The sequence below is a fragment of the Ectopseudomonas composti genome (genome assembly GCF_001567565.1).
GTDB classification, from domain to species: domain Bacteria; phylum Pseudomonadota; class Gammaproteobacteria; order Pseudomonadales; family Pseudomonadaceae; genus Aquipseudomonas; species Aquipseudomonas composti_A.
The window spans coordinates 110,086-165,902 of the sequence record NZ_LSSW01000033.1; the positions used below are offsets into that span (position 1 = coordinate 110,086).

Annotated in this window: 55 protein-coding genes (2 of these 55 only partly in view); 29 read left to right on the forward strand and 26 right to left on the reverse strand. The window is 63.7% G+C overall.

Going from position 1 to position 55,817, the window contains the following annotated elements:
* Positions 1-830, reverse strand: partial view of an MFS transporter gene (locus tag PCLY_RS23890; RefSeq protein ID WP_061243085.1) — the 5' portion only. The gene continues 370 nt to the left of window position 1, outside the view; the window shows 830 of its 1,200 coding nt (coding positions 1-830); it begins with the start codon at positions 828-830; the stop codon falls past the left edge of the window.
* A 114-nt stretch (positions 831-944) separates the two neighbouring features.
* Positions 945-1,616, reverse strand: coding sequence for a COG3650 family protein (locus PCLY_RS23895; protein WP_061243087.1), 672 nt, complete (start codon positions 1,614-1,616; stop codon positions 945-947).
* A 126-nt stretch (positions 1,617-1,742) separates the two neighbouring features.
* Here PCLY_RS23895 and PCLY_RS23900 point away from each other — a divergent pair, with 126 nt between their 5' ends.
* Positions 1,743-2,624: an RluA family pseudouridine synthase gene (locus PCLY_RS23900; protein ID WP_061243089.1), complete on the forward strand. Its 882-nt coding sequence runs from the start codon at positions 1,743-1,745 to the stop codon at positions 2,622-2,624.
* A gap of 69 nt (positions 2,625-2,693) precedes the next feature.
* Here the strand turns inward: PCLY_RS23900 and PCLY_RS23905 are convergent, their stop codons facing one another.
* The 9 genes from PCLY_RS23905 to PCLY_RS23945 form a co-directional block, all read right to left on the reverse strand.
* Positions 2,694-3,668 carry a Bug family tripartite tricarboxylate transporter substrate binding protein gene (locus PCLY_RS23905; RefSeq protein WP_061243091.1) on the reverse strand — a complete coding sequence of 325 codons (975 nt, stop codon included), beginning with the start codon at positions 3,666-3,668 and terminating at the stop codon, positions 2,694-2,696.
* 105 nt (positions 3,669-3,773) lie between these two features.
* Positions 3,774-4,940: a tricarballylate utilization 4Fe-4S protein TcuB gene (gene tcuB / locus PCLY_RS23910; RefSeq protein ID WP_061243300.1), complete on the reverse strand. Its 1,167-nt coding sequence runs from the start codon at positions 4,938-4,940 to the stop codon at positions 3,774-3,776.
* Between the two features lie 4 nt (positions 4,941-4,944).
* A complete protein-coding gene (gene tcuA, locus PCLY_RS23915; protein ID WP_061243094.1) occupies positions 4,945-6,399 on the reverse strand; it encodes an FAD-dependent tricarballylate dehydrogenase TcuA in 1,455 nt (484 codons plus the stop codon).
* A gap of 132 nt (positions 6,400-6,531) precedes the next feature.
* A complete protein-coding gene (locus PCLY_RS23920; protein WP_061243099.1) occupies positions 6,532-7,467 on the reverse strand; it encodes a LysR family transcriptional regulator in 936 nt (311 codons plus the stop codon).
* A gap of 105 nt (positions 7,468-7,572) precedes the next feature.
* Positions 7,573-8,595: an AbrB family transcriptional regulator gene (locus PCLY_RS23925; protein ID WP_061243101.1), complete on the reverse strand. Its 1,023-nt coding sequence runs from the start codon at positions 8,593-8,595 to the stop codon at positions 7,573-7,575.
* A complete protein-coding gene (locus tag PCLY_RS23930) occupies positions 8,579-10,099 on the reverse strand; it encodes a tripartite tricarboxylate transporter permease (protein ID WP_061243104.1) in 1,521 nt (506 codons plus the stop codon). The genes PCLY_RS23925 and PCLY_RS23930 overlap by 17 nt, the downstream gene beginning before the upstream one ends.
* 1 nt (position 10,100) lies before the next feature.
* On the reverse strand, positions 10,101-10,544 hold the full coding sequence (locus tag PCLY_RS23935) for a tripartite tricarboxylate transporter TctB family protein (protein ID WP_061243107.1): 444 nt from the start codon (positions 10,542-10,544) through the stop codon (positions 10,101-10,103).
* Positions 10,545-10,634: 90 nt separating this feature from the next.
* The gene (locus PCLY_RS23940) at positions 10,635-11,615 is read right to left on the reverse strand and encodes a Bug family tripartite tricarboxylate transporter substrate binding protein (RefSeq protein ID WP_061243110.1); all 981 of its coding nucleotides are present in this window, start codon (positions 11,613-11,615) and stop codon (positions 10,635-10,637) included.
* Between the two features lie 32 nt (positions 11,616-11,647).
* The gene (locus PCLY_RS23945) at positions 11,648-12,913 is read right to left on the reverse strand and encodes an OprD family porin (protein WP_061243303.1); all 1,266 of its coding nucleotides are present in this window, start codon (positions 12,911-12,913) and stop codon (positions 11,648-11,650) included.
* Between the two features lie 267 nt (positions 12,914-13,180).
* Here PCLY_RS23945 and PCLY_RS23950 point away from each other — a divergent pair, with 267 nt between their 5' ends.
* Positions 13,181-13,852 (forward strand): response regulator, encoded by a 672-nt coding sequence (locus PCLY_RS23950; protein ID WP_061243305.1) that lies wholly within the window; start codon positions 13,181-13,183, stop codon positions 13,850-13,852.
* On the forward strand, positions 13,849-15,246 hold the full coding sequence (locus PCLY_RS23955; RefSeq protein ID WP_061243113.1) for a sensor histidine kinase: 1,398 nt from the start codon (positions 13,849-13,851) through the stop codon (positions 15,244-15,246). The genes PCLY_RS23950 and PCLY_RS23955 overlap by 4 nt, the downstream gene beginning before the upstream one ends.
* Here PCLY_RS23955 and PCLY_RS23960 read toward each other — a convergent pair.
* From PCLY_RS23960 to ygfZ, 3 genes are all read right to left on the reverse strand, one after another.
* Positions 15,229-15,984 (reverse strand): substrate-binding periplasmic protein, encoded by a 756-nt coding sequence (locus PCLY_RS23960; RefSeq protein WP_061243115.1) that lies wholly within the window; start codon positions 15,982-15,984, stop codon positions 15,229-15,231. The genes PCLY_RS23955 and PCLY_RS23960 overlap by 18 nt on opposite strands.
* A 139-nt stretch (positions 15,985-16,123) precedes the next feature.
* The gene (locus PCLY_RS23965) at positions 16,124-16,960 is read right to left on the reverse strand and encodes an HDOD domain-containing protein (RefSeq protein ID WP_061243117.1); all 837 of its coding nucleotides are present in this window, start codon (positions 16,958-16,960) and stop codon (positions 16,124-16,126) included.
* A 46-nt stretch (positions 16,961-17,006) separates the two neighbouring features.
* Positions 17,007-17,948 (reverse strand): CAF17-like 4Fe-4S cluster assembly/insertion protein YgfZ, encoded by a 942-nt coding sequence (gene ygfZ, locus PCLY_RS23970; protein ID WP_061243119.1) that lies wholly within the window; start codon positions 17,946-17,948, stop codon positions 17,007-17,009.
* 145 nt (positions 17,949-18,093) lie between these two features.
* Here ygfZ and PCLY_RS23975 point away from each other — a divergent pair, with 145 nt between their 5' ends.
* Positions 18,094-18,348 (forward strand): FAD assembly factor SdhE, encoded by a 255-nt coding sequence (locus PCLY_RS23975; RefSeq protein WP_013714656.1) that lies wholly within the window; start codon positions 18,094-18,096, stop codon positions 18,346-18,348.
* Positions 18,332-18,799: a protein YgfX gene (locus PCLY_RS23980; RefSeq protein WP_061243122.1), complete on the forward strand. Its 468-nt coding sequence runs from the start codon at positions 18,332-18,334 to the stop codon at positions 18,797-18,799. The genes PCLY_RS23975 and PCLY_RS23980 overlap by 17 nt, the downstream gene beginning before the upstream one ends.
* Here the strand turns inward: PCLY_RS23980 and nadB are convergent.
* Complete coding sequence (gene nadB / locus PCLY_RS23985; RefSeq protein WP_061243125.1) at positions 18,753-20,384, reverse strand: L-aspartate oxidase; 1,632 nt, start codon at positions 20,382-20,384, stop codon at positions 18,753-18,755. The two genes, PCLY_RS23980 and nadB, sit on opposite strands and share 47 nt — an antisense overlap.
* A gap of 367 nt (positions 20,385-20,751) precedes the next feature.
* Here nadB and rpoE point away from each other — a divergent pair, with 367 nt between their 5' ends.
* The 12 genes from rpoE to pdxJ all read left to right on the forward strand — a co-directional run bounded on the left by rpoE (position 20,752) and on the right by pdxJ (position 31,148).
* Positions 20,752-21,333 (forward strand): RNA polymerase sigma factor RpoE, encoded by a 582-nt coding sequence (gene rpoE / locus PCLY_RS23990; protein ID WP_037001376.1) that lies wholly within the window; start codon positions 20,752-20,754, stop codon positions 21,331-21,333.
* Between the two features lie 30 nt (positions 21,334-21,363).
* Entirely contained in the window at positions 21,364-21,936 is a 573-nt protein-coding gene (locus tag PCLY_RS23995; RefSeq protein ID WP_061243129.1) for a sigma-E factor negative regulatory protein, read from the forward strand.
* Between the two features lie 15 nt (positions 21,937-21,951).
* Positions 21,952-22,899, forward strand: a complete 948-nt coding sequence (locus PCLY_RS24000; RefSeq protein ID WP_061243132.1) for a MucB/RseB C-terminal domain-containing protein — start codon at positions 21,952-21,954, stop codon at positions 22,897-22,899.
* Positions 22,896-23,351: a SoxR reducing system RseC family protein gene (locus PCLY_RS24005; protein WP_061243135.1), complete on the forward strand. Its 456-nt coding sequence runs from the start codon at positions 22,896-22,898 to the stop codon at positions 23,349-23,351. The genes PCLY_RS24000 and PCLY_RS24005 overlap by 4 nt, the downstream gene beginning before the upstream one ends.
* A gap of 35 nt (positions 23,352-23,386) precedes the next feature.
* Positions 23,387-24,811, forward strand: coding sequence for a DegQ family serine endoprotease (locus PCLY_RS24010; protein ID WP_061243138.1), 1,425 nt, complete (start codon positions 23,387-23,389; stop codon positions 24,809-24,811).
* 150 nt (positions 24,812-24,961) lie between these two features.
* A complete protein-coding gene (lepA, locus tag PCLY_RS24015) occupies positions 24,962-26,761 on the forward strand; it encodes a translation elongation factor 4 (RefSeq protein WP_061243141.1) in 1,800 nt (599 codons plus the stop codon).
* Between the two features lie 6 nt (positions 26,762-26,767).
* Complete coding sequence (gene lepB / locus PCLY_RS24020; RefSeq protein WP_061243143.1) at positions 26,768-27,622, forward strand: signal peptidase I; 855 nt, start codon at positions 26,768-26,770, stop codon at positions 27,620-27,622.
* An 87-nt stretch (positions 27,623-27,709) separates the two neighbouring features.
* Positions 27,710-28,087 (forward strand): DUF4845 domain-containing protein, encoded by a 378-nt coding sequence (locus PCLY_RS24025; RefSeq protein WP_061243146.1) that lies wholly within the window; start codon positions 27,710-27,712, stop codon positions 28,085-28,087.
* The gene (rnc, locus tag PCLY_RS24030) at positions 28,084-28,773 is read left to right on the forward strand and encodes a ribonuclease III (RefSeq protein ID WP_061243149.1); all 690 of its coding nucleotides are present in this window, start codon (positions 28,084-28,086) and stop codon (positions 28,771-28,773) included. The genes PCLY_RS24025 and rnc overlap by 4 nt, the downstream gene beginning before the upstream one ends.
* The gene (gene era / locus PCLY_RS24035; protein WP_061243152.1) at positions 28,766-29,668 is read left to right on the forward strand and encodes a GTPase Era; all 903 of its coding nucleotides are present in this window, start codon (positions 28,766-28,768) and stop codon (positions 29,666-29,668) included. The genes rnc and era overlap by 8 nt, the downstream gene beginning before the upstream one ends.
* A gap of 51 nt (positions 29,669-29,719) precedes the next feature.
* Entirely contained in the window at positions 29,720-30,409 is a 690-nt protein-coding gene (gene recO, locus PCLY_RS24040) for a DNA repair protein RecO (RefSeq protein WP_061243155.1), read from the forward strand.
* Positions 30,402-31,148 (forward strand): pyridoxine 5'-phosphate synthase, encoded by a 747-nt coding sequence (gene pdxJ / locus PCLY_RS24045; protein WP_061243158.1) that lies wholly within the window; start codon positions 30,402-30,404, stop codon positions 31,146-31,148. The genes recO and pdxJ overlap by 8 nt, the downstream gene beginning before the upstream one ends.
* 133 nt (positions 31,149-31,281) lie before the next feature.
* On the opposite strand, the gene PCLY_RS24050 is transcribed toward pdxJ, so the two are convergent.
* Positions 31,282-32,166: a LysR substrate-binding domain-containing protein gene (locus PCLY_RS24050; RefSeq protein ID WP_061243160.1), complete on the reverse strand. Its 885-nt coding sequence runs from the start codon at positions 32,164-32,166 to the stop codon at positions 31,282-31,284.
* Between the two features lie 117 nt (positions 32,167-32,283).
* Here PCLY_RS24050 and PCLY_RS24055 point away from each other — a divergent pair, with 117 nt between their 5' ends.
* Entirely contained in the window at positions 32,284-32,568 is a 285-nt protein-coding gene (locus PCLY_RS24055) for a hypothetical protein (RefSeq protein WP_061243163.1), read from the forward strand.
* Between the two features lie 3 nt (positions 32,569-32,571).
* On the opposite strand, the gene cmoB is transcribed toward PCLY_RS24055, so the two are convergent.
* From cmoB to PCLY_RS24070, 3 genes are read right to left on the reverse strand one after another with little or no spacing between them, the layout of a single operon-like run.
* The gene (gene cmoB / locus PCLY_RS24060; RefSeq protein ID WP_061243166.1) at positions 32,572-33,540 is read right to left on the reverse strand and encodes a tRNA 5-methoxyuridine(34)/uridine 5-oxyacetic acid(34) synthase CmoB; all 969 of its coding nucleotides are present in this window, start codon (positions 33,538-33,540) and stop codon (positions 32,572-32,574) included.
* Complete coding sequence (cmoA, locus tag PCLY_RS24065; protein ID WP_061243169.1) at positions 33,537-34,280, reverse strand: carboxy-S-adenosyl-L-methionine synthase CmoA; 744 nt, start codon at positions 34,278-34,280, stop codon at positions 33,537-33,539. The genes cmoB and cmoA overlap by 4 nt, the downstream gene beginning before the upstream one ends.
* Positions 34,281-34,337: 57 nt before the next feature.
* The gene (locus tag PCLY_RS24070; RefSeq protein ID WP_061243171.1) at positions 34,338-34,979 is read right to left on the reverse strand and encodes a lysoplasmalogenase; all 642 of its coding nucleotides are present in this window, start codon (positions 34,977-34,979) and stop codon (positions 34,338-34,340) included.
* A 153-nt stretch (positions 34,980-35,132) separates the two neighbouring features.
* On the opposite strand from PCLY_RS24070, the gene PCLY_RS24075 reads away from it, so the two are divergent.
* Complete coding sequence (locus PCLY_RS24075) at positions 35,133-36,368, forward strand: RNA polymerase sigma factor (protein WP_061243174.1); 1,236 nt, start codon at positions 35,133-35,135, stop codon at positions 36,366-36,368.
* Positions 36,369-36,432: 64 nt separating this feature from the next.
* On the opposite strand, the gene rapA is transcribed toward PCLY_RS24075, so the two are convergent.
* Positions 36,433-39,276: an RNA polymerase-associated protein RapA gene (gene rapA, locus PCLY_RS24080; RefSeq protein ID WP_061243177.1), complete on the reverse strand. Its 2,844-nt coding sequence runs from the start codon at positions 39,274-39,276 to the stop codon at positions 36,433-36,435.
* Positions 39,277-39,437: 161 nt separating this feature from the next.
* On the opposite strand from rapA, the gene PCLY_RS24085 reads away from it, so the two are divergent.
* The 7 genes from PCLY_RS24085 (at position 39,438) to PCLY_RS24105 (ending at position 44,108) form a co-directional block, all read left to right on the forward strand.
* Positions 39,438-39,731, forward strand: coding sequence for a hypothetical protein (locus PCLY_RS24085; RefSeq protein ID WP_061243180.1), 294 nt, complete (start codon positions 39,438-39,440; stop codon positions 39,729-39,731).
* Positions 39,732-39,765: 34 nt separating this feature from the next.
* Entirely contained in the window at positions 39,766-40,365 is a 600-nt protein-coding gene (locus PCLY_RS24090; protein ID WP_061243182.1) for an alpha-ketoglutarate-dependent dioxygenase AlkB family protein, read from the forward strand.
* Positions 40,362-40,523, forward strand: a complete 162-nt coding sequence (locus PCLY_RS25090) for a hypothetical protein (RefSeq protein ID WP_177323694.1) — start codon at positions 40,362-40,364, stop codon at positions 40,521-40,523. Before PCLY_RS24090 ends, PCLY_RS25090 begins: the two co-directional genes overlap by 4 nt.
* Positions 40,524-40,722: 199 nt before the next feature.
* Entirely contained in the window at positions 40,723-40,839 is a 117-nt protein-coding gene (ccoM, locus tag PCLY_RS25375; protein ID WP_017361612.1) for a cytochrome c oxidase subunit CcoM, read from the forward strand.
* A gap of 227 nt (positions 40,840-41,066) precedes the next feature.
* Positions 41,067-43,055, forward strand: coding sequence for an FUSC family protein (locus tag PCLY_RS24095; RefSeq protein WP_061243187.1), 1,989 nt, complete (start codon positions 41,067-41,069; stop codon positions 43,053-43,055).
* A complete protein-coding gene (locus PCLY_RS24100) occupies positions 43,042-43,245 on the forward strand; it encodes a DUF1656 domain-containing protein (protein WP_041977832.1) in 204 nt (67 codons plus the stop codon). The genes PCLY_RS24095 and PCLY_RS24100 overlap by 14 nt, the downstream gene beginning before the upstream one ends.
* 11 nt (positions 43,246-43,256) lie before the next feature.
* A complete protein-coding gene (locus tag PCLY_RS24105) occupies positions 43,257-44,108 on the forward strand; it encodes an efflux RND transporter periplasmic adaptor subunit (RefSeq protein WP_061243189.1) in 852 nt (283 codons plus the stop codon).
* A 266-nt stretch (positions 44,109-44,374) separates the two neighbouring features.
* On the opposite strand, the gene codA is transcribed toward PCLY_RS24105, so the two are convergent.
* From codA to PCLY_RS24130, 5 genes are all read right to left on the reverse strand, one after another.
* Positions 44,375-45,610 carry a cytosine deaminase gene (gene codA / locus PCLY_RS24110; RefSeq protein WP_061243192.1) on the reverse strand — a complete coding sequence of 412 codons (1,236 nt, stop codon included), beginning with the start codon at positions 45,608-45,610 and terminating at the stop codon, positions 44,375-44,377.
* An 11-nt stretch (positions 45,611-45,621) separates the two neighbouring features.
* Entirely contained in the window at positions 45,622-46,845 is a 1,224-nt protein-coding gene (locus PCLY_RS24115; RefSeq protein WP_061243195.1) for a PucR family transcriptional regulator, read from the reverse strand.
* Complete coding sequence (gene codB / locus PCLY_RS24120; RefSeq protein ID WP_061243197.1) at positions 46,842-48,113, reverse strand: cytosine permease; 1,272 nt, start codon at positions 48,111-48,113, stop codon at positions 46,842-46,844. Before codB ends, PCLY_RS24115 begins: the two co-directional genes overlap by 4 nt.
* A 209-nt stretch (positions 48,114-48,322) precedes the next feature.
* On the reverse strand, positions 48,323-48,793 hold the full coding sequence (locus PCLY_RS24125) for a MaoC family dehydratase (protein ID WP_061243199.1): 471 nt from the start codon (positions 48,791-48,793) through the stop codon (positions 48,323-48,325).
* Positions 48,790-49,740, reverse strand: a complete 951-nt coding sequence (locus PCLY_RS24130) for an alpha/beta hydrolase (protein WP_061243202.1) — start codon at positions 49,738-49,740, stop codon at positions 48,790-48,792. The genes PCLY_RS24125 and PCLY_RS24130 overlap by 4 nt, the downstream gene beginning before the upstream one ends.
* Positions 49,741-49,956: 216 nt before the next feature.
* On the opposite strand from PCLY_RS24130, the gene fadD2 reads away from it, so the two are divergent.
* The 3 genes from fadD2 (at position 49,957) to PCLY_RS24145 (ending at position 55,676) form a co-directional block, all read left to right on the forward strand.
* Positions 49,957-51,645 carry a long-chain-fatty-acid--CoA ligase FadD2 gene (gene fadD2 / locus PCLY_RS24135; protein WP_061243205.1) on the forward strand — a complete coding sequence of 563 codons (1,689 nt, stop codon included), beginning with the start codon at positions 49,957-49,959 and terminating at the stop codon, positions 51,643-51,645.
* Between the two features lie 391 nt (positions 51,646-52,036).
* Complete coding sequence (fadD1, locus tag PCLY_RS24140; protein ID WP_061243208.1) at positions 52,037-53,725, forward strand: long-chain-fatty-acid--CoA ligase FadD1; 1,689 nt, start codon at positions 52,037-52,039, stop codon at positions 53,723-53,725.
* A gap of 265 nt (positions 53,726-53,990) precedes the next feature.
* Positions 53,991-55,676 (forward strand): methyl-accepting chemotaxis protein, encoded by a 1,686-nt coding sequence (locus tag PCLY_RS24145; RefSeq protein ID WP_061243211.1) that lies wholly within the window; start codon positions 53,991-53,993, stop codon positions 55,674-55,676.
* 12 nt (positions 55,677-55,688) lie between these two features.
* On the opposite strand, the gene PCLY_RS24150 is transcribed toward PCLY_RS24145, so the two are convergent.
* A protein-coding gene (locus PCLY_RS24150; protein ID WP_061243213.1) for a cyanate transporter crosses the window boundary here: on the reverse strand, positions 55,689-55,817 show its end. It continues 1,044 nt past the right edge of the window; 129 of the gene's 1,173 nt are visible here — the last part of the coding sequence; its start codon lies off the right edge, out of view; its stop codon occupies positions 55,689-55,691.

The following is a 55,817-nucleotide window of genomic DNA, read 5'->3' on the forward strand; positions in this document are numbered from 1 at the left end:
GCCGCGACAGCGCCCCCAGCCAGGTTGCCGAAAAAGCCACTGACACCGAAGGCCAGCAGGGCAAGGGAAACGGTCGGGACATCCATACGCGGCACTTCTTCGAGGAAGGGGCGAATGAACGTCAGTGCGGCGAAGTGCCCGGAGATGATCAGAAGGCCGGCTGTCAGGCCAATGGCCACTGCCCGACGGGTCAGGGCCGCCTTGAAGGACGCCAGGTTCGGCGCCACGTTGGCCGGCAGTTTGGGTAGCGTCAGCATCTGGATGGCCAGTGCCACGATGGCAATCCCGGAGGCGGCCAGAAAGGTGGGTCGCCATCCCCATAGTTCACCGAGAAAGGCGCCCAGCGGCGCGGCGAAGACCGTGGCCAGGGAAATGCCCATGAGAATGATCGAGATGGCTTTCGGCACCTTGTCGGACGGCACCAGGCGCAGCGCCAGCGGGGTCATCATTGCCCAGAAGCTGCCAAGGGAGAAACCCAGCAGGCCACGTGCGATCAGCAGCACCGAGATGTTCGGTGCCCAGGCCGAGAGCACGCAGGAGAGCAGCAGAACGATCATCAGGCCGCAGATGATCATTCGTCGATCCAGTCGGCCCGAACACAGCACCACCAGCGGCCCGGCGAATGCCGCGACCACGGCCGTCGCCGTGATGGCCTGACCCACCGCGCCATTGGAGGCGTTCAACTCGCTCGCCATCGGCGTCAGCAGGCTGATCGGCAGAAACTCGGCGGTCACCAGGCCGAAGGCGCCGAGGGCCAGAGAGATGACGGCCCACCACGCAGCAGGACTGGAGCCGGGGTCGTCAGTAACCGCTGAAGCGGTATGGGACATTGTGCAATCCTTGGTTTTCGTCTGGCAGCAGCGTGCGGCGAACTGCGCAGGTTCGCCGTGAGGATGGTGCGCGGTGTTGGCAATTGCCGGTGCGATGCACCGGCAAGGCGAGGCTCAGTTACGCATGGAACCGAAATAGGCGCAGCCACGCAGCACCTGGCCATCGAGGCGCAGTTCGGCCGTGAGGTGATTGACCGTGCCACTCATGTCATCGATGCAGCGCTGCGGTGCGACCCATAGGTCAAGACGCTGGCCGTTGGCTTCGCTGCTGAAGCTGAGGCGGCCGTCCGGCAGCTGTTCTTCCAGGTAGGGCAGGGCCAGCGGGGGCTTTTCGGGGCGATTGAGTACCAGGCCCTTGCTGCCGACTTCCAGGTGCCAGGACGGCTCGTTGCCGCCGGCGCGCAGGGTCAGGCGCTTGAAGTTGAGGTCTTCGCAGCCATGCCCTTCGCCTTGCAGGCGATAGATCTGGCTGATCTCGAAGCGGCCATCGCTGCCTTTGGCCTGACTGCCGCCCAGGCGCCCGGCCAGGTCGGCGAACAGGCTGGCGTGGCCGTCGCTGCCGAGGCGCATGATTTCTCGTTCGACTGAGCTGTTGCCGCCGTCTACCAGTACGAAGCGGCGCTGCTCCTGGCACGGGGTGAAAACCAGCTGACCATTTTCGGCCTGGACTTGCCCTTGCAGGCGTGTCGCTGGCGGCGGGCCTTCCGGCTTGCCGGTGTAGACCTGGCAGGCAGCCAGAAGTGGGAGCAGGGCGACGCTGGTCAGCAGGGAGCGGGTGATGGACATCGGTATCTCCAAATACGAGCGGCCACCATAGCTACAGCGCGACCTTGGCTCAAGCCGTTTGCTTTGACTGGGGCCTGCGAGTGCGGCCTAATTCGCCCGTCCCAATCCGATCGAGCAGCGCCTGCAATGCCCAGCCCCATCATGCGCCCCAGCACGCTTCATTTGCCCCAAGGCGACTGGGCGACGGTACTCGATTGCCTGTGCGATCACTTCCCTGCCATCGGCCGCTCCATCTGGCTGCAGCGTATGGCGCGCGGTCGGGTGCTGGATGCGGCCGGCGCGCCCATCGATGCCACGCATCCCTATCGGGTCGGCCTCAAGGTGCGCTATTTCCGCGAGGTGCCAAACGAGACGCCGATTCCCTTCGCCGAGCAGGTGCTGTGGCAGGACGAGCACCTGCTGGTTGCGGACAAGCCGCATTTTCTGCCGGTGATGCCGGCCGGTGAGTACGTCGAGCAGACGCTGCTGGCGCGCCTGATCAAGCGCACCGGTAATCCCGACCTGGTGCCGATTCACCGCATCGACCGGCTCACCGCCGGCCTGGTGCTGTTCTCGGTCGAGCCGCGCAGTCGTGGCCAGTACCAGGCGCTGTTTCGCCAGCGTGCGGTGGAAAAGTGCTACGAGGCCATCGCTCCGGCGTTGCCGCAGCTGCAGTTTCCCTACCTGCATCGCTCGCGCATGGTCGAGGGCGAGCCGTTCTTTCGCATGCAGGAAGTCGCGGGCGAGGCCAACAGCGAAACGCGTATCGAGGTGCTGGAACGACGCGGCGAACTGTGGCGTTACGGCTTGTCGCCAGTGACCGGGCGTAAACATCAGCTGCGCGTGCATCTGGCCGGGCTCGGCGCGCCAATCGTCGGCGACGACTTCTATCCGCAGTTGCTGGAGTCGCGCAACCTGCCGGACGACTACAGCAAGCCGCTCAAGCTGCTGGCGCGCGGCCTGCGCTTCGTCGATCCGCTCAGTGGGCAAGCGCGCGAGTTCGCCAGTCAGCTGCACTTGCAGTGGTAGCTATGGCGCAGGCGGGGAGTGGGCCGTAAAAAGGCCCGCGCGAGGCGGGCCAGGCTCGAGCAGCGCAGGCTACTGAATCAGCCCGAACTCATCGGCCAGTTTTCGGTACTCGGCTACCTGCTCATGGACGAACTGCTCCAGCTCTGTGCCGGTCTTCGACAGCGGCAGCAAATCGAACTGTTCGCGCTTGGCATTGAAGCCGTCATCGGCCAGTAGCGTTTCGAAACGCTGCTGCCACCACTTGAAGTCCTCGTCACTGACTTGCGGGCCCATGTAGAAGCCTCTGACTATCGGCCAGACAACGTCGTAGCCTTGTTCCTTGGCCGTGGGAATATTGGCCATCTTTCCTGGCAGTCGCTCTTCGGCCAGCACGGCGAGAATACGAACATTGCCGGCATCGAGCTGTGCAGTCGCCTCGCCGAAGCCGCTGACGATCGCCTGAACGTGGCCGCCGAACAGGGCCGTCATGGGTTCGCCGCCTCCTTCGAAGGCCACGTACCTGAGCTTGTCAGGTGCGATGCCGGCACTGCGTGCGATCAGCGCAGCCTGCATCCAGTCCTGGCTACCGACGGTGCCACCAGCGCCGATCACCAGGTCTGACGGTGCTTCTTTGAGTCGTGCAATCAGGTCATCGAAGGTCTGCAGCGGTGAGTCACGATGAACGATAACGGCACCGTAATCCGTGCCGATGGCGGCCAGCCAGCGAACGTCATTTTCGCTGTAGCGCCCGAACTTGCCTTGCGCCAGATTCAACAGCGAACCACTCGACCAGGCGGTGATGACGCCTGCCGCTTTGGGGCGTAAGGCAACCACGGCGTTGTAAGCCACTGCGCCTATGCCGCCGGGCATGTAGGTGACGCGCATTGGAGCCTTGAGCAGGCCGGCGTCCTTCAGCCCGCTCTGCGCGAGCTTGCAGGTGATATCGAAGCCACCGCCGGGCTTTGCCGGGGCGATGCATTCCGGACGCTTGGGCTCGGCGAGCGCCATGCTGGCTGCAAGCAGACCCGAGGTCAGCAGCGCTGCGTAGGTGAGGCGATTGTTCATGCGTTCTCCTGTGGAGTTTTATTGTGGTTCAGGCTGAGACACCGCTGGCGGCGTCGGGACAACGAGCGGGCTGCACTGTGCATCCCGCCTGTATGGGGCAACCGCTCAGTCACTGCCGAGCTTGAGGTGGTCCGGCTGGCGCTTCTCGATCGCATGCTTGAGCAGCGCCGCGCTGCGGAAGATGCCGTGGGCGAACTTGCCGTAGGGCATGGTGAGGAAGAACGCCATCACCGTGCCGAGGTGGATGGCCAGCAGCACCGCCATCGCGCCGCTATCGCGCCAGGCCAGCAAGGCCAGGCCGGTCAGGCTGATCAGCAGCAGTAGCAGGATGAAGCCGCGGTCCATCGGCGCCTGGGCGCGGTCGCCATGCTCCGGGTCACGCCGATAGTTGAGCCAGAGCAGCCCGGCAGGCCCGATCACAAGGCCGATGCCGCCCAGCGTGCCGAGCAGGACCGGCAGGCTCAGCAGCGGATAGGGCGCGTGCAGGCCGAGCAGGTAGTGATAGAGCGTGGCGACACTGGTGGAGGCCAGGCACAGCATGAAGCCGTAGAAGGTGAAGTGGTGAAAGCGCCTGCGCCACAGGGTGAAGCGATCGCTGTCGTTGTTGCAGCCTTCGCCATGGCCGCCGTCGAGGTACTTGAGCTTGAGCACCGCGCCGGAGGCTTCGGCGATGGCCGCACCACTGGCCAGCGCTTGTGCGTCGGCTGGGCTGATCGCCCGCCAGAAGCGGGTGACGCCGATGGCCAGGGCGAGGATGGCGAAACCGAAGGCACCGCCGAACATCAGGGCCAGGGTGTTGTGCGGGAAGATTGCGTAGAAGTTACCGGCCAGTGGCCCGGGAAACAGTGTGCCCTTGACCAGCAACGTCAGCAGCAGGAACAGCGCCAGCGAAGCGGCCAGGGCCGCCGACAGGGTCAGGCCGTTGCGCTGGTAGAGCGTGCCCAGCTTGCCGGGCCAGGCGTATTCGACGTAAGTGTTGAGGCGCACCTTGGCCATCGCCTGCGGTACGTTCACGGCGAACTCGTGCGGCGAGGCGTACTGGCAGGCATGCAGGCAGGCGCCGCAGTTGTGGCAGAGGTTGGCCAGGTAGTGGATGTCGGCCTTGGCGAAATCCAGGCGGCGGGTCATGGCAGGAAATACCGCGCAGAACCCTTCGCAGTAACGGCAGGCGTTGCAGATATGCATCTGCCGGTCGACTTCAGCTTCGTGGACGTTGAGCAGGGGAATCAGGTCTTGCTGCGCCGCGCTCTGGCTGGCAGCGGCGACTTGTATGACTTCAGGCGATTGCACGGGACTCTCCAGCGCTTGTTGTAGTGGGGCCATGACCGGCTGCCGCAGCGGCCTGGGTGCCGGCGATGCGGCCGAAGGCGGTGCCGATGGACATGCCGACGCCCGCCGTGTAGCCCTTGCCGAGCACGTTGCCGGCCATCATTTCGCCGGCCACGAACAGGTTCGCGCTGGGCTTGCCGGCAAAGTGCACGGCGGCGCTGTCGTCGGTCTTCAGGCCGAGGTAGGTGAAGGTCACCCCCGGCTTGAGCGGGTAGCCATAGAAGGGCGGGGTGTCGATGGGGCGCGCCCAGTGGGTCTTGGCCGGCGTCACGCCTTCGGTGTGGCAGCCGTCGAGACGGGTGTGATCGAAGTCATTGCCCACGCAGGCCTGGTTGTAGGCCTCTAGAGTTTTGACGAAGGCCTCGACCGGCAGGCCGAGTTTGCTGGCGAGTTCCTCCAGGCTGTTGGCGGTAGTACCGGGAAAGACTGGCGGCATGAAGCGGCCGATGGCCTTCTGGTCGATGATCGAGAAGCCGACCTGACGCGGCTGTTGGGCCACCAGCCGGCCCCAGATGGCGTAGCGCTTGGGCCAGAAATCCTCGCCTTCGTCGTAGAAGCGCTCGCCCTCGCAGTTGACCACCACGCCCAGCGATACGCAGTCGATACGGGTGCAGATACCACCGTCGTAGAGCGGGGCGCGAGCGTCGATGGCGACCATGTGCGCCTGGGTCGGATCGCCGATGGTCTCGGCGCCGGCATCGATCAGGCGACGCAACAGCACGCCGTTGTTGAAACGGGTGCCACGGATCAGGAAGTTGTCCGCCGGGTATTCGCCGCGTTCGTTGACGCCCCAGGCTTCGCGCAGCCACTGCCGGTTGGACTCGAAACCGCCCGCGGCCAGCACGCAGGTGCGCGCTTCGATGCGCTCGGCCGGGCAGTGCTTGCCCTCGACTTCTCGTGCTGGAATGTGCGCCGCGACGAAGCGGTCGCCGTCGAGCTCGATGTCATCGACCGGCGCGTCGTAACGAATCTGTACGCCGAGGCGTTCGGCGCTGCGGTAGTAGGCGTTGACCAGCGCCTTGCCGCCTCCCATGAAGAAGGCGTTGGTGCGCGCCACGTGCAGGGCTCCGGACAGCGGCGGCTGGAAGTGCACGCCATGGCTGCGCATCCAGTCGCGGCAGTTGGACGAAGCGCGGATGACCAGACGCGCCAGGTGCTCGTCGGTCTGCCCGCCGGTCACCTTGAGCAGGTCTTGCCAGAATTCTTCTTCGGGGTAGGCCTCGACCAGCACGTCCTGCGGGGTGTCGTGCATGCAGCGCAGGTTGCGGGTGTGCTGCGAGTTGCCGCCGCGCCACTGGCGCGGAGCGCCTTCGAGCAGCATGACGCTGGCCCCCGCTTCACGCGCCATCAGCGCCGCGCACAAGGCGGCGTTGCCACCACCTATCACCAGAACATCGATCATCTCGTCTCCTCGTTTGCAGAGGAGCACTACGTGAAAGCCCCTCTGTGGCTGGGGACTTTAAGAGGCGGCTATGGGGCCCGAAAGGCCAGGAACGCCGGGGGGTGTTCAGTATTTCTAAACACCGCGGCGAGCTCAGGCGTCGTGTTCGTCCAGCAGATGAGCGCCTGGCCAGCGGCCGTTGGCGACCAGCTCGCGAGTGGTCTCCAGAATCGCCACGCGTGCGGCCAGCGCTGCCGGGGACAGTTCATCGTCGGGCAGGGACACCAGCAGATTGCGCCGGCCGGCATGGGCATCGGCGATCTGCACCACGTGCAGGCCCTGTTCGCCGGCTCTGGCGGCCACGGCGCCTGGCTGGATGGTAGCGGCGTAACCGGCCTTGACCGTCTCCATCAGCAGCGCCAGACCGTCGACATTCATCACCACGCTGGGTTCGCAGCGCGAGTGGGTGAAGGCGTTGTTGATGGTGCTGCGCAAGCCGTGCTGGTCGCTCGGCAGCACCAGTGGCACCTGCGTCAGCTCGGCGAGCGTGACGCTGTCGCCGCTGGGCACACCCGGCAGGCCGCTGGGCGAGATCAGGAACAGCTTCTCGTCGAGCAGCGGCCTGACACGGTAGCGCCTGCCCGGGTCGCTGTGAAAGAGGATGGCCAGATCCAGCTGGCGTGCCTGCAACTGGCTGCTCAGGTAGCCAGAGAGCATTTCCACCATGTGCAGCTGGATGTTCGGGTAGCGCTGGCGCATCACCGCGATCAGCGGCAAGGCCAGAACCGAAGAGGTGCTGGGCGCGAAGCCCAGACTCACGTAACCACTCATGCGCTCTCGCTGCGCGGCCTGGGCGGCGTTTTCCGCCTGGCGCAGGGTGAGCTGGGCATGATGCTGGAAGGCGATGCCGGCGGGGGTGGGTGAAACACCGATGCTGCTGCGCGTCAGCAGCCGGGTGCTGAGTTCGTTTTCCAGCTTGCTGATCTGCTGGCTCAGTGCCGAGGTGCCGACGTTCAGCTCCAGAGCCGCACGGCCCAGGCTGCCGTGTTCGACCACCTTGAGAAAGTAACGCAGTTGTCTGAGCTCCATCGCCTGTCCGTCCTCGCTGGGGGAGTGCCGAGGATAGTGGCCTGGCCCGGGAAGGAAAGAGTCGAATGCGTGTCAGGGGCAAAAAAAAAGCCCGCACAAGGCGGGCTAAGCGTGGTTCTTGCACCAGAGCTTGAATAAGGGTTCGGCGAGAAACATCACCAGGAACAGTCTGAGCACCTGCAATGCCGTGACCAGCGCCACCGAAAGCTGAAGCGCCTCAGCAGTCAGGCACAGTTCGGTGATGCCGCCGGGCATCATGCCGAGCATCAGTGACAGGTGATCTTCGCCGGCCAGCCAGCCGAGCACCTCGCCCAGCAGGGCGGCGGTGAGCATGGCCAGCAGGGTGAAGGCCAGGACGCGGGCGAGAAAACCCGGCGCACTGCGGAAGAAGGCCCGGTCGAAATGGCAGCCCAGAGCGCAGCCGATCAGCCACTGGCCGAACTGGCCCAGGCCTGCCGGCAGGCCCAGGTGCAGATCGAAACTGGCGCTGGCCACCGCGCTGGCGACCAGCGGGCCGAGCATCCAGGGATTGGGCTGTTTCAGCCGTCCCCAGAGCAGGGCCAGCAAGGCGCCGGCAGCCAGCAGGCCTGCGAGCCAGGCCAAGTCCACTGGCGCGCGCGCCGGAGCGGGAACGTCCGGCAGGCTCCAGGTGAAGATGGCCGGGATCAGCAGCACCACCAGCAGTAGACGCAGGCTGTGCGCGGCAGCCACACGGGCTGGTTGGGCATCGTGGCGCAGCGCCAGGTTGACCATCTCGCTGGCACCGCCAGGCATGCTGGCGAAGAAGGCCGTGGCGCGGTCGACACCGCTGCGGCGCAGGATGGCAATACCGATCAGGCTGAGCAGGGTAGTGCCGATGGCACCCATGACGATGACCGGGAAATGGCTGATGACCTGTTCCAGCACCTCGCTGGTGAAGTGCAGGCCGATCCCGGTTGCAACCAGCCACTGGCCGGCCTTGCGCCCGCCCGGCAGTTCACTGAAGGCGCGGTTGGTCAGGCAGCGCACGAGGATCACCGCCAGCAAGGAGCCGACCATCCACGGCAAAGGCCAGCCGGCGAGGCTGGCCAGGTAACCGCCGACCGCACCGGTCAGCGGCGTTACCCATAGATCACGCGGCAGGGGCATCAGCCTGTGCCTTGATCTGCTTGCGTCGACGCATCCAGCGGATGCCCGGCAGGGCCAGCATCAGTACAACAAGTGCCCACAGTACCAGGGTGATCGGGCTGCCCCACAGGATGCTCAGGTCACCGGCGGAGATAGACAGGGCGCGACGCAGGTTGTCCTCCATCATTTCACCCAGTACGAAGCCGAGGATCACTGCCGAAAGCGGGAAGTCCAGCTTGCGCAAGATATAGCCGAACACACCCAGGGCGATCATCAGGACCAGGTCGAAGGTGGTGCTGTGCACTGCATAGACACCGACCATGCTGATCACGGTGATGGCAGGTACCAGCACCCAGTTCGGCACGCTGAGCATGCGCGAGAACAGGCCGACCAGCGGGATGTTCATCACCAGCAGGATGACGTTGCCGATGAACAGCGAGGCGATCAGGCCCCAGACCACGTCGGGCTGCTGTTCGAACAGCAGCGGGCCGGGCGTGATGTTGTACAGGGTCAGTGCACCGATCATCACTGCCGTGGTGCCCGAACCGGGTACACCAAGGGTCAGCATCGGGATCAGCGAGCCACAGGCCGAGGCGTTGTTGGCCGACTCGGGAGCGGCCAGGCCGCGCAGGTCGCCCTCGCCGAACTTGCCGCTGTCACCCGCCAGGCGTTTTTCGGTCATGTAGGTCATGGCGCTGGCGATGGTCGCGCCGGCACCCGGCAGGACGCCGATGACGAAGCCGGCGACCGAGCTGCGGATCATGGTCCAGAAGGTGAAGCAGTATTCCTTGAAGTTGAACAGCACACGGCCGCTCGCCTTCACGGCTTTCTGGCCGTTGTGGGTGTTTTCCAGCATCAGGAGGATTTCGCTGACGCTGAAGAAGCCGATCACCACGATGACGAACTGGATGCCATCGGACAGGCTGACGCTGTCGAAGGTGAAGCGATACACGCCGGTGGTCGAGTCCACGCCGACCGTGGCCAGGGCCAGGCCGATCAGTGCCGAGAGCAGGGTCTTGACCGGCTTGTCGCCGACCATGCCGCCCAGGCAGGCGATGGCGAAGATCATCAGCACGAAGTATTCGGCCGGACCGAAGGCCACTGCCCATTTCGCCAGGATTGGCGCGAACAGCACCACACCGCAGGTGGCAATGATACTGCCGGTGAAGGAACTCACGGCCGACAGCGACAGGGCGATACCCGCCTTGCCCTGACGTGCCAGCGGGTAGCCGTCGAGGGTGGTCATCACCGCAGCAGCATCGCCAGGTACGTTGAGCAGGATGGCGGAAATACGGCCACCGTACTCGCAACCCAGATACACCGCGGCGAGCAGAATCAGTGCGGTTTCCGGTGGCAGGCCAAGGGCGAAGGCCAATGGCAGCAGCAGGGCAACGCCGTTGATCGGGCCCAGGCCCGGCAGCAGGCCGACGATGGTGCCAACGAAGGCACCGAACAATGCAACCAGCAGGTTGGTCGGCCGGGTGGCGACGTCAAAACCCTGCATCAGAAAATGTAATGTATCCATCTCAGCTCTCCACCAACGCTTCGAACACGCCCAGTGGCAGCGGAACGTCTAGCGCATAATCAAACAATGCATACAGCAGTACGCCCATCAGGACGCCGCTAATCAGGCACGGCAGCACACGACCCGTGAACAGCAGACCGAGGACGAAGGTGGCCAGCGCGGTGCTCAGGACGAAGCCCAGGGGCTCGAAGAGAAAGGCGTAAGCCAGCAGGGTGAGGATGCACAAGCCTGCACGCTGCAGCGCTTGGCGGCTGAGCGCCTCAGTCTGCGGACCCGGCTTGAACACCAGCCAGGCGGAACCGGCAGCCATCAGTGCCAGCAGCAGTAGCGGGTAGGCCCTGGGGCCGACAGGGTCGTAGGCGAAGGGGGCCTGGAAGCCCCAGGCGATGACTGCGAGACAGGCGCACAGCAGCAACCAGATCGCAGCGAACAGGCGAACGTACATAACAGTGGTCTCTTGCGTTGGGACAGGATCGAGCGGCGAGGCGCTCAACTACAGGTTCGGCGTTGGGCGACGCCGAACCTGTCGATGCAGTTATTCCTGCATCAGGCCGAATTCACCGGCCAGGGCCTTGTACTCAGCAACCTGCTTGTGAACCAGGGCATCGAGCTCATCACCCGTAACCGACAGTGGCAGCAGGTCACGCTGTTCACGCAGCTTGGCGAACTCTTCGCTGGCCAGCAGGGTGTCGAACTGCTGTTTCCACCAGTTGAACTGCTCGTCGCTGACTTCCGGGCCCATGTAGAAGCCACGGATTACCGGCCAGCTGATGTCGTAGCCCTGCTCCTTGGCAGTGGGGATGTCGGCCAGCTTGCCCGGTAGACGCTCGTCGGACAGCACGGCGAGGATGCGCACTTTCTTCGCTTCCAGCTGCGGGGTGACTTCGCCCAGGCCACTGCTGGTGACCTGGACATGGCCGCCGAGCATGGCAGTGAGGGTTTCGCCGCCGCCTTCGAAGGCGACATAACGCAGGTTTTTCGGGTCGATACCGGCCAGGCGAGCGATCAGCGCGGTCTGCATCCAGTCCTGGCCACCGATGGTGGCGCCAGCGCCGAAGACGATGCTGGACGGATCTTTTTTCAGCGCCTGAACCAGGTCGTCGAGGTTCTTGTACGGAGAGTCTGCGCGCACGGTGATCGCGCCGTAGTCGGTACCGACCGCAGCCAGCCAGCGCACTGCGTTCTCGTCATAGCGACCGAACTTGCCCTGGGCCAGGTTCAGCAGCGAGCCGCTGGAGAAAGCGGTGATGGTGCCCGGATCCTTGGCGCGCTGGGCGACCACGGCGTTGTAGGCCACGGCGCCAACGCCACCGGGCATGTAGGTGACGCGCATCGGCGCCTTGAGCAGGCCTTCATCCTTGAGACCACTCTGGGCCAGCTTGCAGGTCAGGTCGAAACCACCACCGGGTTTGGCCGGGGCGATGCATTCGGGGCGCTTGGGTTCGGCAGCCATCAGTTGGCTGGCGAAGGCCAGGCAGGCAGTCGCCAATGCGGCGCGAGTCAGTACGGATTTCATGATCAGTGATTCCTCGTGAGTCTTGTTGTTGTTTACCAAATCGGCAGGGTGTAGCCGACGATTACACGGTTCTCGTCCGCGTCGCGGGCGAAGTCGGAGCGGAAGCTGGCGTTGCGCACACGTACGTAAAGGTCCTTGAGCGGGCCGTTCTGCACGACGTACTTGAACTCGATGTCACGTTCCCATTCGCCGCCACGGTCATCGGAGCCGGCGACGCGAGCATCGTCACCGCGAATGTAGCGGGTCATGAAGGTCAGCCCGGGAACACCGATGCTGGCGAAGTTGTAATCATAGCGGGCCTGCCAGGAGCGCTCGTCGGCGTTGGCGAAGTCATTGATCTGCACGAAGTTGGCCAGGAACGGGTCGCTGCCATCGATGTAGGCAAAGCCGGTGTCGCCGCTCATGTCCTGGAACCCCAGGCCGAACTTGTGCGCGCCCAGGCCGTAGCTGACCATGCCGTTGATGGCGCGGTTGTCGACCTTGCCGGCCTTGGCAGCACCGCTGTCGCGGCTGTAGATCAGGCGCAGGTCGCTGCTCAGGGTACCGGGGCCGATCTTGTGGCTGGTGAGCAGGCCGAGGAAGTGCTGGCGATAGATGTCGTCAAGGTCGGCGAAGTAGTAACGGCCGGTGAGACCGGGGGCGAACTTGTAGTCGACACCGGCCAGATCGAGGTGGTCAGCCTGGATGCCACCGGCAAAGCGGCGGTTCTTGCTGTTGAGCACCAAGTCTTCTTCGTCGGTCGAGGCGCGGTCGATGACCTTGTCCAGACGACCGCCAGTGAAGGTCAGACCTTCCAGCTCGGAGGAGGTCAGCAGCCCCCCTTCGAAGACTTGCGGCAGCAGGCGACTGTCGCTGGCCTTGACCACCGGCAGCTCGGGAACATGCGAGCCATAGCGGAACTCGGTGGCGGAGACCTTGACCTTGGCCGTCAGACCTACGCGGCCGAATTCGTCGGCGGAGCGACCGTCGTCATGCACGGGCAGCAGGTCGGTGCCAGTGCGGCCGCGGCCGGAGTCGAGCTTGAGGCCGAGCAGGCCCATGGCGTCCAGGCCGAAGCCGACGGTTCCTTCGGTGAAGCCGGACTGCAGATCGAGGCGAAAACCCTGGCCCCATTCTTCGCGCTTGTTCTGACCGTCGAACTGACGGAAGTCGCGATTCAGGTAGATATTGGTGGCAGTCAGGCTGGCTGTGCTGTCTTCGATGAAGGCGGCGTTGGCAAGAGGGGCAGCGCCGATAGCGGCGATTGCCAGGCAGAGCAGGCGGACAGGCGGCAGGGCCTGGCGTGAGGCTGCGAGCATCATGTGGTCTCCGTTTTTGTTCTTGTCGCCACTTGGCACCACTGCCAAGTCGCTTGAGCAGGTGGATCGAGCCACCTTGCAATGATGCTATGAGCGCAAGCTTTCACTAGGCTTTCATGGGCGAAAGAATTTCACGGCGCTATTCGCGGCGTTTTGACGAGGCGGGCGAGGCCGTGTGAATTCGCTGCTTTGGCAATTGGGCAATTCACAGCGGCTGCCGGGGCGCTACACTGCGCGCCTTTGACGATGCTGCAGTTGGAGGTAGTGGTGCGGATTCTGCTGGTCGAAGACCATCCGCAATTGGCGGAAAGCGTGGCCCAGGCGCTGAAAGGCGCCGGTTGGACCGTGGACGTTCTGCACGACGGCGTTGCCGCTGACCTTGCGCTTTGCAGCGAAGAGTACGCCTTGGCAATCCTCGATATCGGTCTGCCGCGTCTGGACGGTTTCGCGGTGCTGTCACGTCTGCGTGGCCGTGGCCAGACTCTGCCTGTGCTGATGTTGACTGCGCGCGGCGAGGTCAAGGATCGCGTGCATGGCCTCAACCTCGGCGCCGATGACTATCTGGCCAAGCCCTTCGAGTTGACCGAGCTTGAGGCGCGGGTCAAGGCGCTGTTGCGGCGTAGCGTGCTCGGGGGGGAGCAACTGCAGCGCTGTGGCGATCTGGTCTACGACCTTGGCGCGCGCCGCTTCAGCCTCAAGGGTGACGCGCTCAGCCTGACCGCGCGTGAGCAGGCCGTGCTGGAGGCGATGATCGCCAGGCCGGGCAGGGTGATGAGCAAGGAGCAGCTGGCGGCGCAGGTATTTGGTCTGGACGAGGATGCCAGTCCGGACGCCATCGAGATCTACATCCATCGCTTGCGCAAGAAACTCGAGGGCAATGCAGTACGCATCGTCACGTTTCGCGGCTTGGGCTACCTGCTGGAGGCCGTCGAGGCATGAGTCGTGGCGTCAGCTTGCGCGGGCGTTTGCTGCGACGCCTGGCCCTGCTGCTGTCGCTGATCCTGCTGCTGAGCAGTATCAGCGCCTACTGGAGTGCGCGTCGCGCAGCCGACACCGCCTATGACCGTACGCTGCTGGCGTCGGCGCGGGCGGTCGCCGACGGTCTATACGCCGAGGACGGCCGGCTGCGCGCCAATGTTCCCTACGTGGCACTGGATACCTTCGCGTACGACAGTGCCGGGCGCATCTACTACCAAGTGCTCGACCCGCAGGGCAATCAGGTTTCCGGTTACGAGGATCTGCCGCCGCCGCCGCCGGGCACGCCACGCACCGATGATTATCCGGCGCTGGCGCACTTCTACGATGCCGAGTACCGCAATCAGGGCATACGCGTGGTCAGCTTTCTGCAGCCAGTCAGTGATCCACAGCTCAACGGTATTGCCGAAATCCGCGTGGCGGAAACGCAGGGCGCGCGCGAGCGGATGGCCCGTGAACTGTTGATTGGCACCCTGTGGCGCATGGGCCTGCTGTCGGTCAGCGCGCTGCTGCTGGTGTGGCTGGCCGTGAACCTGGCCTTGCGGCCGCTGGAGGCATTGCGCCGGGAGGTGGCCGAGCGGGCCAGCGACGATCTGCAGCCGCTGCCGGACGGCGATCTGCCCCGTGAGGTGCTGCCGCTGGTGGCAACGCTGAACCAGTTCAACGAGCGCTTGCAGGGGTTGTTCGAGCGCCAGTCGCAGTTCATCGCCGATGCGGCGCATGAGTTGCGTACGCCGCTGGCAGCGCTCAAGGCTCGTATCGCTCTGGGCTTGCGCGCCGAACAGCCCGAGGAGTGGCGCAGCACCTTGGAGCAGGTGGCGCAGCAGGGCGATCGGCTGACGTCGCTGGCCAACCAATTGCTGTCCCTGGCGCGTATCGAGAGCGGTGCGCGAGCTATCACCGAGGGCGGCGCGCAGCGTATCGATCTCAGCTTGCTGGCGCGTGAGCTGGGTCTGGCCATGGCCCCTCTGGCCCATGCCCGTGGTGTCGCACTGGCGCTGGAGGCTGATCAGCCGGTCTGGATCGACGGCGAGCCGACGCTACTCAACGAACTGCTGAATAACCTGCTGGACAACGCGTTGGCGCACACGCCGGCCGGCGGCAATCTGGTTATCCGCGTCCTGGCTCCGGCGTTGCTGGAGGTCGAGGACGATGGGCCGGGGATTCCTGAGGCCGAGCACGAGAAAGTCTTCGAGCGTTTCTACCGGCGCAGCAACCTGGGCAGTGGTGCGGGCCTGGGCCTGGCCATCGTTGGCGAGATCTGTCGTGCTCATCAGGCTCGGGTCAGCCTGCATCAGGTGCAGCCGCATGGTCTGCGGGTGCGTGTCGAGTTTCCGCCTTCAGTGGTTGAGGCTTAGCGGCTGCTGAATTTCCAGCAGGTACTGGGACAGCTTGCCGCTTTCGCGCAGCTGGCGCAGGCCGCGATTGAAACGCTGCATCAGTTCGGCATTGCCGGCTACCTGGCGCGACAGCAGCAGGTGTAGGCTGTCGCTGCGCAGGGGCGTGCGGTGAAAACTCAGGCGCTGGCGCTCGGCGGCGCTGAATTTCTGATAGAGCAGGTCGAAGCCCACCACCTTGTCCACGGGAAACAGGTCGATACGCCCGGCCAGCAGTTGGCGTAAGCCCTGCTCGTCGCCATTGAGGCGCGTGACCTTGAGTTCGCCGGCGGCTTCGGCGCGTTGGAACGCCTCGCCGTAGTCATAACCACGCGTACCGGCGATGCGCAGGTCACGCAGATCCTCGACAGTGTTCCAGTCAAAGGCATCAGCCTTGCGGTGAAACAGGTAGTAACCGCTTTCGACTACCGGCTCGCTGATATGAAAGCGCTGCTCGCGCTCGGGGTTGGCCAGCCAGACGGCGCTGCCGTCGCGCTGGCCTTGCTCGGCCATCTTCAGTGAACGTGCCCAGGGGTGAAATTCCCATTGCACGTCTATTCCCTGCAGTGCAAACGCCTCGACCACGATGCGCGAGGCCACGCCATGGTGGGGCAGGGTTTCACCGAGGTAGGGTGGCCACTCGCCGTTGGTCAGGCGTACCTGTTCGGCGGCCTGGGCGCTGCCGAACAACAGGGCGAGCAGGAGAAATGCATGACGCATGGCTCTACGTCCTTGAGCGAATGACTCGAGTGTAGAGGCATTTTGTGACCTGCATCCCTGTAGATCACCCTTCGGGCCGTCGCGCCGCGACGTCAAGAAGTGTTCCCGACAATTTTTTGCCATCCGTGGCGAGGCGCTTTTATTGCAGCATGCTCATGGCCGCTTCCATGGCGGCGGAAAGGTCTTCGTCGGCCTGCATGTCGACCTGTGGGTCCAGGCCGAGCTTGGCGAACGCCGGCACCTTGCTCCAGTCCAGCTGGGTGTAGGGGTGCTCGCTACCCAGGTAGCTCTGCAGCGTGGCGACCTGGACGATATCGACGTAATCGACCTTGGCCGAGTCGCGCGTGAAGTCCAGGTACTGGCTCGGCACGATGGCGATGGGCTCGGGAAATTCCCAGGTGCGCAGGATCTTGTCGCCGATGATCGGATGGATCTGCTCGATCACGTGGTTGAGGCTGATGGAGTCGGCCAGCAGCTCATTGTGCTCTTCGGCGTAGGTGAGGATCGGCAGTACGCCGATCTGGTGCACCAGGCCGGCGAGGGTCGCCTGGTCGGGCATCAGGCGAGTGTAGTGACGGCACAGCACGTGGCAGATACCGGCGATCTCGGTGCTCTTGTTCCACACCTCGCGCATCTTGCGGTCGACCACGTCGCTGGTAGCCTGGAACATCTGCTCCATGGCCAGGCCGGTGGCCAGGTTGCAGGTGTAGTTGATGCCTAGACGGCTGACGGCCATCTGCAGGTCGGTGATTTCCTTGTTGCTGCGCAGCAGGGGGCTGTTGACCACCTTGATGATGCGCGCGGTCAGGGCGGCATCGTTGCCGATCACCTTGCTGATCTGCGGGATGCCCACGTCCGGATCTTCCGCGGCCTCACGAACCTTCAGCGCCACCTCGGGCAGGGTGGGTAGCACCAGTTCATCGTTCTCGATGGCGTGGATCAGTTCCTGTTGGACTTTTTCGGCAAGCTTGCTCATGAAATGGCTCTCTTAGGCGATCCGATGCGGCGCCAGGGAAGTTTAGTCAGCGCTGGATTTCCTGGTCGGCATCCAGCTGATAAGGCAGGTCGAGCAGGGTCAGTGTCGGGCCGTCGCTGCTGCCGAGATGGATGCGACCATCGTGTTGCGCATCCTCTTGCAGTACCGCGAGCAGCTCGACGGCATCGCCGGTTTGGGCGGCCAGCACCACTTCTCCAACGCTGGAGCCATGCACCGGGGAGAACAATTCGACGCCGACGGCCGGTAGCTCGGCAGCGACCAGGCGCAGGCGCTGCAGGCGACGCTTGAGTTTGCCCAGGTACTGCATGCGCGCGATGATTTCCTGGCCGGTGTAGCAGCCTTTCTTGAAACTCACGCCGCCCAGGGCTTGCAGGTTGATCATCTGCGGTATGAACAGCTCACGGGTGGCGCCGAACACCTGGCCCACGCCGGCGCGAACCTGAGCCAGCAGCCAGTCGTTCAGTGGTGCCTGCGGCAGTTGTGCGGCCAGGCGGCTATGCAGCCGCTCGGCGTCGGCTGCTGGCGCCCACAGCTCGGCACGGCCGTCGCTCAGGCGTACCGCCAGCAGCGTGCCGGTGTTGGCCAGAGAATCACTGGCATCGCTCAGCTGCAGGCCAAGTTCGCTCAGTACGGCGTCGCCACCTGCCAGGCCGAAGCGCACCCAGGCGCTACTCTCGTCGCTGAGCTTGGATTTGGAGAACACCGCGTATTTCTGCAAGTCGGCTTGCTGCGGCTCGATCAGTTCGCGTGCCATGGCCAGCAGGTAGCCATCTTCCTGCGGGACGATGCGAAAGCTCGACAGCATGCGGCCCTTGGGCGTGCAGCGGGCGCCAAGGCTGGACTGGCTGGCATTCAGGTAGTTGAGGTTGCAGGTCACTTGGCCCTGCAGGAACTTGGCTGCGTCCGCGCCGCGTACTGCGAGCAGGCCTTCGTGATCGAGGCGGGTGAAGTAAGCGCTATCGGCCATGGTGCAAATCGAGTCACTGAATAAAGGACAGGGGCGTCATCATAGTGGGCGTGGCAGGGGCTTGTCAGCGCAATTGCGCAGTGTCGCGGTGAACAGTTGGGCAATTCGCCGTTATACTGCCGCCCTCGTTCGAGGAGTCCGTTGCATGGTTGAGCAAAGTGAACTGAATCGCCTGTTCTGGCATAGCCGTCGTGGCATGCTGGAGCTGGACGTACTGCTGGTGCCTTTCGTCCAGGAGGTATACCCGACCTTGGATGCCGAGAACCAGGCGCGCTATCGCAAGCTGCTGGAGTGCGAAGATCAGGACATGTTCGGCTGGTTCATGCAGCGCGGCGAGCCTGAGGACGCCGACCTGCGCCACATCGTGCGCATGATCCTGGATCGTGTCCAACCCAAGTGATGTCTTCGAGTGCCATTGGCAGCCCTCTCGCTGGCTGCTGAGGCTCTATCTGTCGGTCCTGGCGCTCGCCCTGCTGGCGCCCTGGCTGGCCGACATTCCCCTCTGGTCGAAACTGCTATCGCTTGCGGCGTGCCTGCTGCATGCGAGCTGGGTATTGCCGCGGCATATGCTGCTGACCGCTCCGCAGGCTGTCACCGGCTTGCGTCGTGATGCCTTTGGCTGGCATCTGTACAGTGCCGCCGCGGGCTGGCAAGCGGTGCAGCTGCGCCCTGACAGCCTGGCCTTGCCGCTGCTGGTGGTGGTGCGCTATCGCTTGCCGGGCCAGCGCCTCAGTCGCGGGGCGTGCGTGCCGCGTGACGCGCTGGCGCCCGAGCAGCACCGGCGCCTGCGTTTGCGTCTGAAGTTCAGCCGGCGTCGCTGGGCGCAGCCTGGGGCGTCGGCGTCAGGATAGTGTCTCGGGCTTCGGCCAATTGCTCCGGGTAGTCGAGGGTGTAGTGCAGGCCGCGGCTTTCGTGGCGCTGCATGGCTGAACTGATGATCAGCTCGGCGACCAGGGCGAGGTTGCGCAGCTCGATCAGGTCGCGACTGACTTTATAGTTCGAATAGAACTCATCGATCTCGTCCAGCAGCAGTCGTACGCGATGCTGTGCGCGTTGCAGGCGTTTGTTGGTGCGCACGATACCGACGTAGTCCCACATGAACCGGCGCAGCTCGTCCCAGTTGTGGGCGATGATCACGTCTTCGTCCGAGTCGGTGACCTGGCTGGCATCCCAGCACGGCAGGCCGCTCGGCATGCTCACGCTGTCCAGTTGATCGGTGATGTCGGCGCAGGCGGAGCGGGCGTAAACGAAGCACTCCAGCAGCGAGTTGCTGGCCATGCGATTGGCACCATGCAGGCCGGTGAAGCTGGTCTCGCCGATGGCGTACAGGCCTGGCACGTCGGTGCGACCATGTTGATCGACCACCACGCCGCCGCAGGTGTAGTGCGCAGCAGGGACTACCGGAATGGCTTGCTGGGTGATGTCGATGCCGAAGCTCAGGCAGCGCTCGTAGACGGTGGGGAAGTGACTCTTGATGAACTCTGCGGGTTTGTGGCTGATGTCCAGGTAGACGCAATCTATCCCCAGGCGCTTCATCTCGTGGTCGATGGCGCGGGCAACGATGTCGCGCGGTGCCAGTTCAGCGCGCTCATCGAAGCGCTGCATGAAGCGCTCGCCGTTGGGCAGCTTGAGCAGGCCGCCTTCGCCGCGCACGGCCTCGGTGACCAGGAAGCTCTTGGCCTGCGGGTGATAGAGGCAAGTGGGGTGAAACTGGTTGAACTCCAGATTGCCTACGCGGCAGCCGGCGCGCCAGGCCATGGCGATGCCGTCGCCGCAGGCGCCATCCGGATTGCTGGTGTAGAGGTAGACCTTGGCGGCCCCGCCCGTGGCGAGAATCACGAAGCGGGCGTTGAACGTGTCCACTTCGCCCTGTGCTCGGTCCAGTACATAGGCGCCCAGGCAACGCTCGCCGTCGAGGCCCAGTTTGCGCTCGGTGATCAGGTCCACCGCTACGCGTTGCTCCAGTAACTCGATGTTCGGGCGCTGTCGCGCCTGCTCCAGCAGCGTATTGAATATCGCTGCGCCGGTAGCGTCGGCTGCGTGAATGATGCGTCGGTGGCTGTGGCCGCCTTCGCGGGTGAGGTGGAACTCGAAGCCACCGTCTTCGCGCGCGGTTTCATCGTCACGAGTAAAGGGAACGCCCTGGTCGATCAGCCACTGGATGGCTTCACGGCTGTGTTCTACCGTGAAGCGCACGGCGTCCTCGCGGCACAGGCCGGCGCCTGCATCGAGGGTGTCGGCGACGTGGGATTCGACCGTGTCGGTATCGTCCAGTACCGCCGCCACACCCCCTTGCGCCCAATAGGTCGAGCCATTGGCCAGGTTGCCTTTGCTCAAGACCGCGATGCGCAAGTGGGTAGGCAGGGTGAGGGCTAGGGTCAGGCCGGCGGCGCCGCTGCCGATAACCAGAACGTCGTGCTGGAAGTGTTGGCTCATGTCCGAGTTCCGCGTGAAAGCGAGCCCTAGTATATAGAGAGGGGCGGCGGCACAATAGGTGGCTTATGACCGACTGCAGTGCTCGGGAACTTTCTTAGTCGTTAAGGTTCCATAGAGGGTCGCCCATATAAGGGAGAGCGCTTGCGCGTGCCTGCATCCGAAGTAAGCGGAGGATGTGGAAATGAGCGGCGATAAGATTATTTGCGCACGCGAAAAAAGTTTCGTTTGCGCCATTCCTGGCAGAGAAAAGAAATCTCTGCGGGAAGCTTGCTTGGAGGGGAGAACTTTTGCGTAAGGCCCGAGTCTATCTTGGCAAGCTGATTCGCTTTTGGGCGCAGGCCTCCTTCAAGCCATATGAGGAGAGTGCATGCTAACCCAGGAAGATGATCAGCAGCTGGTCGAGCGAGTGCAGCGTGGTGACAAGCGCGCCTTCGATCTGTTGGTGCTGAAGTATCAGCACAAGATCCTCGGTTTGATCGTGCGATTCGTGCACGACACCCACGAGGCTCAGGATGTCGCTCAGGAAGCGTTTGTCAAAGCTTACCGAGCGCTTGGAAACTTTCGCGGTGACAGTGCGTTCTATACATGGCTGTACCGCATCGCCATCAACACGGCGAAGAATTATCTGGTTTCCCGCGGTCGGCGGCCGCCAGATAGTGATGTCAGTAGCGATGACGCGGAGTTCTACGACGGCGACCATGCCCTCAAGGACATCGAGTCACCGGAGCGGGCATTGCTGCGCGACGAGATCGAGGCCACCGTGCATCGAACTATCGCCCAGCTGCCGGACGATTTGCGCACAGCTCTGACTTTGCGCGAGTTCGAAGGTTTGAGTTACGAGGACATTGCCAGCGTCATGCAATGTCCGGTAGGTACGGTACGTTCGCGGATCTTCCGCGCACGTGAAGCAATTGATAAGTCCCTGCAACCTCTGTTGCAGGACGCCTAAGGCAGCGGCGACAGCCAAGAGAGGAACACCATGAGTCGTGAAACCCTGCAGGAATCGCTGTCCGCGGTGATGGATAACGAAGCGGACGAACTGGAACTGCGGCGTGTGCTCGCAGCCAGCGAGGAAGGCGAGCTGCGTGGCACCTGGTCACGTTATCAGATCGCCCGTGCAGCCATGCACCGTGAGTTGCTGGTGCCGCAATTGGACATCGCTTCTGCGGTTTCCGCGGCGCTAGCCGACGAGGCAGCGCCGGCCCGCAAGACGCCAATCTGGCGTAGTGTCGGGCGAGTGGCAGTGGCTGCATCGGTGACCGTTGCAGTGCTGGCGGGTGTGCGTTTCTACAATCAGGATGATTTGGCTGGCGCCCAACTGGCCCAGCAGGATGCTTCCCCGGTGCTCTCGGTGCCGCAGGTGCAAGGTCCTGCACTGCTGGCTGGTTACAACAGCAGCGAGGAAGTCGGCGAGCCAGCCAAGATTGGCACTGCCAGCTGGCATGAGCAGCGCCTGCCGAGCTACCTGCGTCAGCATGCGCAGGAAGCCGTGATGGGTGCAGGTGAAACTGCTCTGCCCTATGCTCGGGCTGCCAGCTTGGAAAACCGCTAAGCGCTGAGGAGTCACATGCGCGCGATTCCCCTCTACCTTCTCGGCGGTCTGCTGGCGTTGCCAGTACAGGCTGCCGAGGTGCAGGACTTGCTCGGACGCCTCGCTGCGGCTGAGCGTCAACAAAGCTTCCAGGGTACGTTCATCTATGAGCGCAACGGGAGTTTCTCCACCCACGCCGTTTGGCATCGCGTGGAGGAGGGGGGCGACGTTCGCGAGCGCCTTCTGCAGCTCGACGGTCCTGCCCAGGAAGTGCTGAAAGTCGACGGTCAGGCGCAGTGCGTCACCGGCGCTCTGGCCGATGAGATCAGTGAAGGGCAGGCATGGCCTGCTCGCCAGCTTGATGCCGAGCAGTTGAGCAACTGGTACGACATTCGCGTCGCGGGTCAATCGCGCATCGCCAACAGGCCGGCGGACGTGCTGGTGTTGGCTCCCAAGGATCAGCACCGGTATGGCTTCGAGTTGCATCTTGATCGGGAAACCGGTCTGCCGTTGAAGTCCCTGATGCTGAATGAGCGCGGTCAGCTTCTGGAGCGTTTCCAATTCGCCCAGCTGGATACCACGGCACCTGCCGAAAATGCGATGCAGCCGAGTTCCGCTTGTGTTCCGGTGCGTTTTCGTCAGGCTGAGAGCATGGCTGAGGGTAGTTGGCGATCGGACTGGTTGCCGCCTGGCTTCACCCTGACCACTGCGCAGTTGCGCCACGGGCCTTCCCCGGATGATTCCGTCACCTATTTGATGTACGGCGATGGTCTGGCTCGATTCTCGGTTTTTCTCGAGCCGCTGAAAGGTAGCGTTGTCGAAGATGCGCGCAGCCAGCTTGGGCCGACCGTCGCCGTTTCGCGGCGCATGAGCACCGATTCCGGTGATGTGATGGTCACCGTGGTGGGGGAAATTCCTCTGGGTACTGCCGAACGCATTGCCTTGTCCATGCGTGCGGGAGTGCCTGCACAGGCTAGCCAATGATCGAAGAGCAGGGGCGTGTAGTGGCGCTCGAGCCCGGCGCCGTCTGGGTCGAAACGCTACGCAAGAGCACCTGCTCGAGTTGCTCGGCCAATGCGGCCTGCGGTCAAGGTCTGATGGACCGCCTGGGTGTTGGTCGGCAGCGCGGTTACGTTCGCGCCCTCAGTCAAAAGCAGCTGGCAGTGGGCGATACCGTGGTTATCGGTGTGCGCGAAGACCTGCTGGTGCGTAGTTCGCTTCTGGTTTATCTGCTTCCTCTTCTTGGTCTGTTCGCCGCGTCGCTGCTGGCGGACGGTCTCGGTCTGCCTGAGCCTCTGGTGATTGTCGCCGGCCTGAGTGGTCTGTTTGTCAGTTGGCTGCTGGTTCGTTGGCGCGCTGCTCGTGTCGCCGAGAACCCCTCGTTGCAACCCGTTGTCCTACGTACGCTGCTGGTGCCGTTGCCAGTGGCGGGTTGAGTGTGTCCGAGTTTTACATGGGGAGTCGTAGTACGATGAGAAAACTCAAGTCCATTGCGCCGCTGCTGGCAGTTGCCCTGCTCTGGGGGCAAAGTCTGTTGGCCCAGGCCAGCCTGCCTGATTTCACCAATCTGGTAGAGGAAGCCTCGCCTGCGGTAGTCAATATCAGTACCCGCCAGAAGATGCCTGAGCGCGCCGTTGCCGGTCAGCCGGGGCTGCCTGATCTCGAGGGCTTGCCTCCGATGTTCCGCCAGTTCTTCGAGCGCAGCATTCCGCAGGCTCCGCGCAATCCCGGTGGTCGCCAGCGTGAGGCGCAGTCGCTGGGTTCCGGATTCATCATTTCGCCGGACGGCTACATCATGACCAACAATCATGTGGTCGCCGACGCCGACGAGATCATCGTGCGTCTATCCGATCGCAGTGAGCTCGAAGCAAAGCTGGTGGGTGCCGATCCGCGTAGCGATGTCGCGCTGCTCAAGGTCGAGGGCAAGGATTTGCCTGTGGTGCGCCTGGGCAAGGCCGATGATCTGAAGGTCGGTGAGTGGGTGCTGGCCATCGGTTCGCCGTTCGGCTTCGATCACTCGGTAACAGCCGGCATCGTCAGCGCCAAGGGGCGTAACCTGCCGAGCGACAGCTACGTGCCGTTCATCCAGACCGATGTGGCGATCAATCCGGGTAACTCCGGTGGCCCGCTGTTCAACCTGCAAGGTGAAGTCGTGGGGATCAACTCGCAGATCTTCACCCGTTCCGGTGGCTTCATGGGCTTGTCTTTCGCTATCCCGATGGAAGTGGCCATGCAGGTGGCCGATCAGCTCAAGGCTGACGGCAAGGTCACTCGCGGTTGGCTCGGCGTGGTGATTCAGGAAGTGAACAAGGATCTGGCCGAGTCCTTTGGTCTGGACAAGCCGGCTGGTGCGCTGGTCGCGCAGGTGCTGGAAGATGGTCCGGCGGACAAGGGCGGCCTGCAGGTCGGCGACGTCATCCTCAGCCTCAATGGCAAGCCGATCATCATGTCGGCAGACCTGCCGCACCTGGTCGGTGGCCTGAAGCCGGGCGAGAAGGCCGAGCTGGATGTCGTGCGTGATGGTTCGCGCAAGAAGCTCAACGTCACCGTCGGTACGCTGCCGGAGGAAGGCCAGGAGCTGGCGTCATCCGACTCGGCGCAGGGTGGCGAGCGTAGCAACAACCGTCTGGGCGTCACCGTAGTGGAGCTGACCGCCGAACAGAAGAAAGGTCTCGACCTGAAAGGCGGTGTGGTGGTCAAGGAAGTGCTCAACGGCCCTGCTGCCATGATCGGCCTGCGTCCGGGTGACGTGATCACTCATCTGAACAACCAGGCCATCGACTCCACCAACACCTTCAGTCAGGTGGCGCAGGAACTGCCGAAGAATCGTTCGGTGTCCATGCGTGTGCTGCGTCAGGGGCGTGCCAGCTTCATCACGTTCAAGTTGGCTGAGTAATACCGGCAACACTGAAGAGGGGCGCTTTCAAGCGCCCCTCTTCGTATCTGCCCTGCGCTGCGCGGACGTGACGCGGTCGCGAGGGATCGGGTACAATCCGCGGCTATTTTCGGCAAGCGTCTTGCCCGTGCCCTCTTCGAGTGTTGATCTGTGAGTGACCTGAGTCATATCCGCAATTTTTCCATCATTGCCCACATTGACCACGGCAAGTCCACCTTGGCTGACCGTTTCATCCAAATGTGCGGCGGCCTCACCGCGCGTGAAATGGAGGCGCAGGTCCTGGATTCCATGGACCTGGAGCGTGAGCGCGGTATCACCATCAAGGCCCACAGCGTCACGCTTCACTACAAGGCGCAGGACGGCAAGACCTACCAACTGAACTTCATCGATACCCCCGGTCACGTCGACTTCACCTATGAAGTCAGCCGCTCCCTGGCCGCCTGCGAAGGCGCGCTGCTGGTGGTCGATGCCGGTCAGGGCGTCGAGGCGCAGTCGGTCGCCAACTGCTACACCGCCATCGAGCAGGGCCTGGAGGTCATGCCGGTGCTGAACAAGATGGACCTGCCGCAGGCCGATCCGGATCGCGTCAAGGACGAGATCGAGAAGATCATCGGCATCGACGCCACTGACGCGGTGGCGTGCAGCGCCAAGAGCGGCATGGGCGTGGACGAGGTGCTCGAGCGCCTGGTGCATACCATCCCCGCGCCGGTCGGCGAGATCGATGCGCCGCTGCAGGCGCTGATCATCGACTCCTGGTTCGATAACTACCTGGGCGTGGTGTCGCTGGTGCGCGTGCGCCAGGGGCGTGTGAAGAAGGGCGACAAGATTCTGGTCAAGTCCACCGGCAAGGTGCACCTGGTCGACAGCGTCGGCGTATTCACCCCGAAACACACCGCAACTGCCGATCTCAAGGCGGGTGAAGTGGGCTTCATCATTGGCAGCATCAAGGATATTCACGGTGCGCCGGTCGGTGACACCCTGACCCTGTCCTCGACGCCTGAGGTCGAAGTGCTGCCTGGCTTCAAGAAGATCCAGCCGCAGGTCTATGCGGGTCTGTTCCCGGTCAGCTCCGATGATTTCGAGGACTTTCGCGATGCTCTGCAGAAGCTGACCCTGAACGACTCGTCGCTGCAGTACGCGCCGGAGAGCTCCGATGCGCTGGGCTTCGGCTTCCGTTGCGGCTTCCTCGGCATGCTGCATATGGAAATCATCCAGGAGCGCCTGGAGCGCGAGTACGACCTGGACCTGATCACCACTGCGCCGAGCGTGATCTACGAGATCGAACTCAAGACCGGTGAAATCATCACCGTCGACAACCCCTCCAAGCTGCCGGACGCCGCGGCGGTCGCCGATTTCCGCGAGCCGATCGTCACCGCGACCATCCTGGTTCCGCAGGAGCATCTGGGTAACGTCATCACTCTGTGCATCGAGAAGCGTGGCGTACAGCGCGACATGCAGTTCCTCGGCAGCCAGGTGCAGGTGCGTTACGACATGCCGATGAACGAAGTGGTGCTGGACTTCTTCGACCGCTTGAAGTCGACCAGCCGCGGTTATGCGTCGCTGGACTATCATTTCGATCGCTACCAGTCTGCCAACCTGGTCAAATTGGACGTACTGATCAATGGTGACAAGGTCGATGCCCTGGCATTGATCGTGCACCGTGATAACGCAGCCTATAAAGGGCGTGCGTTGACCGAGAAGATGAAGGAACTGATTCCTCGGCAGATGTTCGATGTGGCGATCCAGGCAGCCATTGGCGGCCAGATCATCGCGCGGACCACTGTCAAGGCGCTCAGAAAGAACGTACTGGCCAAATGTTACGGTGGCGACGTGAGCCGTAAGAAGAAGCTGCTCGAGAAGCAGAAGGCCGGTAAGAAACGCATGAAGCAGGTCGGTAACGTGGAAATTCCACAAGAAGCCTTCCTTGCTGTGCTCAGGTTGGATAGCTAAGGCTCTATGTCGATCAATTTCCCGCTTCTGTTGGTTATCGCGGTCGCCGTTTGCGGCTTCCTGGCCCTGATCGATCTGATTCTGCTGGCTCCGCGCCGCCGTGCGGCGATTGCGGCGTACCAGGGGCGGGTCGACGATCCCGACGACCGGGTGCTGGAGCGCCTGAGCAAGGAGCCCTTGCTGGTCGAGTACGGCAAGTCCTTCTTCCCGGTACTGGCCATCGTGCTGGTATTGCGTTCGTTCCTGGTCGAGCCGTTCCAGATTCCTTCCGGGTCGATGAAGCCGACCCTGGAAGTGGGCGATTTCATTCTGGTGAACAAGTTCGCCTACGGCATTCGCCTGCCGGTGATCGATCAGAAGATCATCGAGGTGGACAACCCGCAGCGCGGCGATGTCATGGTGTTCCGCTACCCCAGCGATCCGAGCATCAACTACATCAAGCGCGTGGTCGGTCTGCCGGGTGATCGCATCGAGTACACCCAGGGCAAGCGCCTGTTGATCAATGGTGAGCCGGTCGCCGAGAAGCTGATCGGCGAAGAGCCTGGCAGCCTGGGCAGCGCGACGCTCTATCAGGAGCGCCTGGGTCAGGTCGAGCACACCATCCGCAAGGAAATGACCCGCATGCGCCGCGACCCTGGCGGCCAATGGGTGGTGCCTGAAGGGCACTACTTCATGATGGGCGACAACCGTGACAACTCCAACGACAGCCGTTACTGGCGTGATCGTCATATCCCTCAGGAGCTGTGGGGCATGGTCCCGGACGATCATATCGTCGGCAAGGCCTTCGCCATCTGGATGAGCTGGCCGGAGCCCAAGACCAGCAATCTGCCCAATTTCTCTCGGGTCGGCCTGATTCATTGAGCACTGGTGCGCTGTTCAATACAGCGCCGCAGGCTATAAATAGTCTACGCCGCAAGGCTTCAACTAGACCGTCTATTGGGGATACACATGACTTTCGCGCGCTCGCAGCAGGGGCTTTCGATTCTGGGTTGGCTGGTGGTTCTGGCCGTGGTGGCGTTCTTCGCCAGTACGGCGTTCAAGGTGCTGCCGCATTACATGGACTACATGTCCATGGAGAAGATCATCACTTCGGTGGAAACCGACAAGGCAGCGGACGTGCGTACCGTTGGTGAGTTTTACAACCATGTGAGTAAGGGCATGCAGGTCAACAACATTCGTGACCTGAACATGCGCGACGCTCTGCAGGTCAAGGTGGAGAACAATGAATTTCTGGTCCACCTCAAATATGAAAAACGCGAGCCACTGATCGAGAACCTCGACCTGGTGGTGAATTTCGACAAAGAATTTCGTGTACGGATGCCGTGACTGCCAATCTGTCCCGCCTCGAGCGCAAGCTCGGCTATAGCTTCAAGGACCAGGACCTGATGGTCCTGGCTCTGACCCATCGCAGTTTCGCCGGCCGCAACAATGAGCGGCTGGAATTTCTCGGTGATGCCATCCTCAACTTCGTAGCCGGTGAGGCGCTGTTCGAGCGCTTCCCGCAGGCCCGTGAAGGCCAGTTGTCGCGCCTGCGCGCACGCCTGGTCAAGGGCGAGACGCTGGCCGTTCTGGCGCGCGGTTTCGAGCTGGGCGAATACCTGCGCCTGGGCTCCGGTGAACTGAAAAGCGGCGGTTTTCGTCGCGAGTCGATCCTGGCCGATGCGCTCGAAGCGCTGATCGGCGCCATCTATCTGGATGCCGGTATGGATGCCGCGCGCGAGCGTGTGCTGGACTGGTTGACCGGCGAGCTGAATGGCCTGACCCTGGTCGACACCAACAAGGATCCGAAAACGCGTCTGCAGGAGTTTCTCCAGTCGCGTGCCTGCGAGCTGCCTCGTTACGAGGTGGTGGACGTTCAGGGCGACCCGCACTGCCGAACCTTCATGGTCGAGTGCCAGGTGTCCCTGCTCAATGAAAAGACCCTGGGCCAGGGCGGCAGCCGGCGTATCGCCGAGCAGGTCGCTGCGGCTGCGGCACTGATCGCCCTTGGGGTGGAGAATGGCAATGACTGATGCACCTGTGACCCGTTGCGGCTACGTCGCCATCGTCGGCCGGCCCAACGTGGGCAAGTCGACGCTGCTCAACCACATCCTCGGGCAGAAGCTGGCGATCACCTCGCGCAAGCCACAGACCACCCGCCACAATATGCTCGGGATCAAGACCGAGGGCGAGATCCAGGCCGTCTACGTCGATACGCCTGGTCTGCACAAGCACAATGACAAGGCGCTCAACCGCTACATGAACCGCAGCGCCACCACGGCGCTGAAGGACGTCGATGTCGTGGTGTTCGTGGTCGACCGCATGCGCTGGACCGACGAGGATCAGCTGGTGCTGGAGAAGGTGCAGCACGTCAAGTGCCCGATCCTGCTGGCGGTGAACAAGGCGGATCGCCTGGAAGACAAGAGCGAGCTGCTGCCGCACCTGAACTGGCTGGCCGAGCAACTGCCGCAGGCCGAGATCGTGCCGATCTCCGCGTTGCAGGGGCAGAACCTCGATACCCTGGAGAAACTGGTGGGTGAGCACCTGCCGGAGTCCGAGCATTTCTATCCGGAAGATCAGATCACCGACCGCTCCAGCCGCTTCCTGGCTGCCGAGCTGATTCGCGAAAAGATCATGCGCCAGCTCGGAGCCGAGTTGCCGTACCAGATCACCGTGGAGATCGAGGAATTCAAGCAGGAAGGTCGCATCCTGCACATCCACGGCCTGATCCTGGTGGAGCGCGACGGGCAGAAGAAGATCATCATCGGCGACAAGGGCGAGCGCATCAAACGCATCGGCCAGGACGCGCGCAAGGACATGGAGACCATGTTCGACTCCAAGGTGATGCTCAACCTCTGGGTCAAGGTCAAAGGCGGCTGGTCCGATGACGAGCGCGCCCTGCGTTCACTGGGTTATCTGGATCTGTAGGGTTCGCTTCGCGCACCTTCTCATGACCTTCTCCAGGCGGTTGCCATCTTCATGACTCACGCCGCCTACGTACTGCATAGCCGCCCCTACAAGGAAAGCAGCGCCCTGGTGGACTTCTTCACCACGCAGGGGCGTTTGCGCGCGGTGCTGCGCGCCGCGCGCGGCAAGGTCGGCAGTATTGCCCGGCCGTTCGCGCCGCTTGAACTGGAACTGCGCGGGCGTGGTGAACTGAAGACCGTCGGCCGTCTGGAAAGCGCCGGTATCCCGCTACTGCTGAGTGGTGAGGCGCTGTTTTCCGGACTCTATCTCAATGAACTGCTGATCCGCCTGCTGCCGGTCGAGGATCCCCATCCGCTGATGCTCGAGCACTATGGCCTCACCTTGCAGGCGCTGGCCGCCGGTCGGCCACTTGAGCCATTGCTGCGTGCATTCGAATGGCGCCTGCTGGACGAGCTGGGCTATGGTTTCGCCCTGGATCGTGACCAGCATGATCAGCCCATCGACCCAACGGCACTGTATCGCTGGCAGCAGGACATCGGCCTGGTGCCGGTGATACAACTGCAGCCCGGCGTTTTCCAAGGCCGGGAACTGCTGGCCATGGCCGAAGCCGACTGGCAGACGCCGGGCGCGCTGGCTGCGGCCAAGCGCCTGATGCGCCAGGCACTGGCACCCCATCTCGGCGGCAGACCCTTGGTCAGCCGCGAACTTTTCATGACGCTCAAGGAGTCCAAGCGTGACTGAGGCCAATCGTATTCTGCTCGGCGTGAACATCGACCACGTCGCCACCCTGCGCCAGGCTCGCGGCACGCGCTACCCGGACCCGGTCAAGGCCGCGCTGGACGCCGAAGAGGCCGGCGCAGATGGCATCACCGTGCACCTGCGCGAAGACCGCCGGCACATTCAGGATCGCGATGTGCGCGTGCTGGCCGACGTACTGCAGACGCGGATGAACTTCGAGATGGGCGTGACCGATTTCATGCTCGGTTTCGCCGAGCAGATCCGTCCTGCGCATGTCTGCCTGGTGCCGGAAACCCGCCAGGAGCTGACCACCGAAGGCGGCCTGGACGTGGCCGGGCAGGAGGCGCGCATTGCCGCGGCGGTGGAGCGTCTGTCACTGGCCGGTTGCGAAGTTTCCTTGTTCATCGACGCCGAGGAGCGCCAGATCGAGGCGGCCATGCGTGTCGGCGCCCCTGCCATTGAGCTGCACACCGGGCGCTACGCCGATGCTCATACGGCAGAGGAGGCGGCGCAGGAGCTGGCGCGCATTCGTGATGGCGTCATCTGCGGTCTGAACCATGGCCTGATCGTCAACGCCGGCCATGGCCTGCACTACCACAATGTCGAGGCAGTGGCGGCGATCATGGGTATCAACGAGCTGAACATTGGTCATGCGCTGGTTTCCCACGCCTTGTTCGTTGGCTTCAAGCAGGCGGTGGCGGAGATGAAGGCGCTGATCGTCGCAGCGGCCGAACGCGGCTAATGGCAGGCGCGCACTGCGCCGCATAACGTTATGTCGCCGATCAACTCTCGCTCGGACGCTGACTTCTCGTAGGCTGTGCTGCGCGCACCAAGCAGGCACCGCGGTATTCCCGGTGCGCACGGCGCACCCCTACTTAGCCTTGCGCGAAGGCCTGGATCATCTGCGTGGCGAGCGCCGTGATGGCATCGTTGCTCGAGTGACCGCGAATCAGCTTGATATGGTAATTGCCCAGTGGTGGCAAGCCGTGCTCGGCACTCAGGCGGCGTAGCGGTGGTTTGACCAGGCTGCGCGGGAAGGGGGCGATGGCCAGGTCTGCGGTCATCGCCGCTTCCTGGCCGGCACACTGTTCGCAGGAATAGGCGATACGGTAGTTCATGCCTTGCCGATCCAGTGCATCGAGTGCCGTTCGCCGCCAGGGGCAACCAGGGCTGGCCAGGGCCAGCGGCAAGGGCGAACGCTGTATGGCCAGGCCTCCTTCACGTCCAGCCCAGACCAGTTCCTCGGTATAGATGATTTCGCCGCGCGAGTCGTCCAGACCATCGTTGCCGGCGTTGATCAAGGTCAGATCCAGCTCGCCGGCATCCAGCTTGGCCACCAGCTCCACGCTGCGTCCGACGTTAACCTCGACCTCCACGGCCGGATGGCTGCGGGCGAACAGGGTCAATACGCCGGGCAGCACGCGGTCGCCGATATCGTTCGGTGTACCAAAGCGCACGCGGCCGGTCAGTGCGGGGGTCAGAAAGCGGGATACCGCTTCTTCGTTGAGCTTTAGCAGGCGCCTGGCGTAACCCAGCAGCATCTCGCCCTCGGAGGTCAGTTGCACACGCCTGGCCTCACGGGTGAACAGGCGCTGGCCGAGGGTTTCCTCCAGGCGCTTGATCTGCAGGCTGATGGCCGCCGTGCTGCGAAACACCTGTGCAGCCGTGCGAGTAAAGCTGCCGCTGTCGGCGATGGCGACGAAGGTGCGCAGTACATCGCTTTCGAGAAGCGGCAAGACGGAGGGAGCTGGCGCGTTCATAATCGTTAAATATTTCTTAACTCATTGTTTGGTATTTGTCGTTTGATTGAACGATAGGCGCGTTTCATTCTGAGCGCAAGCCCGGTACGGACCGGCAGTGCAGAGGGAGGAAAAGCCATGAAAAGTTCGAATCATCACGACAAGACGCGTCCAGTCATGCCCGAGTTCTACATGCCGGCCATGTGGCCGCTGGATCTGCAGAACGCCATCGTCGACTGGATCGGCGCCTGGTTCTGGCGCCGCCGCATGCGCCGCCTGCTGGCACAGGACATCGAGGGCCGAATTCGCCTGGGCGGCGCCCGTGGCTTGGTCGCGCAGGGGGCGGGTGAACCGCTGCGCTCGATCGCACAGCGGCGGGCACGTTGGCTGCGACCGCAGGGCGGGTGCACCCGGCCGCGCTGAAGGTTACGGCTTGCGCGCCACCAGCACGGCGCGGGTCGGTGCCGGCAGGCCTTCGATGGTGCGGCTATGGTCCGCCGGGTCGAGGAACTCCGGCAGCGACTGGAAGCGCATCCACTCGGTGGCGCGTTGCTCCTCCACCGAGGTGGTGCTGACGTCGACGCAGCGCACGTCCTCGAAACCGGCGCGGCGCAGCCAGCGCTCCAGCGCCGGTACCGAGGGCAGGAACCAGACGTTGCGCATCTGCGCGTAACGGTCTTCCGGCACCAGCACCTGCTCGGCATCGCCTTCGACCACCAGGGTTTCCAGCACCAGTTCGCCACCCTTGACCAGGGCATCCTTGAGGTCGAGCAGGTGATCGATGGGTGATCGACGGTGGTACAGCACGCCCATGGAAAACACCGTGTCGAAGCCCTGCAGCTTGGCTGGCAGTTCCTCGAAGGCCAGTGGCAGGTGCCACACCGGTTGCTCCGGCAGGTAGCGCTTCATGGCCAGGAACTGGCAGAGGAACAGCCAGTTAGGGTCGATGCCGACCACGCTGTCTGCGCCTGCGCCAAGCATGCGCCACATGTAGTAGCCGTTGCCGCAACCGACATCGAGAATGCGCTTGCCGGTCAGGTCTAGGTGCGGGGCGACGCGTTGCCATTTCCAGTCCGAGCGCCATTCGGTGTCGATGTGCACGCCGAACAGCTCGAACGGGCCCTTGCGCCAGGGGATCAGGCCTTGCAGGGCGGTTTTCACCTGGGCGCGAGTGCTCTCGTCGCAGGCACCGCCAAAGGCGAAGCGCTGAGCCAGTTGCACCTCGCTCACCGGCACCTCTGGCAGTGCCTGGACGGCGCCGTACCAGCGCGCCAGATCGCCGTGACCGATGGCCAGCTTGGCATCGAGTTGCCCGGGCAGCTCGCATGTCCAGTCCTGCAGCGGGGTACCGGTCAGTTGCGCCTGCAGGGCGTCGAGGTCCAGATCGCGCATCATGGCAGGGCCACCAGCGAGGCGAAGTTCAGGCACTGGAACCAGGGCAGCACTTTGCTGAAGCCGGCCGCCAGCAGGCGCTCGCGGTGCTGCTGGAGGCTGTCGGGCAGCATCACTTTCTCGATGGCACTGCGTTTCTGGGCGATTTCCAGTTCGCTGTAGCCATTGGCGCGCTTGAAGGCGACATGCAACTCGGTGAGCAATTCGTGCTCGGCGGCGTCCTCGAAGCGCAGCTTCTCCGAGAGGATCAGCGCGCCAGCGGGCAGCAGGGCCTGGCGAATGCGCGTGAGCAGCTCCAGGCGCCGCTCCGGCGGAATGAATTGCAGGGTGAAGTTGAGCGTCACCAGTGAGGTGGGCTGCAGGTCGAGGGTGAGAATGTCGGCCTCGATCACCTGCACCGGCAGCAGCTCCTGGAACATGGCGTCCTGGGCATGCAGGTATTCGCTGCAGCGGGCGACCATGGCCGGCGAGTTGTCCACGGCGATCACCTGACAGCCATCGACGCGTACGTGGCGGCGCAGCGCCTGGGTCACCGCACCGAGCGAGGCGCCGAGATCGTACAGGGTGGTCTGCGGCTGGGCGAACTGGCCGGCGAGCACGCCGATGTTTTCGACGATGGTCGGGTAGCCGGGCACCGAGCGCTTGATCATGTCGGGGAACACCCGTACCACGTCCTCGTTGAAGACGAAGTCGGGCACCTCGGGCAGAGGCTGGGCGAATAGGCGATCGGGTTCTTGGCTCACGGCGTTCGCAACGGGTAGCGGAAAAGGCCGGCATTTTAGCCAAGTGCGGCGCAACAGTCAGGCGCTGTTGCTACGTTCGAAGGCCGAGGCAGCGATGCCCCACTGGCCGAGCCAGTAGGTGAGGATGATGGCGTAGGGCGCGGCGTCGAAGCTGGCGACGAAGCGGTCGATGCCAATCAGGCTGTCGGAGAGCACGAACAGTGCCGCGCCAACAGCGGCGAGCCAGGTGGATCGGGGCTGCAGATGCGGGTGGCCGATGCGGGCCAGGGCGCGCCAGAGCATCAGGCAGATCGCCGTCGCGTAGCAGGCCACCGGAATCAGCAGCTCGCCCAGGCCACTGCTGGCCAGTATGGCGAACATCGCGCCGCCGGCGATCAGCGCCAGCAGCAGGGCGGGCAGGGCTGGTTGCCGGCTGTCGGAGATGTAGGCGCGCAGGTAGGCCAGATGGCCGAGCAGGAAGGCGCCGAGGCCAAACACGAACAGGTCTTGCGGCCAATCCAGCAGAATGTCGCCGGCCAGGGAAAACACCAGGCCGATGCCGATCCAGCGACGGTAGGTGCCGGCCGGTGCCTGGCGCAGCCAGAGCAAGAGGGCGATCACCGGGATGCCCTTGGTCAGCAGGCTGAGCTGCGCATCGCCGGTGATCCGGCCGTAGAGAAATAGCGCAGCACCCGCCAGGCCGAGCAGCAACCAACGCATGACAAGATTCCCTTCGTTATTGGAATGGCGCGACTATGCCCAGTGAGTGCACGGCTGCCAATGCGAGGGGTGCCAAATCGAGTGACGGATTGTGCCGCCACTCGACGTCTTCGGTCGTATTGGGCAACTTAGGCGTTCGTCGAGGAGAAGCGCATGTCGATATCGCCACCTGTCACCGATCTGATCGAGCGGCTGTACCGCGAAGAGTCGCGCCGGGTGCTGGCCACCCTGATTCGCCTGCTCGGCGATTTCGACCTGGCCGAGGAGGCACTGCACGAGGCGTTTCGCAGCGCGGTCGAGCAGTGGCCGCGCGAGGGCGTGCCGGACAACCCACGTGCCTGGCTGGTGTCTGCCGGGCGTTTTCGCGCCATCGACAGTCTGCGCCGGCAGCGTCGCCTGCAGCCGCTGGATGAGCTGGCCGAGTGGCCGGACGAGCGCAGCATCGAAGACGGCGAGCTGCTCGAGGACGACCGTCTGCGCCTGATTTTCACCTGCTGTCACCCGGCGCTGGCCAGCGATGCTCAGGTGGCGTTGACCTTGCGTGAGGTCTGCGACCTGACCACCGAGGAGATCGCCCGGGCCTTCCTCTCCAGCCCCTCGACCCTGGCCCAGCGCATCGTGCGCGCCAAGGCGAAGATTCGCGATGCGCGCATCCCTTACGAGGTGCCAGGGCGCAGCGAGCTGCCGGAGCGCCTGGAGGCGGTGTTGCGGGTTGTGTATCTGGTCTTCAACGAAGGCTATTTCGCCAGCTCCGGCGACTCACTGACGCGCAGTCAGCTGTCCGATGAAGCCATTCGTCTCGGCCGTTTGCTGCTGGAGTTGCTGCCCGAGCCGGAGGTGCAGGGCCTGCTGGCGCTGATGCTGCTGCACGAGTCGCGTCGTGCGGCGCGCAGCGCAGCCGATGGCGAAGTGATTCTGCTGGAGGCTCAGGATCGCCGCCTGTGGAGCCGTGAGCTGATCGCCGAGGGCGAGGCCCTGGTATTGCAGGCGCTGCATTCGCGGCGTTTTGGCCCCTACAGCCTGCAGGCAGCGATTGCCGCCGTGCATGCCGAAGCCGCCAGTCTGGAACAAACCGATTGGGCGCAGATCGTCGGCCTGTATGACGAACTGCTGCGTCTGAATCCATCACCTGTGATCGAACTCAACCGCGCCGTGGCCCTGGCCATGCACGAGGGCGAGGAGGTCGGGCTGAGGGAGATCGAGCGCTTGCTGGCCAGCGGCGAGCTGGACGCTTACCACCTGCTGCATGCTGCACGGGCCGACCTGCTGCGGCGGCTGGGGCGCAACGATCAGGCGATTGCAGCCTACCGCCAGGCTCTGGCATTGGCGCAGCAGGGGGCTGACCGGCAGTTTCTGCAGCGGCGGCTGGAGGAGTTGGGTAGCCCGTAGCAGGCACCGCGCTGCGCACCGAGGGTGCGCAGCGCGGCTGCGCCTTACGAACGCTGAGGCTATGTCAGCCCGCCACCAGGATGCGGATCGCTTCCAGGCGCAGAGCGGCCTTGTCGAACATCGCCAGGCTCTGCTCGCGTTGCTCGCGCAGGGCCTCGATCTCGCTGTCACGCACACTCGGGTTGACCGCGCGCAAGGCGACCAGGCGCGCCAGTTCCTCGTCCAGTTCGGCGATCAGGCGGCGCTTGGCCTCACTCACGCGCTCGACATGGCGCGGCAGGATCTTGGTTTCAGCATCGTTGATCTGCTTGGCCAGCACGTCGCGCTGGGCCTGGACGAACTTGTTGGCGCTGGCACGCGGCACGCTTTCGAGCTGGTCGTTGAGCGTCTCGAAGCCGACCTTCGCCGCCAGGTCGTTGCCGTTGGCATCGAGCAGGCAGCGCAGCGCCGCCGGCGGCAGGAAGCGGCCCAGCTGCAGCTTGCGCGGGCCGACCACTTCACTGACGTAGAGCAGTTCGAGCAGCACGGTGCCGGGCTTGAGCGCCTTGTTCTTGATCAGCGCCACGGCGGTGTTGCCCATCGAGCCGGACAGCACCAGATCCATGCCGCCCTGCACCATGGGGTGCTCCCAGGTGAGGAACTGCATGTCTTCGCGGGCCAGGGCCTGGTCGCGGTCGTAGGTGACGGTGACCGCCTCGTCGTCGCCCAGGGGGAAGCTGGCGTCCAGCATCTTCTCGCTGGGGCGCAGGATAAGGGCGTTGTCGGAGTGGTCTTCGCTGTCGATGCCGAAGGCGTTGAACAGCTCTTCCATGTAGATCGGCAGGGTGAACTGGTCGTCCTGTTCGAGGATGGCCTCGACCAGCGCCTCGCCTTCGCCGGCACCGCCAGAGTTCAGTTCCAGCAGACGGTCACGGCCGCTGTGCAGCTCGCCTTCCAGGCGGATGCGCTCGGCGGTGGCCTCGTCGACCAGTTGCTGCCACTCGCCGTCGTCGGCGTTCTCCAGCATCGGCAACAGGCGCGGGCCAAACTGGTGCTGCAGGGCGTTGCCGGTCGGGCAGGTGGCGAGGAAGGCATTCAGCGCCTGGTGGTACCACTGGAACAGGCGCTCTTGCGGGCTGTTCTCCAGGTACGGCACGTGCAGCTGGATGCGGTGTTTCTGGCCGATACGGTCGAGACGACCGATGCGCTGCTCGAGCAGGTCCGGGTGGGCCGGCAGGTCGAACAGCACCAGGTGATGGGCGAACTGGAAGTTGCGACCTTCGGAACCGATCTCGGAGCAGATCAACACCTGCGCGCCGAATTCCTCGTCGGCGAAGTAGGCCGCGGCGCGATCACGTTCGAGGATGCTCATGCCCTCGTGGAACACCGTGGCCGGGATGCCGGAGCGCACGCGCAGGGCATCTTCCAGGTCCAGCGCGGTCTCGGCGTGGGCGCAGATCACCAGCACCTTGAACTTCTTGAGCATCTTCAGGGTGTCGATCAGCCATTCGACGCGCGGGTCGATGCGCCACCAGCGTTGTTCGTCGTCGATGTCTTCCTGCGCCTGATAGCTGACTTCCGGGTACAGCTCGGCGTGTTCGCCCAGCGGTAGCTCCAGGTATTCATCGGGGCTCGGCAGCGGGTAGGGGTGCAGCTCGCGCTCGGGGAAGCCCTGCACCGCGGCGCGGGTGTTGCGGAACAGCAGGCGGCCGGTGCCGTGGCGGTCGAGCAGCTCGCGCACCAGGCGCGCGCGCGCGTCTTCGTCACCGCCATCGATGGCCTCGAGCAGTTCGCGACCTTCATCACCGAGGAAACCACCGATGGCATCGCGCGCCTGGGCGCTGAGCTTGCCCTGGTCGAGCAGCTCCTGCACCGCTTCGGCGACCGGACGGTACTGGCTGCTTTCGGCGCGGAAGGCTTCCAGGTCGTGGAAACGGTTGGGGTCGAGCAGGCGCAGACGGGCGAAGTGGCTGTCCTGGCCGAGCTGTTCGGGGGTGGCGGTGAGCAGCAGTACGCCGGGGATGACTTCGGCCAGTTGCTCGACCAGGCTGTACTCGCGGCTGGCCTGTTCCGGGTGCCACACCAGGTGGTGCGCTTCGTCGACCACCAGCAGGTCCCAGCCGGCGGCGAACAGTGCGTCCTGGGCCTTCTCGTCGTCCTTCAGCCACTCCAGGGCGACCAGCGCCAGCTGGCAGTCCTCGAAGGGGTTGCTGGCGTCGCTTTCCATGAAGCGTTCGGCGTCGAACAGGGCCACGTCGAGGTTGAAGCGCCGGCGCATTTCCACCAGCCACTGGTGCTGCAGGTTTTCCGGTACCAGGATCAGCACGCGGCTGGCGCGACCGGAGAGCAGCTGGCGATGGATCACCAGGCCGGCTTCGATGGTCTTGCCCAGGCCCACTTCGTCGGCCAGCAGTACGCGCGGGGCGATGCGGTCGGCCACTTCGCGGGCGATATGCAACTGGTGGGCGATCGGTTGGGCACGTACACCGCCAAGGCCCCAGAGCGAGGACTGCAGCAGGCGACTGTTGTGTTCCAGGCTGTGGTAGCGCAGGGCGAACCAGGCCAGCGGGTCGATCTGGCCGGCGAACAGGCGGTCGCTGGCCAGGCGGAACTGGATGAAGTTCGACAGCTGGGTTTCCGGCATGGTCACCGGCTGATGCTGGGCATTGAGGCCGTGGTAGACCATCAGGCCGTCGATGTCCTCGACCTCCTGCACGGTGAGCTTCCAGCCCTCGAAATGGGTGATCTCGTCACCCGGGGCGAAGCGCACGCGGGTCAGGGGGGCATTGCGCGTGGCGTACTGACGGGTTTCGCCGGTGGCCGGGTAGAGCACGGTGAGCAGGCGGCCATCCTCGGCGAGGATAGTTCCCAGACCCAATTCCGCTTCGCTGTCACTGATCCAGCGTTGCCCCGGTTGATACTGCGCCATGCCTGTCTCCCGCGTGAAAAAGCCGGCTATGGTAACGGATGCCGAGCCGTCACCAAAGCGCTCGTGGCACTATCGGTGTGTCCGTCAGTCGAAAGTGTAGCGAGCGCGCCCTCAAGTCGCGTTTCGCGGGGCCGACAGCCTGACCAAAGGAGGTGCTGTTCATGCTGCCACCGATCCCCCATAGCCTGGTGCCGGTCACGGCCACGCAGGACGTGGTCAAGCCCAAGCCCGAGATTCCGCCGGTGACGCCTGCCGAGGGCAGTGCCAAGGAAAGTGCGCTGAGCCTGGACAAACGTCACCCGCAGGAAACCGAGGAGCTGCTGCGCGAAGAACAGCGCCGCCGCCAGCGGCGCGGCTATACCCCCGAGCAACTGGCCGAGGCCGAGCCGGAGGAGATGCAGGAAGCGCTGGGTGACCTGCCGAGACAGGGGCTTTGGGTGGATGTGGAAGTCTGAGACACTCCTTTCATTCTCTTTCTCGTAGATCGTCATGCTGTTCGCCGACCCCTTGCCCACACTCGCCGATGCCGAGCTGGATTACCTGCCCAGCTGGGTCGAGCCCGCGTGCGCCGACAGCTGGCTGCAGGCGCTGGTCGAGCAGACGCCCTGGCAGCAGCCGCAGCTGTTCATCCATGGCCGTTATCACCGAACCCCTCGGCTGACCGCCTGGTACGGCGATGCAGAGGCACGCTATCGCTATTCGGGCAAGGTGCATCAGCCGCTGCCGTGGACGCCGCTGCTCGACGAGATTCGTCAGCGGGTCATCGCCGAGGTGGGGCAGCCGCTCAACGCCGTGCTGCTCAACTATTACCGCGACGGTCAGGATTCCATGGGCTGGCACAGCGATGCCGAGCCGGAGTTGGGGCGTGATCCACTGATCGCCTCGCTCAACCTGGGCGGCAGCCGGCGTTTCGATTTGCGCCGCGTGGGCAGCACGCGCATCGGGCACTCGCTGACGCTCGAGCATGGCTCGCTACTGGTCATGCGCGGGCCGACCCAGCATCATTGGCAACATCAAGTGGCAAAGACGCGCCAAGCCTGCGCACCGCGCCTGAATCTGACCTTTCGCCTGATCCGGTTTCCGCTATGAGCAATGACGACAAGCTGATCGACTTCGCCGCCGAGCGCGACAAGCGCATCCACGACCTCAACGACAAGCGCCTCAACGAGATGCGCCAGGTCTTCGAGCAGGTGTTGCCGCTGGGCAAGGCCAAGAAGAAGTCCAAGAGCAAGCCGAAGAAGCGCTGAGCGCGCCTGCATTCCCCCGCTGCAGCGGCCGTTCGGCCGCGCCTCCAGCTTCGTACCCCCTCGATTTCTTGACCTGGATCAGTATTGCTCCTGACCCGGTCGCGCCTGCTCGCCGACCATTGATCCAGATCAATTTTCCCGCCGCCCGCGCTGATAACGTGAAGCCATCCCAGACAGACAGGCACAACAGGAGGCAGCCATGTTCGTCGATACAGTGGTTCTCGCCGGAGTCGGCACCGTTCTTCTGATGGTCGCGTTCTTCGGGGGCGTTGGTTACTTCATCTGGAAGGATGCTCACAAGCGCAAGCAGAGCTGATCCTTCCAGTTAACTGGGCACGCAAGGCAATTCGGGCGACTTCGGTCGCCCTTTTTTTTGCCCGAAATCGATGACGGCAACCCGTTGGACCGTCGCGTGCAGCTGATCTGGGCGGATCGACCCTCTGGACATATATAGTTAGCTAGCTAATAATTCGTTTTCCGCATGGAGGCGGAACCCAATCGCTACAGCTATGTTCAGAGCTGAGATTCTTTCAGGTAGCCACCGTGCGTGATTCCTTGCTGGCGTTTCTCGCGCCGAGCTCGCAAGCCGTTCAATTCGCGATCAAGACCCTGCTCGGCGGTGGTCTGGCGCTGTGGTGCGCGCTGCGTTTCGGCCTGGAGCAGCCGCAGTGGGCGCTGATGACCGCTTTTATCGTCGCCCAGCCGCTGTCCGGCATGGTGGTGCAGAAGGGCCTGGCGCGGTTGCTCGGTACCCTGGTCGGCACCTTCATGGCGGTGGTGATGATGGGGCTGTTCGCCCAGGCGCCGCTACTGTTCCTGCTGGCCTTCGCCCTGTGGCTGGCACTGTGCACGGCTTCCTCGACCATGCTGCGCAGCGCCTGGTCGTACTCCTTTGTGCTGGCTGGTTATACCGTGGCGATCATTGCCTTGCCGGCCATCGGCAAGCCACATGTGGTGTTCGACGAAGCGATCGCCCGCTGCACGGAAATCAGTCTGGGCATCATCTGTGCGACCCTGAGCAGTGCCTTGCTCTGGCCGCAGCGGGTCGAGCGACAACTGGCGCAGCAGGCGCGCGATGCCTGGCAGGCCGGTGTCGCGGCTTCGCGCCAGGCGCTGGCGGGTGAAGCCGACTCGCGGCAGGGTTTGCTGGAGGTGCTGGCGCGCATCGTTGCCGTGGATGCGCAGCGCGAGCATGCCTGGTTCGAGGGTGCGCGCGGTCGTCAGCGTGCGGTGGCGTTGCGCGTGCTGAGTCGAGATCTGCTCGGCATGTTGCGTCTGGCGCGTGGCGTGGCGCGGCAGTGGCGACAGCTGAGCAGCGACGAGGCGCAGGCTGTCGCGCCCTGGTTGCAGGTGGTGGATGAGCGTCTGCAGCAGGCGCAACCGCAGGGCCTGCTGGAGCTGGTCGAACAACTGCGCAGTGCGGCGCAGGACGATGAGTTGAGCGGTGGCCAGCAGTTGTGCCTGGAGCGGCTGATGGTGCTGCTGTTACGCGTCGAGGATGCCAGTCGCGCCCTGCTCGCGGTCGAGGAGGGCAGGGCCCCGGCCGATGCGCCGCGCCCTTTGTCCTGGCACCACGACTGGCAGACGGCCCTGGTCTATGGCTCGCGCAGCGCGCTGACGTTCCTGACCCTGGCCGGGTTCTGGCTGGCCACTGGCTGGACGCATGCCACCGGCGCGCTGCTCCTGGCCTGTGTGGTCTGCAGCCTGTTCGCCCGGCTCGAAGTCGCACCGCAGATCGGCATGATGTTCCTGCGCGGTATCTTCTATGCGCTGCCGGTGGCGTTTTTCGTCGGGCAGATACTGATGCCGCAGATCGATGGTTTCGTGATGCTCTGCATGGTGCTCGGTGTACCGCTGTTCTTCGGTGTGCTGGGCATGGCCAAACCGGCGACGGCCGCTACCTCGACCTCGTTCTGCCTGCATTTCATCGTGCTCTGTCTGCCCATGCCAGGTGTCGGTTACAACGTCGAGTTCTTCCTCAATGAGGCTCTCAGCATGCTGGTGGGCGTGAGTTGTGCGGTGATGGCCTTCAAGTTGGTGGTGCTGCGTAACCCCGTGTGGCACGGACGGCGCCTGATGCAGGCGATCCTGACCGACCTCGGGCGCCTGACCCGCCGAGATCTGGGGCGCGCGGAAAACTGGTTCGGCGGACGTATGGCTGATCGCCTGATTCAGCTTGCGCGGCATTATCCGGCGCGTCCGGATCAAGCACGCAGTCGCTGGGACGATGGTGTGGCTGGTCTCGATCTGGGTGATGAACTGCTGCATCTGCGCAAGTGTCTGGCCAATGCCGATGCCGGCTTGGCACGGTCGCAGCGGCGGTTTCTGGAGCGTCTCGATGAGGCGTTGGAGCATGGCCCCGCGCCCGGCCGTGAAGACGACCTGAACCGACCTGTGGCCGAGCTGCAGGAGGCCCTGCGCGCCTGCACGCCGAGTATCGACAAGCGTTTGGCCGAGGCGGCGCTGTTGCAGCTGCAGAGCGGCTGGCGCCAATGGTGCCAACTAAGAGGAGGGGCACATGGGCTTGCATGAATGGTCGCTGGGCGGCGTGTTGCTCAGCCCGATGGCGGCCTACGCGGTATTGGCGCTGTTGCTGACCGGCGTGTTGCGCCTGAGCTTGCAGCGTATCGGGCTGTCGCGCTGGATCTGGCACGAAGCTCTGTTCGATTGTGCCTTGTATGTCTGCGTGCTGGCGGCGGTAATCGCCGTCCTGGCGCATTAAGGAGAGAAAGCATGCGTTCGACCATTCGAGTCGGCATCACCCTGGTCATGGTGGCGGCGGCGATCTTCGCCGGCTCCTGGATCTGGCAGCACTACATGTACTCGCCCTGGACGCGAGACGCCCGCGTGCGCGCCGATGTGGTGACCATCGCCCCGGACGTGTCCGGCTGGGTGGTCGAGCTCAATGTGCGCGACAACCAGCAGGTCAAGGCGGGTGATCTGCTGATGAGCATCGACCGCGAGCGTTACCAGGCCGCGGTGGAAAAGGCCAAGGCGGTGGTGGACGTTCGCCGCCAGCAACTGAGCCTGCGCGAACACGAGGCCTCGCGGCGCTCGCGCCTGGGCGCCCAGGCAATCAGCGCCGAACTGCTGGAGAACGCGCAGATCAACGCCGATATGGCGCGCAGCGAATACCACGAAGCGCAGGCCGACCTGCATATGGCCGAGCTGAATCTGGCGCGCAGCGAAGTGCATGCCCCGCGCGATGGACAGATCACCAACCTGGTGCTGGCGCAGGGCAACTACGCCAAGGCCGGGCAGGCCGTGATGGCGCTGGTCGATACCCAGTCGTTCTACGTGCAGGCGTATTTCGAGGAGACCAAGCTGCCGCGCATTCAGGTCGGTGCGCCCGTGCAGGTGTGGCTGATGGGGGGGGATCAGCAGCTTCGTGGCGAGGTGGCGAGCATCAGTCGCGGCATCACCGACCGCAACGCCAGCCCGGACGGGCAACTGCTGGCCGATGTCGAACCGACCTTCAACTGGGTGCGCCTGGCGCAGCGTATTCCGGTGCGTATCAAGCTCGATGAGGTGCCCGAAAGCCTGGTGCTGAGCGCTGGCATGACTGCCAGCGTGCGGGTGGAGTAGGGCGCTTTCGCACTTGTAGGAGCGGCTTCAGCCGCGAGCTCTTCAAGGGTAATCGCGGTTGAAGCCGCTCCCACGGTCGCTGTTCGCATGAGGATTATCGTGTCTGCTCTTCTGCCGTTTGTGGGGGATCAAACTGGGCGATGTGCCCAAGTGATGGCTTGAGCGACGCATGGCCCCAGCATGCGGAAGAAGTAGGGCGTGTAGGAGTGGCTTTAGCCGCGCCCTTGACAGGTTATCGCGGCTGAAGCCCCTCCCACATTTGAGCGTCAGGCGCGTTCGATCTGCGCCGGAGTGCGGCGCATCAGCACCTTGCCGTGACGCACCGATACCAGCGCATGGCCCTGGCTGCGCACCATCTCGTAATCGTCCGGCGCCGAGAGGATCAGTAGATTGGCCGGGCGACCCACTTCCAGACCGTACCTTTCACCCAGGTTCAGCGCGCGCGCCGAGTTGTCGGTGATCAGATCCAGGCTGCGCTTGAGGTCTTCGTAGCCGAGCATGTGGCAGATGTGCAAACCCGCTTCGAGGATGCGCAGGATGTTGCCGTTGCCCAGCGGATACCAGGGGTCGACGATGGAGTCCTGGCCGAAGCAGACGTTCATCCCGGCGCGGTCGATCTCCGCCACGCGGGTCAGGCCACGGCGTTTTGGGTAGGTGTCGAAGCGGCCCTGCAGGTGGATGCTTTCGGTGGGGCAGGAGATGAAGCTGATGCCGCTCATCTTCAGCAGGCGGAACAGCTTGGAGCAGTAGGCGTTGTCATAGGAGCCCATGGCCGTGGTGTGGCTGGCGGTGACCCGCGCGCCCATGCCGCGCACGCGAGCTTCCTCGGCCAGCACTTCGAGAAAGCGCGACTGCGGGTCGTCGGTCTCGTCGCAATGCACGTCCACCAGGCAGCCTGTGCGTTCGGCCAGATCCATGAGGAACTTGATCGACGACACGCCCTGGTCGCGAGTGTTCTCGAAATGCGGGATGCCGCCGACCACGTCGGCGCCCAGCTCGATGGCCTGTTCCATCAGCGCGCGACCATTGGCGTAGGACTCGATGCCCTCCTGCGGGAAGGCGACGATCTGCAGGTCGATCAGGTGGCGGGTTTCCTCGCGCACTTCGAGCATGGCCTTGAGTGCGGCCAGGGTCGGGTCAGTGACGTCGACATGGGTGCGCACGTGCTGGATGCCGTGGTCGACCAGCATGTCGATGGTCTTCCTGGCGCGGGTCTTGGTGTCTTCATGGGTGACCAGCGCCTTGCGCTCGGCCCAGCGTTCGATGCCCTCGAACAACGTGCCACTCATGTTCCAGGCCGGCTCACCGGCGGTAAGGGTGGCGTCGAGGTGGATATGCGGCTCGACGAAGGGCGGCACGACGAGATTGCCGGCAGCGTCGAGATCGTCCGCGGCTGGGGTAGCACTGGCGGTCTGGGCGTCGATTGCAGCGATCTGGTCGCCGCTCAGGGTGATGCGGTAAAGGCCGTCGCGGCCACGCAGGCGGGCATTGTGGATGATCATCGGGGTTCCTCTCAGGCAGGCGCCGACAGGCGCCGGATCAACAGCGCAACGCTGATGTTCAGGCGGTCGTGCGGATCGTCGAACGAGCAGCCGGTCAGCGCTTCGATGCGCTGTAGACGGTAGCTCAGGGTATTGCGGTGAACGTTCAGGCGTTGCGCGGCGAGGGCCAGGTTGCCGTTCTCGGCGAACCAGGCTTCCAGTGTCGGCATCAGTACCGGCTGGTGGCGCGAGTCGTCGCGGATCAGTGGGCCGACCACACGCTCGACGAAGCGGTCGAGCAAGCTGCGATCGCGTATCGCGCCGAGCAGTTCCAGCACGCCCAATTCGTTGAAACTGCACAGGCCCAGGCGCTCGGGAAAGCGCTGCGCCACGGCCAGCGCCTGGCGCGCTTCACCCAGGCCCTGGGCGAAGCGCGGCGCCTCGCAACCGGCGCTGCCGAGGCCGAGAAACAGCCGCAGTGGGCCGAGCTTTGGGTGCAGCTCATCGAGCAGTGCGGTCATGGCCTGGCGATTGCGCGCCTCGGCGTGGGCATCGGGGCAGGGCAGCAGGGCGATCCAGTGGCGGCCCTGGCTGACCAGCGGCAGCGCGTCACCAAGCTCGCCGAGGCTCTGCTCCAGGCGCCGTTGCAGCAGTTGCTGGCGGCTCTGCAGCTGGCGCTCGGCGTCTTCGCCGGGCAGGTCGCCGAACAGTTGCTCGCTGCCGTCCAGGCGCAGCAGCGCCACCTGGCGCGGCAGGTGCAGCGCCAGGCCAAGGCTGTCGCCGCGCTGCAACAGCACATCGAGTGATTGGTAATCGCCGTCGAGCACCTGTTCCAGCACGTGCTGGCGCGAGCGGCCAAGCTGCTGCGCATGGACCAGCGCGGTGCCGATGGCCTGGGTGACCACCACCATCTTCAGCGCATAGGGCTGCTCGATCAGTGGCAGTCCAAGGCGCTCGGCCTCGTCGATGACGCTGGGCGGGATGGCCTGGATGAACTCGGCGCCGGTGAGGATGACCATGCCGGCGACCACACGCTCGTGACCCTCGCGCACCAGGCGCAGCAGGTTGGCTTCGTCACGCGGGTGGTTGATGCCAGTGACGAAAATCAGCTCGCCGCCCATCACCCAGTCGGCAATGCCTTCGTTCTCGGCCACGTAGGGCCAGCGCACAGTATTGTCGCGCCCGGCCCGGCCGGCACGCAGGTGCATGCTGGCCAGATCGGGCAGGGCCAGTACATCGGCGACGGTCAGGCTCACGCGCCGGCTACCTGCTGGCGGCCGGCCAGCGCCTTGTTCGCCTCGAACAGCACGACGTAGGCCACCGCCGCCACGGCAATGCCCACCAGCGGCGCGACCCAGGGCGAGAAGTAGGCGCTCAGCGCACCAATCAGGTAGGCACCCAGGCCGACCCAGTTGAACGCCGGCAGGCGCACATCGGCCAGTTTCGGGTAGCGCGCGCGGTGGCCGTAGAAGTAGTCGGCCATGATCACGCCGCCAATCGGCGGGATGATCGAGCCGAGCAGGATCAGGAAGGGAATCAGCATCTCATACATGCCGCCAATGGCCAGCAGCGTGCCGATGCCGGCGCCGACCAGGGTCACGGTCTTGCGCTTGCCGGTGCGCAGCAGGTTGCAGCCGGCTGCGGCGAAGTTGTAGATGGTGTTGTCTTGGGTGGTCCACAGATTGAGGAACAGCATGACCACGGCGGCCATGGACAGCCCCTGCAGCACCAGCACTTCGACCACGTCCGGTTGCTGGTAGACGATGGCGCCGTAGGCACCAGCGATGATCATCAGGCCGTTGCCGATAAAGAAGCCGAACAGGCTGGCCAGCACCGCGATGCGGCCGCTCTTGGCGAAACGGGTCCAGTTGGTCGCCTGGGTGGCGCCACTGACGAAGGTGCCGAACACCAGGGTGATGGCCACGCTCAGGCTCATGCTCTCATTGGGTTCGACCGCCAGCAGGCCGGCCAGGCCGCCGACATCACGGGTGGCGATCCACAGCGAGGCCACCAACAGCACCAGCATGGCCGGTACGGCGACGCGCGAGAGCAGGTCCAGGCCCTTGTAGCCGACGAAGGCGGTCAGGCAGAAACCGAAGCCGAACAGCACCATCAGCGGGATGGTCAGGCCTTCGGGCAGGCCAAGAATCTTCACCAGTACGATGGCGATGGTCGCCGTGCCCCAGGCGTACCAGCCGATCTGGGTGAAGCCGAGCAGCATGTCGGACAGCTTGCTGCCCACTTCGCCGAAGCAGAAGCGCCCCATCAGCACCGAGTTCAGGCCGCTGCGGCAGGCGATGAAACCCAGTACCGCGGCGTACAGGCCGAGCAGCAGGTTACCGATCACCGCTGCCCAGAGCAGGGTGGTGAAGTCGAAGGCCATGCCGATCTTGCCGCCCGCGAACATGGTGGCGGTAAAGAAGGTGAAACCGAACAGCAGGATGGCGGTGGAGAACAGCCCCTTGCGCGCGCCGTTGGGCACCTCGCTCAGGGGGTAATCGCTATCGGGGGTGGCGTTGCTCATGGACCTGGCTCCGAGAAGGGGGGGAGGCCTTGGCGATAGCAGGGGACGTGCCAGAAATCAGCGCAGCGGCTGGCTTGGCAAGGTGGTCAAAGAGGTTTGTGCGAAGTGCACAAAGAAACGCACTTATGTAGCGCCAGGTCGCTCAAGGTTTGTGAGTGTAGAACAAAAGTGGTGCGCGACGCTGCGGTCGCGCACCAGCTTGCAGCGCATCAGTTGACGGTGACTTGCGGCATCGGCGGCATGGTTACGGTCTGCTCGCTGGCCGGGGCGAGTACTTCGGCTTCGCCGTCGACCACTTGCTTGCCGTCCTGGTTGAACACGCGGGTGGCGATGCGCACGCGGTTCTTCGGCAGCTTTTCCAGCACTTCCAGCTTCACGGTCAGGGTGTCGCCGAGCTTCACCGGGCGGGTGAACTTGAGCTGTTGGCCGAGGTAGATGGTGCCCGGGCCAGGCAGGCGGCAGGCGATGGCGGCGCTGATCAGCGCGCCGGTGAACATGCCGTGGGCGATGCGCTCCTTGAACATGGTCTCGGCAGCGAAGGCCGCGTCCAGATGCACCGGGTTGTTGTCGCCGGATACGGCGGCGAACAGCTGTACATCGCGCTCTTCAACGGTCTTCTCGAAGGCCGCTTGCTGGCCGACGCTGAGAGCGTCGTAAGGGATATTGGTGACCTGACTCATGAGGGCTCCTTGATGGGGTGTCGACTGTGGCGCAGTGCCTGTTGCAACCACTCGATCAGTTGGGTGGTGACCTCGTCGCGATTGCTCTCGTTGAGCAGCTCGTGGCGGGCCTCGGGATAAAGCTTCAGTTGCACGTCGTTTACGCCGGCCTCACGCAGAGCGCCAGCCAGATGCTTCAGGCGTTTGCCTTGACTGATGGGATCACACTCGCCGCCGATCACCAGCAGCGGCAGGTCGGCATCGATCTGCGCCAGGTTCTCCACCGGCGTGATCTGCTGCAGGCCTTCGAACAGGTCGCACCACAACTGTGTGGTGCAGACGAAGCCGCACAGGGGATCGGTCACGTACTTGTCCACTTCCGCCGGGTCGCGGCTGAGCCAGTCGAAGGCCGTGCGGTTGGGCTTGAAGGCCTTGTTGAAGGAGCCGAAGGAGAGGTAGTCGATGACCTTGCTGCGACCCTTAGGTCCCAGGCGCCAACGCTCGAATCCGGCAATCAGCCTGGCGGCCTTGTACAGCGCCACCGGCTGGTAGTTGGAGCCGGAGAGCACGGCGCCCTGCAGGCTGCAGCTGTGACCCAGCAGATAGGCCATGCCGATGTAACTGCCCATGCTGTGGCCGAGCAGGAAGATCGGCGTTTGCGGGTGCTGCTGGCGAATGTGATGGTTGAGGGTCGATAGATCGCCCACCACTTTGTTCCAGCCATCTTCGTCAGCGTAGTGCCCCAGGGTGCCACGTTCGGCGGTGAGCCCATGGCCGCGCTGGTCCAGTGCGTAGAGCGCGAAACCCGCAGCTACCAGAGCTTCGCCCAGGCGTGCGTAGCGCAGGCTGTGCTCGGCCATGCCGTGGGAGAGCATGACCATGGCCCGTGGCGGCGCTTCGCCGTACCAGTGGTTGACGTGCAGCGGCAGGCCGTCGCTGGCATTGAGAACGAAGGTGTCGTGGCGCATGGCGAATCCTTGTGCCGGAGATTGCAACATTGTGCACCTTGGTCGCCAGCAGGCATAGCACCCCCGGTTTCCCCGAAGTGGTAAAGATCGGTTACGAATCACTGCATTTAATGCGAAATTCAGCCCATCAATGACGCCTTCGAGCTATTTGCGGCTCGGCTCTAAGCTGCTACTTTCCGGGCAGTCAGATCACTTCAGGGGAAGAGGACAAGAACAATGCAACCTGATTTCTGGAACGACAAACGCGCCCCTGGCGTGCCCAACGATATTGACTTGTCCAGCTACAAGTCGGTGATCGAAGTCTTCGAGCGCTCGTGCAAGCGTTTTGCCGATCGCCCGGCCTTCAGCAATCTCGGTGTCACGCTGACCTATGCCGAACTGGATCGTCTCTCCGCGGCCTTCGCCGCCTACCTGCAGAAGCACACCGACCTGAAACCGGGTGACCGTATCGCGGTGCAGATGCCCAACGTGCTGCAGTATCCGGTCGCGGTATTCGGTGCCATGCGTGCCGGGCTGATCGTGGTCAACACCAACCCGCTGTACACCGCCCGGGAGATGCGCCACCAGTTCAAGGATGCCGGCGTGCGTGCGCTGGTGTACCTGAACATGTTCGGCAAGCTGGTGCAGGAAGTGCTGCCGGATACCGAGATCGACTACCTGATCGAAGCCAAGATGGGCGACCTGCTGCCGAGCCTCAAGGGCTGGCTGGTCAACACCGTGGTGAAGAAGGTCAAGAAGATGGTGCCCGACTACCATCTGCCTCAGGCCCTTGCCTTCAAGCAGGTACTCAAGCAGGGCCAGGGCCAGGCGCTGGCACCCGTCAGGGCCAGCCATGATGACATTGCCGTGCTGCAGTACACCGGCGGCACCACCGGTGTGGCCAAGGGCGCCATGCTCACCCACGGCAACCTGGTGGCCAACATGCTGCAGGTCGATGCCTGCCTGTCGCAGCTCGGCCCGGATGGCACGCCGCTGATGAAACCGAGCCAGGAGATCATGATCGCGCCGCTGCCGCTGTACCACATCTATGCCTTCACCGCGAACTGCATGTGCATGATGGTCAACGGCAACCACAACGTGCTGATCACCAATCCGCGCGACATCCCCGGTTTCGTCAAGGAACTGGGTAAGTGGCAGTTCACCGCACTGCTGGGCCTGAACACCCTGTTCGTCGCGCTGATGGACCACCCCGAGTTCAAGAACCTGGACTTCTCCCACCTCAAGGTCACCAACTCCGGCGGTACCGCATTGGTCAAGGCCACCGCCGAGCGCTGGCAGCAGATGACCGGCTGCACCGTGGTGGAAGGCTATGGCCTGACCGAGACCTCGCCGGTGGCCAGTACCAACCCCTACGGCGACAAGGCGCGCCTGGGCACTGTCGGCATACCCGTGCCGGGCACGGCCTTCAAGGTGATCGATGACGACGGCAACGAGCTGCCGACCGGCGAGCGCGGCGAGCTGTGCATCAAGGGGCCGCAGGTAATGAAAGGCTACTGGCAGCGCGAGGAAGCGACCGCCGAAGTGCTCGACGCCGAAGGCTGGTTCAAGACCGGTGACATCGCCGTGATCGACCCGGACGGTTACGTGCGTATCGTCGACCGCAAGAAGGACATGATCATCGTCTCCGGCTTCAACGTGTATCCCAACGAGATCGAGGACGTGGTCATGGCCCATCCCAAGGTGGCCAGTTGCGCGGCCATCGGCGTGCCGGACGAGAAGTCCGGGGAAGTGGTCAAGCTGTTCGTGGTGCCGCGCGACGGCGGTGTGACCGTGGAAGAGCTCAAGGCTTACTGCAAGGAAAACTTCACCGGCTACAAGGTGCCCAAGCACATCGTGTTCAAGGAGTCACTGCCGATGACGCCGGTCGGCAAGATCCTGCGTCGCGAGCTGCGCGACATCGCCTGACCCAAAGCCCCTCCCCATTGCCGGGGGAGGGGCTTTCCCGCCTCAACTGCCATCGCGCAGTCCAATTGTTGTGATTTCGTAACCACCTCTGCCTGTTTCGGGCATTCCAGCACTGCAGTCGTCATCGATTCGCGCTAGGCTCCCCGGGTTGTAATGTGCGAGCTAGAGGCTTTTCGATTCATTGCGAAAGAAAATCAGGGTCGTGACTTTTATTCTGTTTATAGTCATTTTTGCGACTCTGTGGGCCATGTTTGGTGCTGGTGAGCATCTGGCAAAGCTGCTACTCTCGGCGCGCTTCCAGGCCGTGGGCCAGCGGGAAAGCGAGCTATACACACAACAAACAACCGCCAACGCGCGGTGAAGATCAGCTGTTGCTTAGGAGTGGGCTTCCATGACCGAAAACTTCTGGAAGGACAAGTATCCCGTTGGGGTTGCTGCCGAAATCAATCCCGATCAGTACCCGAACATCCTCGCGGTACTGAAAGAGTCCTGCCAACGCTTCGCCGACAAGCCTGCTTTCAGCAACCTGGGCAAGACGCTCACCTACGGCGAGATGTACAAGCTCTCCGGGGATTTCGCCGCCTACCTGCAAAAGCACACCGATCTCAAGCCCGGCGACCGCATCGCCGTGCAACTGCCCAACGTGTTGCAGTACCCCATCGTGGTCTTCGGTGCCATGCGCGCCGGCCTGGTGGTGGTCAACACCAACCCGCTGTACACCGCGCGGGAAATGGAGCACCAGTTCAACGATTCCGGCGCCAGGGCGCTGATCTGCCTGGCCAACATGGCTCATCTGGCCGAGCAGGTGATTCCCAAGACCGGCGTGAAGACGGTGATCGTCACCGAAGTCGGCGACATGCTGCCGACCTTCAAGCGCCTGCTGGTCAACTTCGTGATCAAGCACGTGAAGAAAATGGTGCCGGCCTATCACCTGCCGCAGGCGGTCAAGCTCAACGATGCCCTGGCCAAGGGCCGTGGCCAGAGTTTCACCGAGGCCAATCCGAGCAATGGCGATGTCGCCGTGCTGCAGTACACCGGCGGTACCACCGGCGTGGCCAAGGGCGCCATGCTCACCCATCGCAACCTGGTGGCCAACATGCTGCAGGTCCGGGAGCTGATGGGCGCCAACCTCGATGAAGGATGCGAGGTGCTGATCGCACCGCTGCCGCTGTATCACATATATGCCTTCACCTTTCACTGCATGGCGATGATGCTGATTGGCGGGCACAACATCCTGCTGACCAACCCGCGTGACTTGCCTTCGGTGGTCAAGGACCTGGCCAAGTACCGCTTCACCGGTTTCGTCGGTCTCAACACCCTGTTCGTCGCCCTGTGCAACAACGAAGACTTCCGCAAGCTGGACTTCTCCAGCCTGAAGCTCACCGTCTCCGGCGGTATGGCCCTGCAACTGGCCACCGCCGAGCGCTGGAAGGACGTCACCGGCTGCGCCATCTGCGAAGGCTTCGGCATGACCGAGACCAGCCCGGTGGCCACGGTCAACCCGTTCAGCGCCATCCAGCTCGGTACCATCGGTATTCCGGTGCCCTCGACCCTGTGCCGCGTCATCAACGACGACGGCCAGCAACTGGCCATTGGCGAGATCGGCGAGCTGTGCGTGAAGGGGCCGCAGGTGATGAAGGGCTACTGGCAGCGCCAGGAAGCCACCGATGAAATCCTCGATGCCGACGGCTGGCTGAAGACCGGTGACATCGGCCTGATCCAGGAAGATGGCTACCTGCGCATCGTCGACCGCAAGAAGGACATGATTCTGGTGTCCGGCTTCAACGTCTACCCGAACGAACTGGAAGACGTGCTGGCGACCCTGCCGGGCGTGCTGCAGTGCGCCGCCATCGGTGTGCCGGACGAGAAGTCCGGCGAGGCGATCAAGGTCTTCATCGTGGTCAAACCGGGCGAAAGCCTGACCAAGGAGCAGGTGATGGAGCACATGCGCGCCAACCTCACCGGCTACAAGGTGCCCAAGGCCGTCGAGTTCCGCGACGTGCTGCCGACCACCAACGTTGGCAAGATCCTGCGCCGCGAACTGCGCGACGAAGAGCTGAAGAAGCTGGGCAAGAAGTGATTCGAGCTCGCTGATACGAAGAACCCGCCACGGCGGGTTTTTTGTTGCCTGGCTGCCCGTGTGCCGGCCTTTCATGACTTCAAAAGTCGCCTAGTTACCGCCATTGATCATGAACAGTTGTCATGTGAGTAGATGGTGGGTATTCATTTCTCTGATAAATGAAACTGGTCATACCAGTTTTTGCTTGCCTCTGTTCTTTTGGCGTCACCATCTTGGCAATATGCTCGCTCAATAACATCAAAACGCCGGTAAAGGTGTACTGCCAATGATCTTCTCTCTGCGTCTGCGCTCCAAAGTGCTGTTGCTGGCTTTGGGGCCTATCTGCCTGTTGACCCTGTTGCTCAGCACCATCGCATTCGTCGTTCTCGGTAATCTCGCCGATCATCAGGAGGAGCAGACCCGCGCCAAGCTGGTGGCGGACCGCAAGGCGGAGATCAAGCAATACGTGGAACTGGCGGCTAACGCGATTGCCCCGATCTACCAGGCCTCAGGCGACGGCGACATGGACGCGCGGGCCCAGGCCGTCGCGGTGCTCAAGCGCCTGGCCTACGGTGCGGATGGCTATTTCTGGGGTTATGACAGCAACATTCGTCGAGTCCTGCAGGGCAATACCAACGATCGTATCGGCGAGGACTTCAGCAGCTTCCGCGACCCCAATGGTGTCTATGCCATTCGTGAGTTGGTGCGGGCAGGCATGGATAGCAGCCATTACGTCGACTACAGCTTCGTGCTGGGCGATGGCAAGGTGCTGGTGCCCAAGGTTGGCTACTCGCAGTACCTGCCCAAGTGGAAGATGGTCTTCGGTACCTCGGTCAATCTCGACGGGGTGGAGCGTGACGTACAGGCTGCGCGTGCGCAGTTCCAGCACAGCGTCGACCGCCTGCTGATGGTCATGGCCGGCTCCGCGATTGGCCTGCTGCTGGTGCTGGCCCTGTTGTCCCTGCCGCTGGCGGCATCGATCACCAAGCCGGTGCAGTTGATCAAGAGCAAGCTCGATGACATGGCCGCCGGAGAGGGTGATCTGACCCAGCGCCTGCCGGTCACCAGTCAGGACGAACTGGGCGAGCTGGCGACCTCCTTCAACGCCTTCGTCGCCAAGATTCATGCACTGGTGCAGCAGGTGTCGGTGACCACCGACCAGCTCTTCGGTCTGGTCGGCGGCGTATCCAGCCAGGCCCAGCGCTCGGAACAGGCCATGGCCGGGCAACGCCACGAGACTGACCAGGTCGCCACCGCCATCAACGAAATGTCTGCCGCCGCTCATGAAGTGGCGCAGAGCGCCCAGCGCGCCGCCGAGGCTGCACGCGAGACCGATCAGCAGGGGCAGGATGCCAAGCGGGTGGTCGATGGCAGCATCGCGCACATTCACGATCTGGTTGGTGAGGTGCGTAGCAGCAGTGAATCGCTGGACAGTCTGCGCCGCGACGTACAGGGCATTGTCAGCGTGCTGGAGGTGATTCGTGCGATTGCCGACCAGACCAATCTGCTGGCCCTCAACGCCGCCATCGAGGCCGCGCGGGCGGGCGAGGCAGGGCGCGGTTTTGCCGTGGTCGCCGATGAGGTGCGTGCCCTGGCCAGTCGTACCCAGCAGAGCACGGGCGAGATCCAGAGCATGATCGACCGCCTGCAGAATGCGACGGGCGAGGCGGTGGCGGCGATGCAGCGCGCCAGCCAGATGGGCGACAGCACCCGCGAACAGGCCAGCCACGCGGGCGAGGCGCTGGACAGCATCGCGGTACTGATCGGCACCATCAACTCGATGAACGCGCAGATCGCCAGTGCCGCCGAGGAGCAGACGGCAGTGGCCGAAGAGATCAACCGCAGCGTGCACCAGATCGCCGTCGCCGTGGACGAAGTCGCCAGTGACGCCACGCAGGGCGCGCAGGCCGCTCGCGATCTCGACGGCCTGGGCGGGCGCCTGCAGGGCCTGGTCGGCCAGTTCCGCGTCTGAGTTTCGGGCGCTTCAGTCCGGTGCCATGCCACGAGTGCGGTGTTCATGGCCAGGGCTGAAGCGCGCGGCCATGACCATCAGCAGCACGCTTGCCAGCGCCATCAACTGCCAGCTCAGGCTGAGGTCCGTGCTGTAGCGGCG

Coding starts and splice junctions, on each gene's coding strand:
- codA (WP_061243192.1), bottom strand. CDS start 45,610: ATGATCATCCACAATGCCCGCCTGCGTGGCCGCGACGGCCTTTACCGC.
- lepB (WP_061243143.1), top strand. CDS start 26,768: ATGTCGATCAATTTCCCGCTTCTGTTGGTTATCGCGGTCGCCGTTTGC.
- PCLY_RS24125 (WP_061243199.1), bottom strand. CDS start 48,793: ATGAGTCAGGTCACCAATATCCCTTACGACGCTCTCAGCGTCGGCCAG.
- PCLY_RS24145 (WP_061243211.1), top strand. CDS start 53,991: ATGATCTTCTCTCTGCGTCTGCGCTCCAAAGTGCTGTTGCTGGCTTTG.
- tcuA (WP_061243094.1), bottom strand. CDS start 6,399: ATGATCGATGTTCTGGTGATAGGTGGTGGCAACGCCGCCTTGTGCGCG.
- codB (WP_061243197.1), bottom strand. CDS start 48,113: ATGAGCAACGCCACCCCCGATAGCGATTACCCCCTGAGCGAGGTGCCC.
- PCLY_RS24090 (WP_061243182.1), top strand. CDS start 39,766: ATGCTGTTCGCCGACCCCTTGCCCACACTCGCCGATGCCGAGCTGGAT.
- PCLY_RS23900 (WP_061243089.1), top strand. CDS start 1,743: ATGCCCAGCCCCATCATGCGCCCCAGCACGCTTCATTTGCCCCAAGGC.
- PCLY_RS23905 (WP_061243091.1), bottom strand. CDS start 3,668: ATGAACAATCGCCTCACCTACGCAGCGCTGCTGACCTCGGGTCTGCTT.
- PCLY_RS24100 (WP_041977832.1), top strand. CDS start 43,042: ATGGGCTTGCATGAATGGTCGCTGGGCGGCGTGTTGCTCAGCCCGATG.
- PCLY_RS25090 (WP_177323694.1), top strand. CDS start 40,362: ATGAGCAATGACGACAAGCTGATCGACTTCGCCGCCGAGCGCGACAAG.
- PCLY_RS23940 (WP_061243110.1), bottom strand. CDS start 11,615: ATGAAATCCGTACTGACTCGCGCCGCATTGGCGACTGCCTGCCTGGCC.
- ygfZ (WP_061243119.1), bottom strand. CDS start 17,948: ATGGCCGATAGCGCTTACTTCACCCGCCTCGATCACGAAGGCCTGCTC.
- era (WP_061243152.1), top strand. CDS start 28,766: ATGACTGATGCACCTGTGACCCGTTGCGGCTACGTCGCCATCGTCGGC.
- rpoE (WP_037001376.1), top strand. CDS start 20,752: ATGCTAACCCAGGAAGATGATCAGCAGCTGGTCGAGCGAGTGCAGCGT.
- PCLY_RS23995 (WP_061243129.1), top strand. CDS start 21,364: ATGAGTCGTGAAACCCTGCAGGAATCGCTGTCCGCGGTGATGGATAAC.
- ccoM (WP_017361612.1), top strand. CDS start 40,723: ATGTTCGTCGATACAGTGGTTCTCGCCGGAGTCGGCACCGTTCTTCTG.
- PCLY_RS24130 (WP_061243202.1), bottom strand. CDS start 49,740: ATGCGCCACGACACCTTCGTTCTCAATGCCAGCGACGGCCTGCCGCTG.
- PCLY_RS24050 (WP_061243160.1), bottom strand. CDS start 32,166: ATGAACGCGCCAGCTCCCTCCGTCTTGCCGCTTCTCGAAAGCGATGTA.
- PCLY_RS24105 (WP_061243189.1), top strand. CDS start 43,257: ATGCGTTCGACCATTCGAGTCGGCATCACCCTGGTCATGGTGGCGGCG.
- PCLY_RS24055 (WP_061243163.1), top strand. CDS start 32,284: ATGAAAAGTTCGAATCATCACGACAAGACGCGTCCAGTCATGCCCGAG.
- fadD2 (WP_061243205.1), top strand. CDS start 49,957: ATGCAACCTGATTTCTGGAACGACAAACGCGCCCCTGGCGTGCCCAAC.
- nadB (WP_061243125.1), bottom strand. CDS start 20,384: ATGAGCCAACACTTCCAGCACGACGTTCTGGTTATCGGCAGCGGCGCC.
- PCLY_RS23975 (WP_013714656.1), top strand. CDS start 18,094: ATGGTTGAGCAAAGTGAACTGAATCGCCTGTTCTGGCATAGCCGTCGT.
- PCLY_RS24010 (WP_061243138.1), top strand. CDS start 23,387: ATGAGAAAACTCAAGTCCATTGCGCCGCTGCTGGCAGTTGCCCTGCTC.
- PCLY_RS24005 (WP_061243135.1), top strand. CDS start 22,896: ATGATCGAAGAGCAGGGGCGTGTAGTGGCGCTCGAGCCCGGCGCCGTC.
- PCLY_RS23930 (WP_061243104.1), bottom strand. CDS start 10,099: ATGGATACATTACATTTTCTGATGCAGGGTTTTGACGTCGCCACCCGG.
- PCLY_RS23955 (WP_061243113.1), top strand. CDS start 13,849: ATGAGTCGTGGCGTCAGCTTGCGCGGGCGTTTGCTGCGACGCCTGGCC.
- fadD1 (WP_061243208.1), top strand. CDS start 52,037: ATGACCGAAAACTTCTGGAAGGACAAGTATCCCGTTGGGGTTGCTGCC.
- PCLY_RS23935 (WP_061243107.1), bottom strand. CDS start 10,544: ATGTACGTTCGCCTGTTCGCTGCGATCTGGTTGCTGCTGTGCGCCTGT.
- recO (WP_061243155.1), top strand. CDS start 29,720: ATGACTCACGCCGCCTACGTACTGCATAGCCGCCCCTACAAGGAAAGC.
- PCLY_RS24070 (WP_061243171.1), bottom strand. CDS start 34,979: ATGCGTTGGTTGCTGCTCGGCCTGGCGGGTGCTGCGCTATTTCTCTAC.
- PCLY_RS23920 (WP_061243099.1), bottom strand. CDS start 7,467: ATGGAGCTCAGACAACTGCGTTACTTTCTCAAGGTGGTCGAACACGGC.
- PCLY_RS23925 (WP_061243101.1), bottom strand. CDS start 8,595: ATGCCCCTGCCGCGTGATCTATGGGTAACGCCGCTGACCGGTGCGGTC.
- PCLY_RS23945 (WP_061243303.1), bottom strand. CDS start 12,913: ATGCTCGCAGCCTCACGCCAGGCCCTGCCGCCTGTCCGCCTGCTCTGC.
- PCLY_RS23965 (WP_061243117.1), bottom strand. CDS start 16,960: ATGAGCAAGCTTGCCGAAAAAGTCCAACAGGAACTGATCCACGCCATC.
- PCLY_RS24000 (WP_061243132.1), top strand. CDS start 21,952: ATGCGCGCGATTCCCCTCTACCTTCTCGGCGGTCTGCTGGCGTTGCCA.
- PCLY_RS23960 (WP_061243115.1), bottom strand. CDS start 15,984: ATGCGTCATGCATTTCTCCTGCTCGCCCTGTTGTTCGGCAGCGCCCAG.
- rapA (WP_061243177.1), bottom strand. CDS start 39,276: ATGGCGCAGTATCAACCGGGGCAACGCTGGATCAGTGACAGCGAAGCG.
- PCLY_RS24025 (WP_061243146.1), top strand. CDS start 27,710: ATGACTTTCGCGCGCTCGCAGCAGGGGCTTTCGATTCTGGGTTGGCTG.
- PCLY_RS24075 (WP_061243174.1), top strand. CDS start 35,133: ATGTCGATATCGCCACCTGTCACCGATCTGATCGAGCGGCTGTACCGC.
- PCLY_RS24085 (WP_061243180.1), top strand. CDS start 39,438: ATGCTGCCACCGATCCCCCATAGCCTGGTGCCGGTCACGGCCACGCAG.
- cmoB (WP_061243166.1), bottom strand. CDS start 33,540: ATGATGCGCGATCTGGACCTCGACGCCCTGCAGGCGCAACTGACCGGT.
- PCLY_RS23895 (WP_061243087.1), bottom strand. CDS start 1,616: ATGTCCATCACCCGCTCCCTGCTGACCAGCGTCGCCCTGCTCCCACTT.